Raw genomic sequence first — 57671 nt, 5'->3', positions numbered from 1 at the left:
TTTTTCTGCGTGAGCCCCAATCCGGAAGTGAAAAAGATTTATCCATGAAAAATAATATGGATACGGTGAATATATGAGTCGCAAAACCAATCCGTTCCGAGTGGGACTGTTCATAATTACAGGTACAATGCTGTTGGTTTCAATCCTTGCAGTGTTGGGTGCTGGAAAGATTTTTGAGAATTCCATCAAATTGGAAACATACCTGAATGAGTCCGTGAACGGGCTTGAGGTGGGGTCGCCAATCAAGTTCCGTGGTGTGAAAATCGGTTCAGTCACTGAGATCGGTTTTGTGATGGATCACTATGTACCTATCGGGGAAACTGAACTTCGTTATGTATATGTGCTTGGGGATCTCAATCACGAAATGTTTAAACCTAAAGAACATTCGGAGATCGCCCGCTATCTGGACCGTGAGGTGCAAAGGGGGCTCAGGGCCCGTCCGGTTTCACTGGGACTTACCGGACAGCTTTTTCTGGAAATTGATTACGTTGATCCCGCGAAGAATCCGCCGCCTGAGATCAACTGGAAACCCAAGCATCTGTATGTTCCGTCTGCGCCGTCCATCCTGAGCAGGGTTGAAGGTGCTGTTGCTTCCATCAGCGAAACTCTGGAAGACATCAATAAAGCCAACATTGCCGATGCTATTGGTGATGTCAGGGCTGTGGCACAAAGCATGGAAAAATTCCTTGCAAATTCGGATACGGGAGAAATCAGTAAAAGGCTGACCGGAACCCTGACCGAGGCTGAAAAGTTCATGGCCCGGCTGAATCAGCTGCTGGCTGCGCCGGAAGTAGATACTCTAATGCCGGATGTGGCTGCCTCCGCCCGTAACATGCGTAAAGTAATGGAGAACTCTTCAGGTGATATAATTGCCGCCATGCGGGATATCCGCATTGCTTCCGCCAGTGCGAAAAATGTGACCGGCGGGGTTGAGAAATATATCAGCAGCAATCAGACCAAAGTAACTATGGCCAACCTGTCTAAGACACTTGATAACATAAGTGAGGCTTCTGACAGGATCAAGGGGGCAGCGGTCCGTTTTGAAAGTGCACTGTCACGGGTGAACATGACCGTGGCTGGGCAGCAGGGCAACATTGAAGCGATTCTGGATAACGTCCGCAGGCTGGTGGAAAACCTTCGTGAACTCAGCAGTGAAGCCAGGCAATATCCTTCAGGTGTCCTGTTCGGTGATCCACCCAAGAAAGGGCAGGTGAAATAATGGAGATGAAAATGCGATATATTTTTAAGGCAGAGTCTTTGAAGAGTCCGATTTTTCTGATAGTTCTTCTGGTTGCCGGAATTCTATCAGCCGGATGCGTCAAGCTTGACCGTCCTTCTCTTGACCGTAAGTATTTCACTCTTGATATCGAGCGGAGCAGCATACCTGTTGCGAAAATCAAGTCCGGTAAGAATCTCGTTGTCCGCAGGGTGAAGGTTTCACCCCGTTACGAGGACCGCGATCTGGTATATAAAACCGGCAAGAACATGTTTGAGTCCGATTACTACAACTCATTCTTTATTCCGCCTGCTGCACTAATTACACAGGAACTGCGGGGCTGGATGACGGATTCAAGGCTTTTCAGGAATGTTCTAGGCCCGGAAAGTATGGGAACCGGAGAATATCTGCTTGAAGGAGTGGTTAATTCCATTTACGGGGATTATTCAGGTGACCAGCCAAAGGCCGTGTTGAATATGCAATTCTTCCTTCTGGACAACAGCAGTCCTGATATGCCGATAATCTATTCACGTGATTTCAGTCGTGAAATTTCAGTTGACGGGACTGGGGCCGGTGATCTGATTGCGGCTATGAATTCGGGAGTTGAAGCTGTCTTCATGGATCTTGAAAAGGATCTGGCGAGAATTGTCGAGGCTAACGGAAAATAGAATCAGGGCTCAAAGAATAAATTGAATTCTGAGAAGTGGGTGAAAGCATGGGGGAGAGGCTCGCTTGATGATGCTTTATTTGAAGCTGAACGTGTTTCTCTTTAAACGGCGGCCTGCTTGATGGTTCACTAGCATAGCGTCAGGAATAAGAGCTTCTTCTGTTTTATCAGAAGGGCGTATCCGGTCAGTTGAGAATTATCAGTTTGAATTCTTTCAGGAAATTTCATGTTTTGCGGTGAACACTCTAGGGAAATGTGTTGAGGCCCGGTTCAGATAAAGCAGCTGTCTCCGGTTTCACAGGAAAAGTAGACTTTGTTTTTGCCCCGTATCTTGGACTTGTACATATTGTCGTCAGCCCGCTTGAGAACGGATTCCAGCTCTTCGCCGGGAAGATATTGGGCAACACCGATGCTCATGGTTTTCTTTACCGGGTCGTTTCCTTTTGGGTAGTATTTCTCAGCGGAAACAGCCTGCCTGATCTTTTCTGCCATTTTTAAAGCCTTTGAAGCGTCAGCACCGGGCAGGATAATCAAAAATTCCTCACCGCCATACCTGAAAGCCATGTCCGTGTAATCGATTGTTTCCCTTATGATAGAGCCGACACGGCTGAGCACAACGTCACCTGCAGCGTGCCCGTAGTTGTCATTGTACATCTTGAAATCATCCAGATCCATGAGGATGAAGCTGAGGTCTCTTGTGCCGTCTTTGCTGTATCTGACTTCTCGTTCTGCAACTTCGACCATATGTCTACGATTGTACAGCCCGGTCAATTGGTCGGTAATGCTCAGATTTTTGAATCGCTCTTCACTCTCTCGCAGTTTCTCTTCAGCTTTTTTTCTCTCTGCGATTTCTTTTTCAAGTTCCAGATTCTTTATGTCCAGTTCATGAAGCAGCATTGCCAGTTGAGCAGCATTGTCTTCCTGCAGCTCCTTGGCTTCCATAAGCTCTTCTATGAGTTCCTCACGGCGCATTTCATGCTCGCGCTCGCTGGTCATATCATTAAAGATACAGATGCAGCTTCCCGGGACAGAGCTGTTATCAATACTTGTGGAGACGCTTAAATCTACGAAGCGGTATTCCTGATGTTTGTCTAAAATCGGTATGCTGAGATTTGAGCGGGTGTCTGGATTGCAGACCAGGCTTTTAAAGTATTCCTGTCCTTCGTGGTCATTTTCAGGGACAAGAATTTTGTAGATGGGCGAACCTTTAGTCTCGGCGCTTGAGTAGCCCGTGATTTCTTTAAAAGCCGAGTTGGTAAAAATCGCCTGGCCGTACTCATCCAGCACGGCTATTGCGGAAGCCGCGTTATCAAAGAGTTGCTTGAACCTGGTCTGGCCGCACTCCGGGCATTTTTCTTCGACTTTAAGTCGCAGGTCTTCATATGCTTTCTTGAGTCTGTTGTACTCTTCAAGCATACTTTCAGTATCAGGAAAACTGTTCACTACTCCCCTCCGGTGATTAATCCCCCCAATATATGCGAGGGTCATCCTACGCTGATTATGCAACTAATCAAGTGTTTTTTTACGCGAAGGTTACATTCAGGAGCGTCATGTTGCATTCTGGTTAACTGTTGATGCGCAGGTGTAATGATTAACTTGCACTTTTTGCGTTTTTAGACAAGTATTACTCCGCACTTTCATTGAGTGTGATTATATTGAATACAAGCAGGGATTAAAAAATAAAATGATTACAACAAAGCTCTTACTTTCTCCGGTTATTTGTGCACTTATCGGCTGGTTTACAAACTTTCTGGCAGTGAAGATGCTTTTCCATCCTCACAAACCAATAAAGATCGGCCCCTTTACAATTCAGGGGATCTTTCCAAAGCGTCAGAAAGAACTGGCTCTTCGGCTTGGAGAGATGATTGAAAGGGAACTGATTTCACACACTGATATCAAAAATGTAATTCATGATCCGGATTTTATCGACAAGCATAAGGATGTTGTTCTTGAATATCTGGATGTGTTTTTTCGCGAGAAACTGACTTCTCTGCATCCTATGGTCGGCATGTTTCTCAACGATGAAACCATGAAGACCGTCAAGGGAATGCTTTCCAAAGAGCTAGATGAAATGCTTCCCAGGCTCATTGAAACGACTTCCGCACAGTTGGAATGCAAGCTTGATTTCAAATGTATTGTTCAGGATAAAGTGGAATGTTTTTCTATGGAGCAGTTGGAGTCAATACTTTTTTCTATTATGAAGAAAGAGTTTAAATTTATTGAAGTAATTGGCGGAATACTCGGTTTCATTATCGGATTAATACAGGTAGTGGTCTTTATGTTATAAAATTAATCTATATAAAGAATTGTAAATTCCTTCTACGTAGTTGTATATACGTAGAAGGAATTTTTTTTAGGGGGTCAAAACACACAGCTTCAGTCAAGGAGTTAGTGGTGAATAGACTGTTTTTTATTGTTATACTTTGTTTCTCGGTGTTCTTTACCGGGTGTGCAAAAATGTCTGGTCCTTACTATTTGAATAATCAGAAATACAAAGAAGGGATCAAGGCTTTAAATGAAGAGTTGCAAAGTAACCCGGAAGATGCAGACGCTGCATATTATGTAGGACGTTACTATTTAGCTCTTAAGAAACCGAAAAAAGCACTTCCTTACACAACGAAATCAGCTGAATTTGCTCCTGATAATAGCGAATACCTGTTCTGGGTAGGAGTTAACTACTGGGCATTAAAACAGTTCGATAAAGAGCGTGCTTCCTACCGGAAGGTTCTTAAATTAGATCCTGACCACATCTCAGCCAATCTTTACCTTGCGCACAGTTATCTTGATTCTGGAAAACTTCCTGAAGCATTGGTCCTTTACGATAAAGTAATCAAACTGGATGAATACAACCCTGAAGCACTTTATAACCGTGCTGATATTCTAGATAGACAGGGTAAGACACAAGAGGCGGTTAAAGCCTTGAAAAAGTTTCTTGAGTATTACCCAGACGGTTCTTTGGCTATGAGGGCTACGCAAAAGCTTAATATGCTAGGTGATTTTACTTATCGTAATTTTATATTTGGCACGCGTAATGTTACTTTGAAGTCAATTAAATTCAAACCAGGAAAAGTTGACTCTGATTTGGAAAGCAAGAGTTCCTTACATGTTATCGCGGCGATGATGGAAGAGAACAAAAAACTCAAATTTCACATCGTAGCCTACGTGAACGGTGATGATAATCTTGCAAAGGAAAGGGCTAAGGCCGTGCGTGATTATATCCTTGGTGGGCATCCTGATTTTGACCCAGCGAGAATGCCGGTCAGTTGGTTCGGTGTTGCTGAGGAAATTATTCGAGATGGAAAGACTTACAGGCTGGACGAATCCATACAGTTTATTACTGTAGTAAACTAGGGGAGGGAGGAGTCTATGAAAAAGTTTATTGAAAAAGTTGTTTGTTTGTCTGTTGCCATTCTTATTTGTCTGGCAATGATTGTGCCTGTCTCCTTTGCACAGGATGTTGTGTCTCCAACTGATCCTGCGACCGATCCTGCGACCGATCCTGCGACCGATCCTGCGACTGATCCGACAGCGGAAGAACCTGAAGCGCCTTCATTTGCAAATCCGGCACAGGCAGCAAAAGCTGAAGCCCTTGCTGCTGCTGATGCTGAAGCCAAAGCAGATGCTTTTGGCGATGCTATTGCAGAAGCAGAAGCAGAGGTAGCTGGTGCACAAGCCGAACTTGATAATGCACAAGAGAATCTTGATGCTGCAGTCGTTGATGCCGGAGCAGCCAATGATGCGGTTGCTGAAGCCAATGAAGCTGTGGAAACAGCCAACGCTGATATTGCAGCCGCTAATGAAGCTATTGATGCTGCTAATGAAGCTGAAGACCCTGACGCTCTTGCCGCAGCTGAAGCTGACCTTGCCGCAGCAACATCCGCTTTGGATACTGCAACAAATGATTTAGAAGCAGCTGAAACCGATCTTGCCGCAGCCAATGATAGTCTTGCAACTGCCGAGGCTGGACTTGAGACTGCTCGCGGAGATTTTGAAGCCGCAAAATCTGCAGCAGATGAAACCTTATCCGCTGCTGCCGCAGTTGATACCGGATCAATTGCTTCAATGCGTGATCAGGGTATGGGCTGGGGTGAAATTGCACATGAATTGGGCGTACATCCAAGTACTCTAGGCCTTGGTCACCAGAAGCAGGCACAAGCACGAGAAGTTGCTGCCACTTCTACCGCTACTTCTAAAAGCACTGGCAGTGCCAACCAGTACGGTCGGGCCACATCTCGTAATACCAAGTCAGGTGTTTCTAAGACCCCCGGTGTTTCCGGGGGGAAAGGCGAGAAGTCTATCGGTTTGAGTCGTGCGTCTGAGAAGGCTCAAAGTGGTGGTAAAGGCTCTCAGTCATCCAAGGACAGTAGTGCCTCTGGTGGCAGAGGAAATTCAGGCCGTGAGGGAGCAGGAAGTTCTGGAAGCAGTGTCGGTGCCAGTGGCGGTGGCTCCGGTAAGTCCAACGCAGCCAGCACCAGCGGCGGCAGGGGTAATTCCAATGCCGGAGGAAACGGTAAGGGCAAGGGCGGTGGAAAAGGTAATAACAAGTAACTAATTCTTCATAAATATAATAATAAATAAGACCGCAATATCGAAAGATATTGCGGTCTTATATTTTATTAACTGACCTCGCAGCCCAATTTCAGTGAAACCTTATTCAAAGTTCCTTTGAACTCTCAGAGATTATTCGAATGTGTTACCCGGCACAGGTTTCCAGAAACATCTTATGTCTTTCTGCATAAGGGGGATACTTGAAGAAAGCGGAACCTGAAACAAGCACATCAGCGCCAGCTTCAACTAGCTCACGGCAGTTCTCCATGGTAACTCCGCCATCAAGCTGAATCAGGGTTTCTGCGCCCATTTCATCAATCATGGCACGAAGATCCCGCACTTTCTGAGTGCAGAAAGGAATATATTTCTGTCCGCCGAAGCCCGGGTTAACAGACATAATCAGAACCATGTGCAGTTGCGGGATCAGATATTTTATTGATTCCAGCGGAGTGGCCGGGTTCAGAGCTACAGCGGGCTTAACTCCCTTTTCGGCAATTGCAGCAACAGCGCGTTCCAGATGTACCGTGGATTCTGCGTGAATGCAGAGCAGGTCCGCTCCGGCATCACAGAATTCATCAATGTAACGTTCCGGCTGCTCAATCATGAGGTGACAGTCGAAGAACAGGTTGCACTCTTTGCGCATGGACTTGATAACCGGAGGCCCGAAAGTGATGTTGGGGACGAATTTACCATCCATTACATCCAGATGGACCCACTTGAGTCCTGCTTCCTCAAGTGCTTTCAGTTCATCGGCAAGGCGGCTGAAGTCACAGGAAAGGAGTGACGGGGAAATTATGGTTTCCTTGGCTGCCATTATTTTTTCTCCTTGTCGCCGGTCATGGCAAAATCAACTTTGATTTTGAACATTTTGGTGGCGGGCAGATAAAGTATCTTGATTCCGGTTTTCTCGGTCATTTCTTCAAGGGTGGCTTTAACGGTTTCCTTGTCAGGGCCGATGAAAGTGAACCAGATATTGAAATCGTTTTCGCGAAGATAGTTATGAGTCACTCCGCTGTAGCTGTTCACAACTTCAACAAAGCTGTCGATCTGTTCCTCGGGAACCTTAGCGGCGCAGAGGGTTGAATGCCAGCCCAGTTCACGGGAACCGAAGTTTGCTCCAAGACGGCGGATGACACCGCTTTCACGAAGCGCGTTGACCCGGGAGAGAGCATCCTCTTCAGTTACACCAACCTGCTTTCCGATTTCATCGTAAGGACGGGAAGCAATAGGGAAACCTGACTGGATTATGTCGAGTATCTGTTTATCTACTGCGTCCATTTAACTATCCTTCCTGGGCTTTTTCTTGGGTTCGTAGGAACAGAGTGGCTCCGGTCCGAGGTAGTTGTCTTCCATGGTCTGGGCTCGGGCACGGCAGCCGCCACAGACCTTTTCGTATTCACAGTGACCGCATTTGCCGTCATAGGTCTCGGCGTTGCGCAGGTTCAGGAACTGAGGGGATTTTGCCCAGATTTCAGGGAAAGGAATCTCCCGTACGTTTCCGCAGTCGAGCTCAAGGTATCCGCAGGGCTGGACCTGTCCTCTGTGAGAGATGAAGCAGAAACCGACACCGCCGAGGCATCCTCTGCTTACAGCGTCAAGACCGAAGTTCTCGAAGTTGACCGGGATACCGTCCTCCTTGGCCCGCTGGCGCAGGATGCGGTGATAGTGGGGTGCACAGGTCGCCTTAAGCTGCATGTCGGTGGTTTTCTGGAAGTCATAGAACCAGTTGAGGACTTCTTCATACTCATCAGCTGAGATTACTTCCGCGCCGAGTTCGGACGCGCGCCCGGTGGGCACGAGCAGGAAGATATGCCATGCTGATGCACCCAGTTCTTTGGCAAGGTGGAAAATGTCCTTGAACATATGCAGGTTGTTGCGGGTAACGGTGGTGTTGATCTGGAATTCGATTCCGGCATCTTTCAGGTACTGGATACCCTGCATTGCCTTGTCGAATGCTCCGATTTCTCCACGGAATTCATCGTGATATTTCGCTTCCCGTGCATCAATAGAGATGGAGCAGCGCTGGATGCCTACTTCCTTGAGCTTCACGGAATTCTCTGCAGTGAGCAGGGTTCCGTTCGGAGCCATCACGCAGCGCAGCCCTTTGTCATTGGCATATGAAACCAGTTCGAAAACATCATGGCGCAGCAGCGGTTCACCGCCGGTGAAGATGATGATCGGATCACCGGTTTGGGGAAAGGTATCGATAAGGGCTTTTGCTTCCTCGGTGGAAAGTTCTCCCGGATAAGGTTCGGGATGGGCTTCCGCCCTGCAGTGCTTGCAGGCGAGGTTGCAGGAACGGGTAATCTCCCATGCTATCAGACGCAGCGGCGGGGAGCCGTCAGCATTTTTCTGGGGAATGGGATGAACACCCGGGTGTCCACCGGGATGACCGCCACCGGGATGACCGGGCTTGCCGCCGGGGTGTCCGCCGGGATGTGATATTTTTTGTTCACTCATATTATTTCTCTTTCAAGCGTTTGAGTACGTCTTCAGTGAAGTAGGTCAGGATCAGGTCCGCTCCGGCCCTTTTGAATCCGATGAGGGATTCCCAGACCACGGATTCTTCATCCACCCAGCCGTTAAGCGCAGCGGCCTTGATCATGGAGTACTCACCGCTGACCTGATACGCGGCAACAGGAAGATCGAAATTGTCGCGGGTCTGGCGGATAATGTCCATATAAGGTCCGGCAGGTTTTACCATAAGGATGTCCGCGCCCTCGATTACGTCAGCTGCTGCTTCGCGCAGTCCTTCCCGGGCGTTGGCGGGGTCCATCTGGTAGGTCTTGCGGTCACCGAACTGGGGTGCGCCTTCCGCGGCTTCGCGGAAAGGTCCGTAGTAAGCGGATGCGTATTTAACAGAGTAGGACATGAGGGGCAGGTTTTCAAAGCCGTTTTCATCCAGTATTTCGCGGATGGCAGCGACTCGCCCGTCCATCATGTCAGAGGGGGCAACCATGTCCGCACCTGCTTTGGCGTGAGAGAGGGCAGTTTTTGCCAGCAGGTCCAGTGTTGCATCATTGAGGATTTCATCGCCCTTAACCAGTCCGCAGTGTCCGTGGGAAGTAAATTCGCACAGGCAGACGTCAGTTGCGACCAGCAGTTCGGGCCAGCGTTTTTTCAGCATGCGCACGGCCTGCTGAACAATGCCGTTATCATCATATGCCTGAGTTCCGGCGGGGTCCTTTTCAGCGGGAATGCCGAAGAGGATCAGGCTTTTCAGGCCGTTTGCAATTGCTTCCTCAACTTTGAGCTCCAGCTGTTTCAGGCTGAGCTGAAACTGGCCGGGCATGGAGGAAACTTCTTTCTTGAAATTTTCATCGTCTGTTTCGTAGACGAAGTAGGGCATCATCAGATCATTGGCGGAAAGAGTGGTCTCGCGCACCAGATCACGAATTACCGGGGTACGTCTCAGTCTGCGTCCCCTATGGAAGTCAAATACCATCTTTAGACCTTCCTTTTGCCTTCGGCTAGCCTACCGGCGGTCCCTCCGGGGGCCTCTCCGAGGGCCAAAGAAACTTTTAAAAAAGTTTCTCTGGACTCTTCAAAAACTTTTAGTAGGGCTTCGCCGGGTAGTTTTATAAAATTAGTCAGAACGATTTTGTCTGCGGTTAGAATTATATGCGGTTGTGTCCCGCAGTCTGTTCATTCAATCCCTAAAATTAAAATCCTTAGGGATTCCAAAGGGGATTATCCACTTTGGACGCCGGAGGCGAAATCTTTCATAACAAAAGCGCGCAGCGCATCAAAATTCCAGCCCCGCAGGGCCGCCGGAGGCCATATTGGCAAAACATCCGGCTATAGACAACAAATCCCGGCGTGCTTCGTGGAAGCCCGCCGGGATTTGGAATATTTATCGTCGACAGGACGACTGCTTTGAGTATCGTTTCAAAACAGTGACCCTAGTCTTTTTTGATTTCCTCATCGGTGAGGTAACATGCCGGGTCCTGAGCCCAGATGTCATCGTAGTACGCTTCCGCGCGGGCACGGAAGTTACCGCCACAGATGTTGAGGTAACGGCATTCTGCGCAGCGACCGCCGACATGCTGTTTTTTGTCCTTGAGCTTGTGCAGGAGTTCGATGTTTTCGTCAGTCCAGATTTCAGAGAAAGGACGTTCCAGAACATTACCGAAGGTATGGTTGCGCCAGAACTGGTCAGCGTGAACCTGACCGTCCCAGGAGATACAGCCGATTCCGCGGCCGGAGTTGTTGCCTTCGTTGAACTGCAGCAGTTCAAGCACTTCTTTGGCGCGCTCGGGGTCTTCCTTGAGCAGGCGCTGGTATACATAAACACCGTCAGCGTGGTTATCCACGGTGAGGATTTCCTTGGGCATGCCAGCATCGTAGAGAGCTTTGGTCTCGTCCATGATCAGGTCGAGAAGCTGACGGGTTTCCGCATGGGTCAGGTCTTCCTTGATGAGCTCTGAGCCGCGTCCGGAATATACGAGATGGTAGAAACATGCTCTGGGAACTTCAAGGTCGCGCAGTACCTGAAAGATTGAGGGTACTTCAGTCCAGTTGCGCTTGTTGATAGTGAAACGCAGACCTACTTTGAGACCCTCGGCCTTACAGTTTTCAACGCCTTGCAGGGCTTTCTTGTATGAACCGGAAATACCGCGGAATTTATCGTGGGTCTCTTCGGTTCCATCGAGAGAAATTCCAACATAGGAGAGGCCGACGTCTTTGAGTTCGCGGGCTTTTTCCTTGGTGATGAGAGTTCCGTTGGTGGAGATAACTGCGCGCATGCCTTTGCTGGTTGCGTATTTGGCAAGCTCTACAAGATCCTTGCGAACAAGTGGTTCACCACCGGAAAAGAGCATCACAGGTGCGCCGAATGCTGCGAGATCGTCAATGATCTCTTTAGCCTGTGAAGTGGAAATTTCGTCTTTACCGTCCGGATCAACAGCCTGGGCGTAACAGTGAACACACTTCAGGTTGCAGCGTCTGGTCATGTTCCAGACAACAACAGGTTTTTTATCTTTGGAAAACTGAAGAAGGTGGGAAGGCAGTTTTCCGGATTCACGTCCGTAGCGCAGGGCATCGGAAGATTCTACCGCGCCACAGTAAAGTTTAGAAATACCAATCATTTAATAAAGTCCTCCCTAGCTGCGAAATCGCGCCAGGCTATCGGTTTGAAACGATGTGTTCCCTGAGGGACGAAAAGGGATAATAATTACTATTTATCAAACGTCAAGTCAGGTGAACAATCGGTTATGCGTAACAGAATGCGAAGTTTGGAGTAACACAAATGGGCCTAGGGGAAAAGACCAAAATAAGTATAAGTTTGAGGTGAATTAAGTACCCGAAAAGTAAGAAATAAATTAAAAAGGATAAACAGAGGGTAATGCTCTTGCCAGCTAAAATACCTCCTTGATGAGTAGGGAGTGCCGAGCAGCGTCAGAGCTATTATCCGGATATAAAGTTGGTAAATGCTGATTAGGGGGTAAAAATAGTAATGAACAGACTCAATTAAATTGAAAATATTGCTCTAAGATTCAAGGTATTGACCGCTGTTTCTGGGTAAAACAGAGTATGACGGGAAATCATCCTGAATATTGGCGGCTGATGAAGATTTGGTTGTGGCAGGGGGGAAGTGCTAGAATCACCTAGTCAGATATATTTCATGCAATGGCAGGCAATCTTAAAAATATAGCCTGTTGAGAACAGTATCAGATGCAAGGAGCCAATGAGACTGGATAGAAGATTGTTTAGTCATAGGTAAGTTTTTGCGTTTTGCGGTAATAACGCGGATGGTGCTTTCTCCGCAATCTGAGGGCCTTCCGCGGAAGGCCCTGTAACTGTAAATATGTTCCGGTGAGATAGCTTAAGGTGCAATTGAAACCTGAACCCGTCTGTTGAGCAGCTTATTGTACTTAGTCGTGTTCGGGACCAGCGGAACGGATTCTCCAAATCCGGTTGTGCTGATACGGGCAGCCGGGATCGGAAAGTTGTCGGTCAGGTACTTCTTGACTGACCGGGCCCGGTCCTTGCTGAGTTTCAGGTTGTATTCCTCGGAAGCATCTGAGTCTGTATGGCCCGCAATGAGGATGCGTTTGCCTTTAAGCCTGTCACTGATCAGTGCTTTACCCAGTTCGTTCAGCAGGCCATATGATTCAGGCTTGATGACAGAGGAGTCCGTGTCGAACTGAACTGCAAGGTTGATGGAGCGGGGTTTGGGTTTATCCGCTTCCGGAGCTTTCTGTTCCGGTGCTTTCTGTGACATGCGTGTAGTGGGCGTGTCCTGAGTCTGCTGGCTGAAGTTTTGCTGCTCCACTGCTGGCGGAGCTTCCATCTCGATCATTTTGGGCTTCAGGGCAGCAATCATTCCCTGTTTATTTTTTTCATATCTGGCCCATGAAGTAAGAGGAACGGCCATGTCAGTGGCAATTGCCTGAACTATTTTGTAAAAGGCTGAATCCGGCATACGGTGCTGGCGCTTGACCACTATGAAATCGTCATCCATCTTTTTCTCGACACGGCCGGACTGCTCGAATGAGCACACCATCTGCCCGCGCTTGGTCTCGTAAATTTTGACTTGAACTGTGAGTGCTGAATCATCCATGGTGTGGCCCAGGTAGAGATAGGGAACCGTACCTACCACCAGAAGGTCGTAGCCGCGTGAGCGGGCAGTGAAAAGAGCATCCTCAAGACCCCGATAGGCCAGAGTGTCATCATATACCATTGACGGGAAAATCTGCAGACTGGTCCAGTTCTGCCAGATTCCTTTGGCGATCTGTCTTCCCCAGTCACTGGATTTATGCATGGTCTGGGTTACATGAAAGGGGTAAAAAAGCGCGGAAAGGGGACCGTAGTGGGGCTTTTCCGGTCTGGAATAAACCATCAGCTGAGACAGCTGCACATCCGTATCTTCGTAATAAACTGATTGAGTGGCAATCTGCGGTTCAAAATGGGTGCAGGCCGACAACATCAGGAAAAATATCAGCAAAATTTTTTTCATATTATTTAACGGGTGATAGGTTTTTACGCTCGGTGTCTGTAAATTGACAAACAGTTCTGTGTGTTCAAAATACAGCAATTTCCATGCCGTGGAAAGGTGAAATGCAATTCGGCTAGGACAGACTCCAAGATGGAATAATACGTTAGGTTTTCCTGTATCCGGACATCCGGCAGTGGGCAGTTCTGTTTTTAATCTGTTCCGGTTCTAAACCGGTTGCCGGGGAAACAAAAAAGGCGGCCCCATTTTGGAGCCGCCTTTGCTTATTGAATAAGTTTTGTGGGTGATGGAGAATCCTGCATGGATTCCAGTATCTGTTCTTTTGATTGGAGCAGGCTTTGCCGCAACTCCAGCTTACGCTGTACAGACAGTTTTCTGAATTCCGGTTGATGGGTAAGTTCTGTCAACTGAACCATTTCACGTTTTATTTTTTCCACCTTGGTCAGCATATCACTTTCAGGTGAACAGACCTGCGAGCATGCATCTGCTAGTTCAGATATCTCCCGTGCCATGGAGCGAAAGCTTCTGGGAGTAATCTCTTTTGCGATTCTGATGCGCTCTTTGGCATTGTGAATCAGTCCGTTAATCCATCCAAACATACATTATCCCCGGAAAGAATCGTTAGATTGTCGGCTGGCTGAAGTTCATATAGAAGCCGAGAATGACCAATAATAGCACAACAGGCATTACAATTGAAAGCACAACTCTCATGTATGAAGTGTTGTGTATGCTTTTGTAAGCTATTATCGATATCGCAATGCTTATCAAGGCTCCCACAGCGTCTCCAATAATAGGCACGACACAAAGTACCAATGGGGCTGCAGAATATGCTGCTACCCTGAAGGTGGCTTGATAGCCTTTTTCCCCGGCTCCGAAGATCATCAGCATCACGTGGGTGAAGGCCGCGGTCGGAAAGAGCAGCCCGCCCATGGCTATCGGGTAGATGATCAGCGACATCACCGCCAGCATTGTTGGGGACTGGGTGGGATTGGAGAGCAGGGAAGAACCGATCTGCCTTGTGACATCGGCGTCAATAGGAGCCAGAATTCCTGCTGTAGTCCAGATGAAACTGCATATTTGACTGAACTCTACGATCAGGATGAAAAAGATCAGTGGCTTGATGAAGCCAGTCAGTTCCATGTCCTTGAAGAATGCAGCTGGCGAGAGAAGTATTTTTTTGATTGTCAGAAACAGTCCGGGGAAAAAGCCGTACTTTTCAAGATTCTCAAAGGGGACTTCATTCTCGGCATCTGAATTTTTTGCAGGGGCAGGAATTTCATTGTCATTATCCGGACGCATGGAATCAAGCCGCTGCCAGATGTCACCTTTTTCTGTGGTGTCTTCCGGGGTTCTTTCTGCATAATTCTGATGTAATTCAGCATCTTGAACATGGGGTCGCTCATCTGCTTCCGCATTTTCGTGAGTGTATGAATGCTGTTCCTGAGAATAGTCGCGGTTGTGTTCTCCGGAGTATTGCTGTTCTCCGGCAAGAGAATCGGCCTGATTCTGCTCAGGGGTATGCTGAGCTTCCTCAGTCCCGTAGGACTGCATGCCGTGATCCTGATATGCTGGATGTGAATCAGTGCTTTCCGGTGTCTGGTATGATCCATCCTCATAAGGGACGTTTTCCGGGCCGCTTTCGGCCTGCTCTTCCACCGGAGGCAGTTCGCGAAACTGGAACTTGATCCCGCATTTGGGACAGGTGGCAAGCTGGGCGTTGGCGGGGATTTTATCCTCCGGAATCTCACTGCTGAAATTGCACTCGGGACAAATAACTTTCATATTGAATCCTTGGAAATTGTTGTCGGAATATTTTGGACAGACCTAATAAATTTTATACTGTTAGGCAATGCCAATTGTTCATGTTTGTTATTGCAGTTTGAATTTGGGCAGAATCAGGGCCGGAAGGGAACTGCAGTGTTCCGGATACAGAATATTTCGTTCAAGATACGGAAATTCTTCTCCTAATCGGTGAGTATATCTGCCTTCAGATGCTTCATTGAAGGCATGGAGTTTGCCTTCAATTTTCTCTCTGCTTTTGAGCAGATGGGTCAGATGGTGAATCGGAATTGACGGTAATATCCCCGCATTTCCAATGATTCCGTCTAGTTGTTCGTGAATCTTGTTTTTGAATTGTAATTTTCCGGTATTTTTAAAAAAACGGAGTTGCAGGTCCGGCCATAATCCGTAACCGGTCCGGACATGCTTTGGGTCCGGATAGAAAGTAAGCCGTGGAAAATACCAGCCTTCACAGTCTTTTATAAGAGTTGCTTTACGCAGTTTTTCCCAGTTTTCCTGTTCAAGGCGTTCGTCCGCATCCAGATAGACCACCCATTCACCTGTGCATGCTTCAAGCATCCGGTTCCTCTGGCTTCCAAAGTCAGCGGCGAGTGGGTGGGCTTTATTTATGATTGTCACTCCCCGGGGATGAGTCAACCGTGGATAGCTGTAATTTTCGGGACAATCCCATATTATGACTATTTCATGCAGCCATTCCGGCAGACTGTTTATGTAATCTTCAACATCCGGTTCTTCAGGGCTCAATATGGCTCCTGCCGAGATAAGCGGTAAATTTCCTGTGTCGGGGAGGGGATGTTCTTTTATGCCGGAAAAAAGTCTTTGCAGGTTCCTGTGAACTGTTTTGGCCTTGCCTTTCAGGTCAGGATTTAAAACGAGGTGGCAGTCTTTGCCTTTGTAACCGTTTTGGACCAGCAGCAAAGTTATAGACCAGATTGACGAGTCGGTAAGCAGGTAGCAACCTGTATTTGAACAGTATAATTCTTCAAGGTTATCGGAAAGTTCACGGACGTGACCCGGGTAGAGATCACAGATAATGAGTTCCGTGTCGCCCGGTTTATTAAGAGCAAAAGCTTTAGCCAGTTGTGCATCGGTAATACCGAAAAGAACAACTGACTTCGCCTTTCTTTTTCCAGCAAATTGCAGGTGCTTCAAGGCCGTGGATTCGGCATTATCGCCGGGAGTGAAATCTTCCTTATGATTCAGTCCATCCAGTCTGAATGACAGAATCTGTCTGGAGTAAATTTCAAATGGGTGTCTCATTAGTGAGTTTTCGATTGTTATCACGTAATTTCCAGCCCCTGCTTGTATACCATGCGAGAGAGGGTGAAAATTAAATTATATGTTGTTAAAATAGATTTGCAGGACGTTCATTTTCTTTGAAAGAAATATTCCTGATGATTCTGCTGTCCTGAAAGGCATGTGTTTCAATTGTTAATCCTAAAAAAGAATACCGGTGTCTAAGGGCGTGGTAGGCCTTTAGTTCTCAGATTATGCCTTTCACCTGCAGTAATTCGAAATATATATCGCCCAGTTTTTCGGCAATGTCACGGTCTCTGTATAAACTTGAAGCCTTTTTTCTGCCATTTTCACCCATGACTCTTGCTTCCAGAGGGTGGGTCAGCAGGAAACGGACAGCTTGGGCATATTCTTTTGTGTTTCGGGCTACAATGCCCGTCACTCCGTCCTCGACAAGTTCCAGTTGGGCATTGTCACGCATACCTTCACTGGGGTGGGTGACAACCGGCAGTCCGGCGGCCATGGCTTCTGCGATGACCAGTCCGAAGGATTCACCTGTGTCATTTGCGTGGGCCAGAAAAGATATTGAATTCATAAATTCAGCCAGTTCCATGTCAGTCAGTATCGGGGGCAGGAATTGCACGAATTCTGACAGTCCTTTTTCCCTGACAAAATTTTCAGCCTCGGGAATCCCGCCGATTATGCGGTATGAAAAAGGCTGAAGCTTTTTTTGAACAACATTCTTCATAAGCTCAGGTAGAAAATTATACGCGAGACTGGACCATTTTCCCTTATCCGCGCGAGATATTCGTCCGAATGAGTTTGGTGGAAAATTGCGGTCCTTGGGACATTCTTTGAGGAAGAAGTCCGTGTCAACGGGATTGTAAAGGACTGAATATTTCGGTGGAACGGGCTTGATGGAATTGACTTTTTCAAAACGTGAGGCGCAGAAACGGGATACGAACAGATGGCGGTCAATAAGTCTGCATTCGGGGCTAGGATCATGATGTCCGAATACGTTGGTTTCAACCAGAACCGGGATCTGGGCGAGTCTGTATGGACGCAGACTTCCCGGTTCGGCCCAGCCCGCCCGGTGCAGGTGCACAATTTGCGGACGGAATTTTTCAAGGAGACTGAACAGGTCCATTCCGATGAAAGTCGTAATTCCGGAATCGCGAAGAAGTTTTCCCCGCGGACCGTTGACAGGTGAGTAAACAGCGGGGTCAAATTTAGTCTTGTCCAGATTGCAGACAAGGGATTGCATCACTTTTTCAGTGCCCCCCAATCCAAGTGAAGGGGCAACATGAAGCACTTTGATTCTGGAATCCATCATGATTGAAATAAATGACAGATTAGGTGTCGGAAGTAAAGAAATGTAAGGAAGGCAAAACAAAAGCCCCCGCATGGCGAAGGCTTTGTTGTTTTTAAATTCAGCAGGAGGATTTGCTCATTACACTGAGCCGTAGGCGTTTGCCGCCTTTTTCAGTCTTAAACTGTTTGGCGCGGTCAATGGCTGGCCCGGAGGGGGCATGGCTCCCACTGGTCTGGTGTCTGCAAAACTGCGGTTTACATTCACGCTGCCGCTGTTTGGAGAGGACTGGGTCTCAAGAGGAGCCGCTTCCTGTGCTTCCACTGTCGGGATGATTTCCCTGTATGCGGAGGCGATACCATCAATGATCTTGATTACATCATCAAGTTTCTGGGTATCCATCTTGAGGTTGGCCTGCAGCAACTGGGTGTTGCAGAAAAGGTATAACTGACTGAGATTCTGCGCCAGTTCACCACCCTTTTCCTTGTTCAGGCTGGAAGTAAGCTCAGAGATAACCTCAATCGCCTTGGAGATGAGAATCCCCTTTGCGGCGTAGTCTTTTTCCTCGATCTTTACTTTGGCCTGCTTCATGAACTTGATGGCCGCATCGTAAAGCATGATCAGAAGTTCACCTTTTGAGGTGGTATGTACCTGAGTTGAGAGATAAGCTTGTGCTGCTCTTTGCATATAATTGATCCTCCTGACTTACTCATCGGTATGGTTTTTTAAAAACCTTAGAGGAAATTTTAATTATTTTTTAATTAATTACTGTTTGCTCAATTCATTGATGCTTGAAACCAGTGATGTGGACTGGCGCTGATACTGCCCGAGAAGGGTGTCGAGCCTTGAATAGCGGTCTTTGAGCATTCTTTCTTTGTTTTCGACCCTGCGTTCTTCCCGCTCAATTTTCTTGTCAATATTCCTCATGATTGTGTCGTAGTTGTCCTGAAGAATATTGAGGGGGCCTTCTTCGCCGGTTATGTCGTCAAGGGCACTGACCAGTTCGCCTGATTTGCCGAGTTGCAGGAAAACCTTGATAGCGTCTGCGGCGTCATCGTTTGAATTGCCGAAAGTTCCGTCTGAGCGATTTTCGACACGTATGGACATACCGGCCGCGTCTGTTCCGCCGTTACCGGTAATTTCCCATGTGCTGGCATTTACTAGTGCTGCTTCACCATTGATGGTGGCTGATACCAGTTTTCCACCGGAAACTTCGTATTGAACGTTGTATTCTCCCGGCTTGGTTACTCCGGAAATGTGAGACATGTACTGCACGTTGGGCGATGCACTTTTTCCGAGGTAGTTGGCGGAGAAAAGTTTGGCAACGGCCATGGGATCGTCTTCAAGGGCCTTGTTCAGCTCGTCTGTATCAAGTTCAAGAAGACCCATGTTGGCACCGCCGGAGTCGGCATTGGTCAGGATTCCCACCTGAGCAAGGGCGGAGTATTTATCGCCTGAGGTTGTTCCTCCGCTTTCCGAGTACCAGTCAAAGCCGAGCCCCTTGCTGGATATGATGTCCTTGAGTCGCTGTCCCACCAGCAGTTCAACGCCATAGTTACCAGTAAGGATGGACCCTTCGGCCTTATCGGAACTCGTCTCTACATCGGTGAGATCCTTGATCATCTGGCGTATGGTGTTGTTCTGATCAACGAATTTTTGGACATTCTCCTTCATGCCCTCGTTGTCAACGGTGACACCTATATTAATGGTTGAGCCCGGAGAAGTAGTCTTCTTCAGGTTCATGGTTATACCGTCAACAACGTCACTAATGGAGTTGGTGTCCCTTTCGATCCAGTCTGATGCTCCGGGAGGAAAGCCGTCTACCTTGATCTGGGAGTTCTGGGCATTCTGAGTTTCCAGAAAGCTGGTGTTGGAGAAGATCATTCCGTTGGTATTGGAAATTAAAAGCTGGCTGTCAGCACCAAGGTCGAGACCGTAAATCTGGAGGTGATGGCTCGTTCCATCATAAATGGTCGTTGCTCTGATTTTGTCCCTGCTGTCAGCGTGGGCGTTAACCATATTCACGAATCCCTGCAGAGTGGTTCCGGCAGGAATGTTGCTGAGCGTGACAGATTCGCCCTGATAGGAAAAAGTAAATGTTCCGGTGGAACTGAAAATTGAGTCGGTTATTTCCGAAGTTCCCGAAGCGGTGACAGTGATATCGTTTTGGGCCAGCTGGTTGATTTCTATAGCGTGGCTTGTGACGAGGGCGGAACTTGTTGCAGAGGCTGTGAGGGTGTCGGAGTCTGAGGTAGTCACCGCCTTGGTCATAAATTCGTCAAGGGTGTCCATGGACTTGAGTGTTGTCTGCATGGAAAGGAGCGCAGTATCGAGCTCCTTGAACTTTTCTACCTTTGCTTCCCAGGTGGATTTCCAGCTTTCAAGTCTATTGATGTGGACGCGTTCGAGCTTGATCAGACCGTCAATCATCTGATTGAAGTCTGTTCCAGAGCCGAGTCCGGCGAAATTTATATTACCTGAGGTGTAATCAGACATAATTATCTCCGGGAATTTTTTTCCCTGAAAGTTTCTCTCACCTCAATTTATGCAAACCAAATGCCAAGAAACATAAAGTTGTGCCCGGCATATTGAGTCGGCGGTTTTGAAAGTTATTAAATCAGCTGAAGGATCCGCAGGTTAATGCTTGAGTGGAAAAAAGCCGGGCCGATATATCGGACCCGGCTTTTATCACTTCCTGACTTTAGTCAGAGATCAGGCTGCAGTCCGGTTATTAACCGATGAGCTGCATAGCCATTCTGGGCATGCTGTTTGCCTGTGACAGCATAGCTACTGCGGACTGGGTCAGAATCTGGTTACGGGTGAACTCGGTCATTTCGGTTGCTACGTCAACGTCAGAGATACGGGATTCCGCAGCCTGAACGTTTTCGGCCTGAATAGACAGGTTTGTGATGGTGTTCTCAAGCCTGTTCTGCAGTGCACCGAGGTTCGCACGGATCTTATCCTTGGAGATGATCGCGTTGTTCAGCTTGTCCAGAGACGCCTGTGCCAGTGCCTGGGTGGAGATGGAGTTGTTGGCGGCAAGTCCAACACCCAGAGCGGATGCAGTAGAGGTTGAAATGGAAACATAGTAGTAGTCTTCTGCAGAGTCGTTACCGGTACCGAAGTGAACCTTGAGCGGACCAGTAGATGTTAATCCGGCACCACTGTGTGCAGAGTTTGCTCCTGACATGTTACCATTAAGCAGGTGAATTCCGTTAAAGTCAGTTGCATTAGCAATACGGGTAATTTCCGATGCCATGGCCTGATACTCGGAGTCGATGATCAGACGCTGGTCGGAGTTGTAGGTACCGGTGGATGCCTGAGTTGCAAGTTCCTTCATACGGATGAGCTTTTCATCGATAACCCCCAGAGCGCCGTCAGCGGTCTGGATCATGGAAATTGCATCGTTGGCGTTACGGATACCCTGGTTGAGTGACTTGATGTCCGCCCGCATAAGTTCGCGAATTGCGAGCCCTGCAGCATCATCGGCTGCGGTTCCAACACGCAGACCTGAAGACAGGCGGCGGGTTGATACACCGAGGTTACCATACGATTCCTGCAGGTTACGGCTTGCATTCATCGCCATCAAGTTGTGGTTAATTACTAAAGACATGCTTTCCTCCTTGAAAGTAATGCTTGGCTTCCTTGCCAAAAAAACTTGCCTTGTTACCTTTGGTTCACAAAGCTATCTGGTCCTTCTGTGCTTTCTTCATCGTCTGGAATATAGATATCTTTAGGGTCCGGAGTGATATTTGTTTTATTAAATTAAAAAAGGGACCTCCGTTTATGGAGATCCCTTTAAGTTGAATTAATTTTTATAAATAATGATTATTTAGGCGTTATGTGGGCGAGTTGTTTTTTGGCTTCCTCGAAAGATATTCCCCTTTTGCGGGTTATTGATTCAAGGTTTTCTTCTGCATCCGATCCACGCAGATACATGGGGGTTGGAATCTCCCTTCCGTAGTCAAGATGGCTGGCTGCAGCAATAATATCCTTTGCCCCAGGTGTATTGAAGTTCTCAGGCATGACATGAAAGTGCCCGTTATTTGCCAGAAATTCCTGAAAGAAAGCCTTGTTTTTGACCAGCCCGGTCCCTACCAGTGCGGCACTGTCCTGACCATATGATGTGATCACTTCAATCGCTTCCTGCACGGTTACCGGCAGGGGGGGGGTGATGGGGGCCGGTGTCACTTCACCTTCATTAATAGTATGGAAGCCCTGAAGATAAACCTGCATTCTACGTGAATGAGTAATAGCCCAGACTGGCGCTCCGCTTACAAGGGCGGCAGCTCTGGCAAGTACCGGCAGGTATTCCATAGCACCGATCAGTCCCTTGCCTTCGGCAGTGATTCCGGCGACCAGTCCCGCTGCTGCGGCAAAGGTCAGGCGGAGTCCGGTGAAACTGCCTGGCCCGGAACAGATGGCCACACGGGATATGTCAGCGGCTGTGCAACCAAAAAGCTTGAGCGAATCACGTATGGAAGGAACCAGGAAATTAACCGAGCGTCCCGGTACAACCAGCTTTTTGGCTTCCAGCAGGGAGTAGGGTTCTTCTTCATCCTCACGCTGGGCGATTATAATCTGCAGAGTCTCTTCTGTTCCATTGACGGCCAGCAGAAGGTCCGGTTTTTCATCAAAAAAAGAACTCATTTGCTGCCGAATGTCCTGACTATATCGTTAAAAATCGCAAAGGCCATGAGGCTGAAAAGCAGCAGCAGTCCGACTTTGGTTGCCGCGGCTTGAAGCTTTTCGTTTAGGGGTTTACGCAGAATTGTTTCAAGGCTGTAAAACAACAGATGTCCGCCGTCCAGAACCGGAATAGGCAGAAGGTTCAGCAGTCCGAGGTTGATGCTTATGAACGCGGTGAACTGCAGCAGTTGCAGCAGGCCTCTTTCGGATTGCTGCTTGATGGCCTGGGCGATCATGATCGGACCGCCTATGGAGTCCATGGGAACTACCCGTTCAACCATTTTAACAATGCTGGTGCAGATCAGTTTGGTGACGTTCCAGGTCTGCTCCGCGGCTGCGGCAGCACCGGAAATCCCGTCCAGTTCTACGGACTTGGAATCTCCCGAAGCTACTATTCCCACTACGGGGCGGCGGATGGTTTCGCCGAATATATTTTTCAGTTCCTGAACTTCAGGTTTGATTCTGATCTGCTTTTTTTCACCGTTGCGTGAGATAACAAAATCAAGCGTATCCGCATTGCTGCTTTGTATTGTCTCGGCCAGATCAGACCAGAAAACAATTTTCTTTCCTTGAATGGAGAGGACGTTATCCCCGGATTGAATCCCGGCCATGAGTGCAGGGCTGTCCGGCTGGAGTTTTCCGACGGTCGGAGCGAGGCCCATCTGTCCGTTGGTGACAATAATTCCCCAGAAAATAATCCATGCCAGAACAAAGTTGAAAACAGGTCCGGCGGCAACGACAAGCATGCGGTGCCACGGCGGACGGTTCATGAAAAGTTCTTTTTCGGTGAATCCGTTATCTTCATCCATGTCCCGTTCTTCCCCGGCAAGGCTTACGTAGCCGCCGAGAGGGATCAGGGAGAGTCTGTAGTTTGTGGAGCCCCAGGTGAAACCGGCCAGACGGGGGCCGAAGCCCAGAGAAAAGGTCTTTACACCGATTCCGAGTACGCGGGCTATAAGAAAGTGGCCGAGTTCATGGAAAAAAATGAGGCCACCGAGAACCAGAATAAAATCGAATATCCAAGTCATGGTTGTTCCTTAAGTGATGGAATCCATAATATCGCGTCTGGTCTTCACGTCGAGTTCCAGAACCGCGTCCGTTTCACTGACATCGCACCCGGCATGTGCTTCAAGAGCGTTGCCGATGATAGCCGGAATGTCGAGAAAACGGATTTTTTCTTTCAAAAAGAGATCTACCGCAACTTCGTTGGCCGCATTGAGAACAATGGGATGGCTCTGCCCGGCCGCAAAAGAATCCGCAGCATGTTTAAGGCACGGGAACACTTCAAGGTCCGGCTTTTCAAAAGTCAGGGTGCCTACTTCAGCCAGATTCAGCGGCTTCAGTTTAAGGGGTACACGCTTTGGAAAACACATGCAGAAAGCAATGGGGATCTGCATATCCGGAATGCCGAGGTGTCCAAGCTGAGAGCCGTCCACATACTCAACCAGAGAGTGAATTATGGATTGTGGATGGACCACAACATCCACTTGTTCCGGCGGCAGACCGTAAAGGTGGCAGGCTTCGATAAATTCCAGACCCTTGTTCATGAGGGTGGCGGAATCGATGCTGATTTTAGCTCCCATGTCCCAGTTAGGATGGGCCAGAGCCTGTTCACGGGTTACGGTTTCGAGAAAATCTCTGCTTCTGCCCCGGAAAGGCCCGCCCGAAGCGGTCAGGATCAGTCGGCTGACTTCATCTGTGTCATGTCCGGCAAGTCCCTGAAAAAGAGCATTGTGTTCGGAGTCTACAGGCAGGATTGTTGCCCCGGTGCGGTGGCATGCTTCGCGAATGATATGTCCGCCCAGAACAAGGGATTCCTTGTTTGCAAGGGCGATCATTTTGCCCTTTTGGGCGGCAGCCAGTGTGGGAGCGAATCCGGCCGCACCAACGATTGAAGAGAGTACCACTGAAACTTCGTCCAGTGATGCCAGGGTAATGTAGGCTTCCGGTCCGGTGAGAATTTCCGGTTTGTAGTCAGCGGGGAGCAGGCTGGAAAGTTCCCGGGCGGCTTCATCGTTCAATACCGCAAGGTATGGCGGGCGATGGGCAATGGCCTGCTCAGCCAGCAGCGCGGCATTTCTGGCTCCGGCAAGGGCTGTGATCTTGAAAAGATCCGGGTGCTGTTCAATAACTTTGAGTGTGCTGGTTCCAATGGAACCGGTGCTTCCCAGGATGGAAACGTTTCTGGGGAATTCAGGCAGTTCCGCTTTTGCGGGCCAGGGAGAAATATATGTCTGCAAGTTTATTAATCCGTCGTGTTTTGGAGCGGCAGTGCTCGGTTAGAAGAAAGTGTAGATCTCTCTTGCCAGAATGTATACGGGCAGCGCAAGTACAAGGCTGTCGATTCTGTCCAGCACTCCGCCGTGACCGGGCAGGATTTTACCGGAGTCTTTGATCTGTAGTTTACGTTTGAGGGCAGATTCGAAAAAATCACCCATCTGTGCGGCAATGTTAAGGGCCGCTCCAAGTATAATCCACATACCAATAGGGGCCTTCCCGAAGGTCAGACCGAAAATGGTGCAGCAGATTATGCATCCGAGAAATCCACCGATGGAACCGGCCCACGATTTCTTGGGGCTTACCTGTGGCCAGATTTTCTTTTTACCGAAGTGTGTTCCGGCGTAGAAAGCAGCAGTGTCGGAAGCGGAAGCGGAAAGCAGAACCAGCAGTATTTCCCAGCTGTTCATGGAGGTTACAAACTGCAGGGTGACCGGAATGTATACTATCCCAGCGAAAAGAATAAGGCTGTCCTTGTATGACGCGGCAGAACCCTTGGAGCTGTATGAGAGCAGAAACCTGAAATTGAAAAGCCAGAATGCGCTTAGCATGATAAGCAGCATCCAGACCGGAGAAACCAGCGCCGAGGTCATGACAATTCCTGCTCCGGCAGCCATACCCATATATCGGGAAAGTCTGTTGGCCTTATCCTGCCAGAACATGCCATAAAATTCGTGCATGGCGATTATGCAGAATATCGTAAGTGCGCCGATCAGAACTTTTCCGCCCATAGTAAGGGCGGTAGCAAGAGTGGCGACAAGGAGCAGGGCAGTTATAATACGTTGGTGAAGGCTGCTAAGGGGCATGAAATCCTCGGTTAAGGGTCCGGAAATGGAATTTAAAAACAGGCATCAGTTTATTCGTGCATATGTTTTTTATAAAAGCCTGTACAAGAATAATTCACGCGAAAAAGGGAAAATTTGTCATATTCAGCTGAATTAATCCTTGAGAACGAAAAAACTCCATTTTTATAATTCATTAATGCTTATCGGGCAAGCAGTTGACCGTTACTTTTCTGTATTAATCGTCTCATAATTTATATTACCGGGTCGAAATCTTTAGGACTGTTTTTTTCTGATTGTTAATTTCTTGTTCACGATCTTACGGAATAATTATTATTATGGTATATTTTTGTGAAAGTCCCCTTTTCGTATTTGCTAATAAACGGTATTTTTTGATTAATATTGATAGGTTCGGTGATTAGTAGTATTAATATAAAATAATCAATTTAAATTTACATTTTCCTGTGTCTGTTTCCGGGAGGAATGACTTGCAGAATAAAATTGCGGATATGGCATCAGTGGGCACTGTTGACCTTGAGGAATTTCTTGATCTGGCTATCAGGGATTCAGGTAAGGCAGGATGTCTGCGTGCAGTTGAAAGCTGTTCATGTCCGCTTAAGGCAATTATCCCGGATCTGTTCGGTGTGCAGATGAGTCTGGTTGAGAGATTGACTGAGATAGGTCTTGCCCTGTCCGGGGAAAGCAGGGTTGAAAGGCTGTTGGAGATGATTGTTGATGAAGCCCGTGTCCTGACCAAGGCGGACGCAGGGACTTTGTACATAGTCAACAAGGAAAATCGTAAATTGGAATTTTCCATACTCCAGAACGACACTATGAATGTCCGCATGGGCGGCACAAGTAACAATGAAATCACCCTTCCTCCTGTTCCTCTCTACGGTCCGGGCAATAAACCAAACAAATCCAATGTATCTTCATATTGCGCACTGACCGGAGAAACGGTCAACATCGCAGATGTTTATGAAGCTGAAGGTTTTGATTTTACCGGTCCTCGAAAATATGATGCCGCAACCGGGTATCGTTCCAAATCAATGCTGGTTATCGCTCTTAAAAATCACGAGCAGGATATAATCGGCGTTCTGCAGCTCCTTAACGCGCTCAACAATGAGGGCGAGGTGATCGAGTTTTCGGAAAATGTAGTCGATATTGTAGGTTCGCTTGCTTCACAGGCCGCTATTGCCTTGACCAACACCCAGCTTATTCAGGGGCTGAAAGATCTTCTTTATTCCGTGATCCAGAGTATTGCCGCAGCAATTGATGCCAAATCCCCATATACAAACGGTCATATTGAGCGAGTTGTGACCGTGACCATGATGATAGCTAATAAAATCAATTCCATGACCGAAGGCAGATTCGCTGAAGTGCATTTTACTGAAGACGAGATGGAAGAGTTGAAGCTTGCGGCCTGGATGCATGATGTCGGTAAAATTTCCATTCCAGAGCATGTGGTTGATAAATCGACCAAACTTCAGACCATATTTGACCGCAGTGAACTGATTGATGCCCGCTTCAGGTTGATATCCGAAACTGTTAAGAATCGTCAGCTGCAGGATTCCGTTGAAGCTTTAAGGAACGGAGCTGGTGATTCTGAAGTGAATGCAATTGAGAAAAAATATGCTGAAATTCTGAAAGGAATTGATGGAGATCGCGAATTTATTCTTTCATGCAACATTCCGAAGCAGTACATGTCCGATGAGGATATAGAGAGGGTTAAGGAGATTGCAGCCCGAACCTATTGCAGCAATGGTGAAACTCTCAACTGGCTGGATGAAGATGAAGTGAAAAATCTTTGCATCCGCAAGGGGACTCTCACCGAAGAGGAACGCAAGGTCATCGAAAGTCATGCCGCGATAACACATGAAATGCTTTCCAGACTTCCTTTTCCCAAAAGATTGGCCCGGGTTCCGGAATATGCCGCGGGGCATCACGAAAAACTGGACGGGTCTGGATATCCCAACGGGCTTGACGAGAGCAGGCTGCCTTTGCAGGCCCGCATCATGGCGGTGGCTGATGTTTTTGAGGCTCTGACCGCCAAGGATCGTCCTTACAAGAAGCCTATGAAACTTGATCAGGCCATTAAAATTCTTGGTTTCATGGTCAATGACAGGCATATAGATCCTGATGTCTGTGATCTTTTCATCAATTCTGGACTTCACCTTGAATATGCCAAAGCCGAGCTTGATCCTTCCCAGTTTGAAGAAGACTGACCTGAAAAATTCTTTCCATCCCTGAAAAAATAAGTGTTTGGCACAAATCATCACTGGAAGAGTGGCGTGTATGACTTTTCCCGTTTGAAAGAAAGGTCTGCCGGAAAATGAAAAGGAGTGCCTGATTTTCAGACACTCCTTCATATTGCTGATAAAACATTCTCTGCAGTCGTTTGAGGATGTTTGCCTTACGGCATGCAAATGATTGTGAAGTTACTTGCCGTACCTTGCTTTGACTGCTGTGAAAGCATCTTTACCGTCTACGGTTTTGGCGCCTTTCAGCCAGCCTTCAACCTTGTCAAGATTGTCTGCAATCCAGTCGGAAGCTACTTTTTCAGCGGGTATTTCCTTATAGCCGAATCCGTCAATCCACTCACTCTGAGTCTGCGCCGGAACTGTGAATTTTTCGAGCAGCTTCTGGATCTCGGGATAGTCCTTTGCAAAGCCTGCTCTGGTAACAGTGTAAACATCACTTGAGGTGATCAGTTTTTCTGTGCCGGGGATTCCTTCAAGAAAACGGATATCCATCTGTACAGTCATCCAGTGGGGCTTCCAGCAACCGAAAACTACCCATTCATCACTTTTAATTCTGTTGTTTACTTCGGCAAGCATAACAGGAGTAGTGGTTCCGACGTGGTCCCATCCTTTCAGCTGACCGACATTACCCTGGATGATTTCTTCCATGGAAGTGTGCATGCCTGAACCGGGTTCAATGTCGTAAATCTTTTTATCAAATTTGTTGGCGTACTTGTTCAGATCTGCAACGGATTTGACTCCACCATCGTATGCATCCTTGGAAACGCACATTCCGATGAGTGCATCACCTAGGTTGGTGCGTACTTTGACCGCCTCGCCTTTTTCAACAAGTGGATCAAGCATGGGGTTCTGCTGGGGGGTCCATCCAGCGAGAAATACGTCCATATCATTCTGGGTCATACTTTTGTAAATAATCGGGGGGCCTACTTCCAGCATTTCACTTTCGTAACCCATGGCAGAGAGGATCTGGGTAACCACATTTGTTTTTACGGTTACGCCAGGCCATGGCGGAACTCCGAATTTAATTTTAGCACCAGCTCCTGCATTTACAGGAACAGCGATTAAAAGAACAAGCAGTACCAAGAGTCTGATTGAACAGAACTTCATCAAAACCTCCATAAGGTTTGTATAGGATTGGGTGTTCGGATCGAAAAACTGAGTATCATGACGTGATATGGTTTTTCATAATTGAAGATATAGCCATATTTTTAAAAAAATTCAAGCCCGTCTTTATGTTCTTTTGCATTGGCTTAATTTTCTTACATCATTAGTTATTTTTGTTTAAAATTTAATTTTGCATAGTGTTTGTAATTTATTACTTATATATTTTATTTAGTATTTCAAAAGTACAGTGAAAAAAATAATACTAAATAAATTAATAAAGGACTGAAAATTTCTTTTCAGCCCTTATAATATATTTTTGAAAGGTGTTATCCGGTCTTATTTTTTCTTGTTATGACGATCCCAGTGCTTCAGCACGGTGTCAATTGTTCTGAGTCTTGCTATTTTGCGGGCGATATCAATCACGGCCAGCTTGATAAGCCGATCCTTGTTGGGATGCATGTACTCGCCGGTCAGGTTCAGGGCATAGGAGGTGGGCGGGTCGAATTCAACTCCCAGGAAATCTCCGTTGATGTCTACCAGTGCTGAATACTGTTCGTAGTCCTCATCAAATTCAATATCCACTTCAGATGCTCCGATGACGACATAATCCACATAATTGTCGCGGGCGATTGATATTATTTCATCTTCGGTGACTGTCTGCTGTGATGTCGCATAGGACCGTTTGCATGAATCAAGCAGAAATCCGGTTATCATGCGGTCCCGGTGGGTTTCGAAACCGGCTTCGTTGAACTCCTGCTGCAGGGATTTGTTGAGGTTTCGAATCAGGTTCTCGCACTCCTGCGGAGTCAGGTTTTCTCCTTTGATACGGGGAACAAGGGAGAAAACAATTGTCGGGCGTCCTTTTTTTTCATAGGTCTTAAAACCGTCTTTGCTGCCGCAGAGACCTGAGGAGGCAAAGGCTAAGACAATTACAGCGCTTAGAATAACGGAAAAGGTGATTCGGTTTGATTTCATTTAAGCTCTCCTTGCTTTGCCGCCCTGTTTTCCTGAAGGCCGCATTATCTTTTACATTGGTCCAGATCACTGAGGGCATTGATAAGGCTGTTGTAAAAATAGACATCTGATACCTTGGTGTGCCGTTTGGCTATTGTCGCCACTACCCCCTTGATGCATTTGATTACTTCACCATCCCCTTCTAGAATTGCAGCGGTGGTGTAATTACGTTCAATAAAGGCTCCGAGATCATTGTCCTTTGTCCCGGTTTTTATGATCAGTCTGTATTTCCGCTGGGCCTTGGGCATCCGCATGCTGGTCTGGTACACGTTATCCCGTTCAGAGAAACCGGAATTTTCAGCTCCCTGCTGAAAGGAAATTCCGAACATGGACACGGCTGCGTGCAGCCCCCGTCTGAAAGCTGGAAATCTTGACATTGGAGGGAGGACCAGATGTTCTTCAGCCAGTGCCTGCGAGGCCAGCATCTGTGCCAGTGATTTATACTTCCTGTGATCTTCTATACGCTGGAGCGTTCCCTTGGAGAGATTGATCTCTTTTATTTCACAGGTCTCTGTAGAAAAAAGGTAGTCCAGATCAGCAAGGCAGTTTCCCAGTTCGTCCTGCGCATCAGGCTTAAGTCTTGTCTTATCGGTGAAGAATTCCACAATGGCCGCTCTGATTTGTCCGGCCAGCGGTTCAAGACTGAAGTTAGGAGTTTTGTTCAGATAGGGAACGGAAATAAGCATGGGAGCGGAGTAGACCAGTGATTCGGATCTGGCCTGAAAAAGCAGAAAGTTCAGCCCGATATAAACTCTGCCTTTGTAAAGTGTCTGCTCTGCCGAGCCGAATTCATCCACAAAGGAGACAACATTGTCCACGAAGAGAAGAGGTACAAGGATTGAATCCGGATCGAATTTATCCTTGAATCCGGCACGCTTGACATTCACCTCTTCATTTTTCGCGGCTGCGCGGATAAGAAATTTCAGCACTCCTTTACGGAGTGCTTTTTTAAACTCCTTATCCTTGAGTATAACTGCCAGTTCTTCTTTATGTCTGTCCTTTTCCTTGTTGCGGACTTTTCCGATTGCTGATGGGATAATAAAAAGCTCCCGAGCTTCGGCCCAGCCTGCAGATAAAAGAGCGACAAGCAGAATCAGAACAATGCTTAATCTTCGACTCATTTTTCTACCATTGGTGTCCCTGCACGGAATCCTGAGCTTCCTGTTCCTTGATTTCTTCTGTTTTGTGTTTCGAGGTTTCGGTTTCTTCCTTGAGGTCTTCCGCTGATTCATGGACCCCGTGCATGGAAGCTTTGGCGGATTCCGCTTTTTTGAATCCGCAGCCTGCCATGCCAAGAATCAGGCAAACACAGAGAATAATAATATGGATCTTTTTCACAGCCAACTCCCTTGGTTACAGTTAGTCCAGCATATCTTCGGCCAGAGCGACCGATGAGGCTTTTTCTTCGACCTGTTTGAATCCTGAGGCTGCCTGACTGGCAAGCTTATCCTTAAGCCTTTTGCTGAGGGCCACTTTCTGTTGGTAATAGGATTCAAGCAGGGTAGTTACCTGAGTATTTTTGCGCCGGGCGGTCATGATTATTCTGCTTATGTCCCGTCCCTGCTGGGTGATAAGGCCTGAATTATTTTCAATGTATTCATAGTCTTCCTGGAAGTCGCTGAACAGGCTGGTAAGATTGGTCAGCTCCTCCTGGATCTCAATCATTCTGGGCAGGGCAGTCAATGCCCCCACAGGATTATTCTGGGCGTTGCTGATCTGGGCTACCAGTTCAGCTGTTGCAAGGGCGACTATTCCGGCCTGCTTGGTCACTTCCGCGGCAAGGGGCCCTGCTTTTTCATCATAAGCCTGTATTGCCCTGTCGATGCCGAGGATGACGTTGTTCGATTTTTCAATACTTAGATCATAAAGGGCGTTGGACGCGTGCAGGTTCGTTGAAAAGGAATCAATGATTGAATCAAGATTCTGGATCTGCTGCGTGTTAAGCTGGGAGAAATCGGCAGCCTCTGATTTGATCTGGGTTTCGAGAGCCTGCAGCATCCTCCCGTTTTCCGCTATTTTGACAGCCGCTCCTTCGATCGAATCAGTGGGTTCGTATGAAAGGTCCTGAATGAAAGCCTTGATGGATATCTTCTGCATTCCGGCAGAACTGACTCCCTTGGCAGTATCGGCTGCAGCTTTGTAATTATTGTTCATTGCCGAGACTGTTGCGCCTACAAGTGACTGGAGGGCCCTTGTTTCGTTAAGGGCTGCCAGCATCTGTTCACGTATTTCTACAGTTTTCTGCGCCAGTTCTTTACCCGTGTCGACACTCTTGAGAATATCCTTGATTGCGTCATTTTGTGAACGCGGTTGGCCGTGAGCCTGCTGCTGAGGTCCACCGAGAAGGGCGGATGCAAAAGCACCGAAAAGAGCCATGCCTGCAGAGTTATCGACATTACTTTTTTTTCTGGTGGTTTTTTTCTTACTTCTTGTGCTTGAACGGAAAGTTGTTTTTTTCTGTGGTGTCGGTTCAGTCACTCTTGATGCGGAAGTGATCTGTTTACCGGTGGTTTTCTGTTTGATCTTTGTTGTCCCGGCTTTGTAGCTGATAGTCTTGGTTTCTTTTTTGGCGATTGGGGAGAGCGGATCGGCCACACATAGTTCTGATACAAGATAGCCATCGAATTTATCACTTTTAATCTGATAAAAACCGTTCTCATAGCCAAGGATATCGAATTGTGATTGAGGTGGAAGGGTCAGGGGGACCTTTCTTGTCACGTCCGGAGCGTCATGCACTGTTGCAGTCTGTTTGTTGTGACCCTTTGTCCCGATGTAATTGGCGAAATCAAGGGCTACCAGCCGATGGTATATAAATCCCGGTGTCCCGGTTCCGTCCATCCGCCTGATCTTGTACCAGTTTCCGTTTTTACCGGTAAGTTCAACCTGTGTCCCTTTGGCAATTATGTCCACGATATCGGCTTTAGATGAGGACACCTCTCTTACATTGCTTTTCATGAGAGTTTTGCCGGTGACAACGGGGGTGGTAATTACTGTTTCAGTGCGAACAGCCGTTTTGACAGGAGCTTCGCTGGTTACAGCTTTGTTTTGTTTGGGAACACATCCGGTTATGACAATACACGCGAAAAGCAGCAGTATCTGGATGTTCCAGAACTTTGACACCATAATTCACCTCCCTCATTCACTCATATTTTCAAATGAACTGGGGGTTGGTAATTCAGACATGGAAAATCTTGTTATAAACTCCCCAGAGTTTAAAACATCTCATATTTTATGATTATTATAAAGAGCTTTGCTGAATTTTTTCTGCAAGAATTTAATTTAAGTGCGAATTGTCGGGGCGTTAGAGATAAGAACGTTTTATACTGTAAGGATAATTATTTATTTGAAGGTGTAGCAATAGGTTAAGAATGACAGTTACATTAAATTATATAAAAAAGACCGCACTGAATTTTCAGTGCGGCCTCAGAGTGCTGATAAAGAATCATCTGTATCGTAGAGTTGATGGTTAGCGGGTCTTTGAACTTACAGGACTCCAGCCTGTGGTGTGCTTCAAAAATTTTGACGCCCACGTATGTCCAGCCACGCTTCGCTACGGTTTATATGCGCCTGGCATCCGGAACTCATTCAACTGTCTGTTGACTCTGGTTTAGCCAGCAAACTTGCTGAATTGTTAAACCTGATCACCGGTTTTTCCGAACCTGCGCTGGCGTTGTTTAAAGTCCGCCAGTGCCTTGTCCAGTTCATCGGGGGTAAAGTCTGGCCAGTATACATCCGTGAAGTAGAGTTCTGAATAAGCGGCCTGATAGAGCAGGTAGTTTGATAACCTGAGTTCCCCGCTCGTTCTGATAATCAGGTCCGGATCAGGCTGGCCTGCGGTATACAGATACCCAGCGATTGATTCTTCAGTGATCTCTTCTTCTTTTATGCCGTCAGCTACCATTTTTCTGCAGGCCCTGACCATTTCGTCCCTTCCTGAGTAATTCAGGGCGAGATTAAGGGTCATGGATTTGCAGTTTTCCGTTTTCTTTATGGTGTGGGCCACTACCTGCCTAACCCCGAAAGGGAAATCGGATAATTCTCCGAGTATCTTTAGGCGTATGTCCTGCTCACGCAGGCTGGTCAGTTCTTTTTTCAGAAATACCGTAAGCAGATCAAAAAGTGTGGATATTTCATCTTTCGGTCTGGCCCAGTTCTCTTTGGAGAAGGTGTAAAGGGTCAGGTGTTCAATACCCAGTTCTCTGCATCTGGTGACGATATTCTTCGCGGCTTCGGTTCCGGCTTTGTGTCCTTCACTTCTGTTAAGGCCGCGTGACTTGGCCCACCTGCCATTGCCGTCCATGATAACGGCTAAATGTCGGGGCAGCATTGTATTATATTTCCAGGATTTCCTTTTCTTTTTCGGCGCAGGCTTCGTCACATTTTTTGACGTAGTCATCCGTGAGTTTCTGGACGTCATCCTGGGCTTTACGGTTTTCGTCTTCGGAGATATCCTTGTCTTTTTCCATCTTTTTCAGAGTGTCGTTCATGTCACGACGCACGTTACGGATGGCGACTTTGGAATCTTCGGTGTATTTCTTGGCGATTTTAACCAGCTCTTTACGGCGTTCCTCGGTGAGGGGAGGAATGTTGATGCGCAGCATCTTTCCGTCATTTACCGGATTCAGGCCCAGATCTGAGTGCTGAAGTGCTTTTTCGATAAGAGGAAAAGCACCTTTGTCCCAGGGCTGAATGGCAATAGAACGGGAATCGGGTACGGAAACGGAAGCCAACTGGTTGATGGGGGTAGGGGTTCCGTAATAATCAACACTGATCTGGTCTACCAGAGAGGTGGACGCGCGCCCGGTGCGCAGTTTTCCGAAGTCATTTTCAAGGGCGTTAAGCGCGCCTTCCATTCTTTTTTTGCCGTCGGCAAGAACTTCATTAATCATAAAGATTTATCCTCCGTGAACAATTGTTCCGATCTGATCACCATTTACAACCCTTTCGATATTTCCTTTTTCGAAAAGGTTGAAGACAATGATGGGCATATTGTTGTCCATTGCCAGTGAAGTGGCTGTGGAGTCCATGACACCCAGTCTTTTTTCAAGAGTCTCAAGGTAGGTGATAGATTCAAATTTTACTGCATCGTCGTGCTTCATGGGGTCTTTGTCGTAGACTCCGTCGACCTTGGTCGCCTTGATGATCGCCTCGGTCTTGAGTTCCATTGCCCTGAGTGCTGCTGCGGTGTCGGTAGTAAAATAGGGGTTACCGGTTCCTGCTGCACAAATAACCACCCGGCCTTTTTCAAGGTGACGGACGGCTCTGCGGCGGATGTAAGGCTCTGCCACGGCCTGCATGGGAATTGCGGACATAACGCGGGTATCGCAGCCCAGTTTTTCAAGTGCGTCCTGAACAGCAAGGGCGTTCATGATAGTTGCAAGCATTCCCATATAGTCAGCGGAAGCACGATCCATGCCCTTTGCAGAGTCAGACATGCCTCGAAAAATGTTGCCGCCGCCAATGACCAGAGCCACCTGCAGTCCTTTTTTCACGACTTCCGCAATTTCGCCTGCAAACTGGCTGATTGCGGCAGGTTGAATACCGAACTGCTGCTCTCCGGCCAAAGCCTCACCGCTGAGTTTGATCATTACCCGTGAATAGTGCAATTTGTCCATAGTTTCCCCCGTTTTTCTAAGCGGATCTTGTCCGGTTGTGAGTGCTTATACTTTGTTTTTCCGGATGTACTTGTCTGGCGCAAGCGGATCAGCCCGCCACCCGGTCTTGTTCTGTTCTTTCCGGCCATTTCCATTAAGCTGGTCTATGTTAGCAGAAAGTACTGTCTGCTGCTAATTCAGGCCGGGATAAAGTGGCTGTAACTATTGTTACAGCCGGAAATTTTCCCTTTAAAAAGCCCAAATCCAAAAACGGATATTCCGCATTGAATTTGAGCTTCAAAAAAAATCTACCATCGAAATTTACCAGCTTCCTTGAAACGTTTACGCTGTTTAAGGTGCGGTATTTTTCGTTCAGATTCGATTCGTATGTGGGCGTTTGTTCGTCGCAGCAACTATCGTCCCTGGTAGAGTGTTGGTCCGCTTGTTAAAAACCGGACAAAAAAAACGGGCCTTGCGGCCCGTTTTGATGAGTCTTATTCTTCGTCTTTGGGTTCGTCTGCAGCAGCCTCAGCGAGGTTGATGCGGGCGAAGCGACCCACCTGCATGTTCTCACCGAGAACAGCGATGGTTTCGTTGACGAGGTCTTTGATGGTCTTCTTGTCGTCCTTGATGAAGGGCTGTTCAAGAAGGCAGACTTCTTTGTAATATTTGTTGATGCGTCCTTCGACGATCTTTTCAGCGATATTTTCAGGTTTGCCTTCGGCAATAGCCTGCTGCTTGTAGATTTCTTTTTCTTTCTCAAGCAGTTCCTGAGGCAGCTCTTCAGGTCTTGCGCAAACGGGGTTGGTTGCTGCAACCTGCATTGCGAGGTCTTTGGCGAGCTGAATGAACTGCTCTGCCTTGGCTACGAAGTCAGTTTCACACTTGAGCTCAACCATGGAGGAGAGCTTGCCATTGCTGTGCATGTAAGTGCCGATGAGACCTTCACTGGTTGCACGGCCTGCTTTTTTGGCAGCCTTTGCGAGACCTTTTTCACGCAGGTATTTGATTGCTTTTTCTTCATCGCCACCGCATTCTGCGAGGGCTTTTTTGCAATCCATCATTCCTACGCCGGTTTTTTCGCGCAGAGCCTTAACCATCTGTGCGGTAATAGCCATGATTATTCTGCCTCCTGAGGAGTTTCTTCAGCTTTTTCTGCTGCTTTCTCGGTAGCTTTGGTTGCTTCAGCTTCCATTTCCTTGTCTTCTTTGCGGCGAGCTGCGCCTTCGATGCAGGCGTCAGCCATGTGTGCTGCGAAGAGTTTGATGGCGCGGATAGCATCATCGTTACCGGGAATGATGTAGTCAACCATATCGGGATCGCAGTTGGAGTCTACAACTGCAACTACGGGGATACCGAGCTTGCGGCATTCCTGAATAGCGATCTGCTCACGCTTGGGGTCGATGACGAAAGCGACTGCGGGAGCACCGTTAAGGTCTTTGATGCCGCCCAGAGCGAGGTTAAGTTTCTTAACTTCGCGACCCATCATTACGATTTCCTTTTTGGGGAAGCGTTTGATGGAACCGTCTTCGAACATTTCCTCAAGCTTTTTGAGGCGATCGATGCTTTTTTTAATGGTCTGGAAGTTGGTCAGAGTACCACCCATCCAGCGGTGGGTCACGTGGAACATTTCCGCGCGGGATGCTTCGGCAGCGATAGCTTCCTGAGCCTGACGCTTGGTGCCGATGAAAAGGACCTTTCCGCCTTTGGCAACAGTGTCTGCGATGAAGTCGTGAGCTTTACGGAAAAGCTTTACAGTCTGCTGCAGGTCCATGATGTGGATACCGTTACGTGCGCCGAAGATGTAAGGACGCATTTTGGGGTTCCAGCGACGGGTCTGGTGACCGAAATGAACACCGGTCTCCAGCATTTGTTTCATAGTTACATATGCCATAATTTCCTCCTGGGTTTTTCCTCCATCCCGTCCATGTCGACCCGCAACCGCTGCGGGCACCCATAAAAAAAACGGGATGTGCGAATTTGGCTACGCACCATTACAGGGAAAATGATCCAAAATCAAGCCCTGGCGCGTGCTTTTGATAAATATTTTTCATTTCATCGCAAAGATTTTCTAATCTCCGCTTTGATCTGCGGCGGAATTTGCAGCAGCGGCTTTACTGAACCGGAGTTTTCAAAGTCTCTTCAGCGATAACTTTGTTAGTCAGTGTGCCGATACCTTCTATCTCCACTTCCACGGTATCTCCCTCTTTAATAGTGCCTATTCCTTTGGGGGTTCCGGTCATGACCACATCACCTGGGTTCAGGGTCATGATTGTGGAAATATAGCTCACCAGTTGCTCCGGGTTGTATATCATATCCCGGGTATTACCTTCCTGGTGGACCGTTCCATTAATAATGGTACGGATGCCCAGTTCGCTGGTATCAAGCTCAGTTTCAATGCAGGGCCCGATGGGGGCAAATGTGTCAAAGCCCTTGGCTCTGGTGAACAGCTTGTCCTTGCGCTGGAAGTCCCTTGCGGTCACGTCGTTAGCGCAGGCATAGCCGAAGATGTTCGGCTTTACATTTTCCGGGGCCATATTTTTAGTGGGCTGCCCGATTATTACAGCCAGTTCGCCCTCGTAATCAACCTGACTGGACGCTGACGGCAGAACGATTGCATCGTTGTTTCCGATTATGGCGGACGGGGGTTTGAGAAAAATCATCGGCTCTTCAGCCATATCCATATTGAGTTCTTCCGCATGCTCTTTAAAGTTCAGCCCCACGCAGACAACCTTTGAAGGAACCACGATGGGCAGAATCAGGCATTCGTTGAGTGGAACTGGTTTATCCCCCATTCGTCCGGCAATGAGGCTTTTGAAGTGATCACCTTCCAGAGTGGCATAGAAAACGTTGTCGCCGTGCTTTATCCTGAATACTTTCATTTGGAACTCCCGCGTTTAACTGAGATCAAAAGACCAATACCACAAACCTAGAAAAATTATAATCGGGAAAATCGAACTTATTAAAACAGTCTGCAAAGGTAATCCGGCGTAAATGTGACCGGTTCATTCCGGATGATGATTTTTTCACCCTGCAGTGAACTATTGCAGGGTGCATCTGACTGAAAATGATATGGAAATAAGGATCTTAAAAGATAACGCTCCACAGCTGATTCGTTGTTGCGGGAAGGACTGCGGTTCTAGAGCACACACTTTTCACACTTGGCATCAATATCTTTATCCTCGTCTCCGGTGATTGAGATTACCAATGGAATTACAACCGGGTCGCGTCCGAGAATCTTGCGGAAAAAGCGGCGAAGTGCAGATCGTATTCTTTCCTTGAGTTTATTGGTGTGTCCCGGGGGAATGTTTTCATAAACATCAAGCACGATACACTTGGCATCTTCAAGGAGGTGCGAATACTGCTGTTCAAAGACGAATCCTTTTGATGTCACTTCAGGGCCCCGCAGAATTTCCCCGGTCAGAACATCAACAACCAGCGCGACAATCACCAGTCCTTCCCCGGCGAGAAGCTGTCGTTCTTTCAACACGGTCTGTCCTACATCGCCGACTCCCTTGCCATCAACAAGAGTACACTGAACAGGAACGTTTTCCTCGAAGCGGATGCCGTGCAGCAGAAAAGTCACCGGTTCGCCGTCTTCAATAACCAAGGCCCGTTCAGGGGCCACCCCGGTTTCAACCGCGAGTCGGGAATGCTTGATCAGGTGGCGGTATTCTCCATGCACCGGAATGAAATATTTAGGTTTGACTGTTTCCAGCATGGTGCGCAGTTCTTCTCGGTGCGCGTGCCCGGATGCGTGTATGCCCTGAACTTTTTCATAAAGAACTTCAGCACCAAGTTTGTAGAGCCTGTTGATGACTCTTGTGATCGCCTTGGTGTTTCCGGGTATGAAGCGGGAGGACATCAGAACCAGATCACCTTCCTTAATGGAAAGATGGCGGTGGTCCCCGGTGGAAAGGCGTGAGAGGGAAGCAAGCGCTTCTCCCTGTGATCCGGTCACCAGAAGTACTATTTCCTCATCGCGGTAGTCGGGCAGATCTTCGAGGTCAATCAGGTTACGCCCGGGGATGCGGAGTTTGCCCTGATCCCTTGCCAGTTCGATATTGCGGGCCAGTGATTTACCGCTGACTCCTACAACTCGCCCGGTTTCATCGGCAAGGTCGAAGATCTCCTGCATGCGCTGAATATGACTTGAAAAGAGGGTGACCAGAATGCGCCCTTCAGCCTCCTCGAAAATATCACTCATTGAGCTTTTGATTTCGCGTTCGGTAAGAGCGTAACCTTCCTGCTCCACGTTGGTGGAGTCGGAAAAGAGCAGGGTGACACCCTGACTGGAAAATTCACGAATGGATTCAAGGTCGGTAGCGTGTCCGTCCAGCGGGTTGCGGTCGATCTTGAAATCACCGGTATGCACAACCCTGCCCACCGGGGTTTCTATGCCGAGGGCGTATCCATCTATAATGGAGTGGCAGACCGGAAAGAAATTGAAGGCCAGATCACCAAGCTGGATACGGTCATGAGGTTTGACAACCCGCAGGTCCACGTAGTTTTCCAGATTATGTTCACGCAGTTTGTTTTCAACCAGACCAAGAGTAAACTCGGAGCCGTAGACCGGTACATCTATATATGGAAGCAGCCAGGGCAGAGCCCCGATGTGGTCTTCATGTCCATGGGTTAGCACTATGCCCTTGAGTCTGTCCTTCAGGGTGAGGATGTGGTCGAAGCGGGGAATAGCTATGTCCACTCCGAAAAGCGCGTCATCAGGAAATATCAGTCCACAGTCAATTACCGCCACTGAATCGGCAGTGCTCAGGACCATGCAGTTAAGCCCGATTTCACCGAGTCCGCCGAGGGGACAGACAGTAAGCTGTGCATCAGCCATGTTTAAGCTCCGCATAAGCTTTGCCCATTATTTCTTCCAGTTCTTCCTTGAGTTTCACCCGGTCGCGTACCTTGTATTCCGAAATATCAATGGGGGGCAGAGCCTTGATTCTGATGTCCTGAAAAGGATTCATCCACAGGCTGTGTTTTTTACAGACCTTGTTCACACCATACATCACAACCGGTGCAATGGGTTTCTGGCATTTGAGAGCCAGCACCATACCGCCGGTTTTGAAAGGCATCAGTCCGTCCTTTTCCGGTGCGGGGTTTCTGGTTCCTTCGGGAAATATGAGGGGGGAGTTGCCGCCGTTTGCGACATTGATGGCATTCTGGATGTCCCGCATACCCTGCCTGCGGTTTTCCCGGTCAATGGAGATGTGGTTCCCCGCGGTCATTGCATGGCCGAACACCGGGAAATCGAACAGGGATTTCTTGGCCACGAACTTGAATTCCCATGGGGCGAGGTGTTTGAAAAGCAGCGGGATATCGTAAAAGCTCTGGTGGTTGACCATGAAAACATAGGTCTGGTTTTTATCCAGCGCACTTAGGTCGACGTTGTCATTGCTGGCGCATAACCATACTACGAGCCGCCCCCAGTTCCTTTCACACCAGTGGCTGGAGGGTTGGTTGCGTCCGATAATGGCTACAATAGAAAAGAAGATAGTTGCCGGAAAAAACACCAGATAGAAAAATATTGTTCTTAAAAAGCTCACAGTTATTCTAAATTGGTTAGAAGTTTGATGTATGGTATTTCACGGAGATGCTTTTCCTGAAGTCAGTATGACCTATTTTGCGTTACGCGCAAGAAAATACCATCCGCTAATTCGTTTTCATCCAAAAGCAACCAATTTAGTAGTTTAATTTCTTCCGGTAAACAAGGGGGCAGGGAAAAATAACAAAAAATGAGGCCGGGGCATCTGCCACGGCCTCAGTATGCTGAGCATTTGAATTGATGCTATGGTTATTACTGCTTGGGAGTAACATCCTTTATGGTCTGTCTTTTTACTTCATCCAGAGGAAAGTGTCTTATTCCTGACTTGCCGTCTGAAAAATCAACTTTCTTTAGATCGACCATTCTTACCAGACGGTTGTTCTGTGTGTGGTAGTAGAGTTTTAGATTTCGGGTATCTGAAGCTGTTGTCCACTGGGTGTCGCTGCGCAGGCCTTTGATCTGTTCCGATTTTGCATCCGAACCCTCGGCGGAACCTATCGGCAGGTTGAAGTTGTCAAGGATACGGAATATTTCATAGATGGTTTCGTCCCCGTCCGGAGTATTTCTTGCGGTCTGGGTATATGCTACTGCCCGCACGAATCTTGAGGGTGGAGTGTAGTCGCCCGGAATTCCGAGAAAGCCACTGCCTGCGCCGATGGGGGCGAAGTCCAGGTTTTCTATCTTTTTGGTGGGGATGGCCACCGCTGAAAGATTGATATAGTTGCGAAGGTTGGTCATGTGCCAGTCAAAAGTCGGGGAGTTTGTCATAACTTTAAGCGGGTTTTTGAATATGTGCAGCTTCTTGTCTGTGTATTCAACAACTATCGCCTTGCCGCTGCTGTCGACAACCGTCAGATGAATGGGCGCGGGGATGTTGCCCAATGCCGGTTCAGGAACCGGAACGACTCTAACTTTTTTTAATCCCGCGCGGACTTCTTCAACTGTGGCGAAGTTGGAAAGGACATAATTCGCAAGATCGAGCGGTCCCATCGAGATTGAGGATTTTTCCGGTTCATAGGGCTGATATTCAGCGAATCCGGGTAGGTAGAGCAGCCCCACGACCAGCCCTTTTTCATTCATACCGTCGGAAATGTAGTTTTTTTCCAATACATCGATTCCCACGATTCCGTACTTGGCCTTCCACTTGATTCCGTTCTGTCCTTGCGGGGTTTCGCCCTGAAACTGGTATCCCCGGGGAACTATGGCCACCCTTGATTTAAGGTCGAAAGTCCCCCATTCCATGGTCCTTCCGTAGACAGCGGTTCCATCCTCAGCTTCTAAAACTATACTGGTGCAAGCTGATGCAGGGGATCGGAAAAAAAATATTCCCAAAACCAAAACAAGTGTAACGGTCAGAATGGATTCAAAATTACTCATAAAGGTCTCCGCTTGATGGTTTGTCTGTTGAAAATTTATTTACCAGTCTATCAGTTCTTTTCAGGAAGTCTCGTTTTTTTTCGAATCTTCCATATTATAAAATGCAAACAGTTTTTATTCCCGCTGTCTGGGGCACTTATAAATCCTGAGTAATGAAGGGCTGTCTGTGCGGATCTGTCAGATCAGGTACAGTTTGAATGGATCGCTTTGATGATCACATCTTCAAGCTCACAGAAATCAATGGGCTTGGGAACAAAACCGTCCATTCCAGAGTCGAGGAATCTTTTCCGGTCTTCATCCATTGCGTGGGCAGTCAGGGCCACTATGGGAATATTGGGGTCAAAGCTATTCGATTTATCATTTCTGATCAGACTGGTTGTTTCAACTCCATCTAGTCCCGGCATCTGGATATCAAGAAGAACCAGATCAAAGTCCTTCTCTCTGAGATTCTCGATAACCATGCTTCCGTCATTAACGGAATGAACTTGGTAGCCCATCTTATCAAGGGTTGTCACAGTCATGATCCTGTTTAATTCGTTATCTTCCGCAAGAAGGATTCGTATATCATTTTTTCTTGCAGGGAGTTCCTCATTCTTTTCGGTGTGATGCTCCCGGGCTATCTCGGCGGTAACCAGATCAAGAACAACCCTGAATTCCGTGCCTTTACCTATCACGCTCATAAGCTCAATGCGGCCGTCCATCAGGTCTACAAGTCTTTTGACTATGCTCAGTCCCAGGCCTGTTCCGTTGAACTCACGGGTATAGGATTCATCAACCTGAGTGAATGAATTGAAAACGTTTGTGTGCTGCCCAGCCGGGATTCCTATCCCGGTATCAGCTACTGTGAACACAATTTTGGACAGGCCGGACCGGGAGGTTTCTTCTGTTGTAACCGAAACCTTGACTGAACCTTTGTTGGTGAATTTTACCGCGTTTCCGATGAGATTGAAAAGTATCTGCCTGAGTCTGCTGCTGTCGGCGATAATTTTTTCAGGAACATCCGCAGAAATCTGATGGCTCAGGCGGAGCCCCTTTTCCTTGGCCTTGAAAGCAAAACTTTTGCAGACAGACTGCACCACCTCGGGAACGGAGCAAACATCACGTTTGAGGCAGACCTTGTTGGATTCAATATTTGATATATCCAGAATGTCATTAAGTACGCTAAGAAGGTTTTTTCCTGAAGTAAGCCCTATGGAAACGAATTCCGACTGTTCCTCATCCAGGTCTGTCATTTCAAGAAGGTTGAGCATGCCGAGCACGCCGTTCAGGGGAGTTCGAATTTCATGGCTCATGTTGGCTATGAATGAGTTCTTGGCTCTGTTGGCTATCTGTGCGGCATCCAGCAGTTCTTCCAACTGCTCCTGAGCGGCCTTGCGCTGTATTACTTCTTCGTTAAGCAGCTCACTGGCCAGCTTAAGTTTACGGTTTGCGCGAATTATGTAGCCGACAACCAGAAGAATTAATATTCCGGGAATCCCGCCCCAGAGTAAAATCGTTTTTAATGAGATGCCATGCTCATACCTTACTGATAACCATCGGTTACGGATTTCGGAATGCGTGCTGCCGGGCATCGTGTTCAGGGCTTTATCTATAATAGATGCAAGCTCGGGCCAGTCGTCACGTATGCCCATAGCCTGATTGTGATTTTCAAACGGTGTCGGCGCGGCAACCTTGACATTATGTATCCCATTGTTCTGGATTATATACGTGCCTACGGCGAGATTTCCGATGTATGCATCGGCCTTTCCACCTGCTAATTCCTGAATGGCCTCAAGGGTGCTGTCCACCGTCATCAGCCTGATATTCGGGTAGTTCTCCTGCAGGATCTTCTGCATTACATAGCCGCGCTGGATGACTACTGTACGGCCGGACAGGTCGTCCATTCCGCTTATGAATCTGCTGTCATCCCGGGTGAATATAACCCAGGGCATGGAAAGGTAGTTTTGCGTGAAAGCTATGTAGTTGGCCCGTTCCGGGGTCGGTTTTATGGTCAGGATAAGGTCGGTATGGAAGTGATCGCGGATATTGGCCAATGCTTCTGCCCATGAGTAGTCGGCCTTATAGAATTCAACGTCCAGTCCGCATTTTTCGGCAATGGCTTTGACGTAATCTACGGATACACCTTTGGGTCCGTTGTCCCAGAACTGGTAGGGAGGCCAGTAGGAGACCCTGACCCGTATACGGTGTTTTTGGGAAAGCCATTCAAGTTCCTCTGCACTGAATGATATCTCGCCCCATGTTTCTTTATTTTTGTTATCAGCAAGAGCAGGCATGGCTAAGCATAAAGCAGCCATAAAAATCAATGCGATAGCTGAACGGAGCATGTGCATATTCCTGCCTGTCTTAAAGATTTTTTATCATTCCCAGCATAGAAATATAATATATCACCTTAAAGAAACGAGAACAATCAATGTTGAAATTTTAATTTGGTTTAACAGTGCCCTCGGCTTGTATTTTATTATCGGATTTGAAAAAAAGCTGACGGATCAAAAAAGAACAGGCCGGAAAATCCTTATTCCGGCCTGTAGCTTTCAATAATTCATAATAAGGATTTGTTATTCTTCCCTGCCCGCGTTGTATTCTTCAATCACTTTTTCAGCGATTGGTGGAGGGCATTCCTCGTAATGGGACATTTCCATGGTGAATGTTCCCTGTCCGCCTGTCATGGAGCGCAGGTCCGGAGCGTATTTCAGGATTTCGGACATGGGCACATGCGCCTTTACTTCGGTAACTCCTGCGGTGGAGTCCGAGCCGAGCACCTTACCCCGGCGGCTGGAAAGGTCGCCGATGATGTCGCCCATGAACTCATCAGGCACTTCGACCACAACATTCATGAGCGGTTCGAGGAGGGCTACCCCGGCCTGATCGCATGCTTTTTTGAAAGCCATGGATCCAGCGACCTTGAATGCCATTTCCGAGGAGTCAACGGAATGGTAGGAGCCGTCGTAAAGAGTGACTTTGAAGTCTATTATCGGTGAACCGGCCAGAAAGCCTTTCTTGGCTGCTTCCTGAATTCCCTTGTCGACCGCGGGGATATACTGCTTGGGAATTACCCCTCCTACGATGCTGTTTACGAATTCATAGCCTTCGCCCTTGGTCTGGGGTTCAAGCTTGATCCAGCAGTCGCCGAATTGTCCGCGTCCCCCGGACTGCTTCTTGAAACGTCCCTGGACTTCCGCAAAACCCTTGATGGTTTCACGATAGGGAACCTTGGGGGCGTTAAGTACGATATTTGCCTTGTAACGGCGTTTGGCCTTTTCCACGGAAACTTCAATATGGTTCTGTCCCATGCCGGAAAGGAGGATGTCGCCTGACTCTTCATCTCTGGAGAGGGCGAGGTTGACGTCTTCGGCAAGCAGTTTCTGGATGGCCTGAAAGACTTTGTCTTCATCGCCTTTCTCTGCCGGAGAGAGCGCAAAGGTGATAAGTTGCGGAGCAAGTTTAGGCTTTTCAAGGGTGAATTGGGCCTTGTCATCGCACAGGGTGTCGCCGGTGAAGGTTTCCTTGAGCTTGGCGAGGGTTATTATGGAGCCGGGCCCGGCTTCGCCCTTGATGGGTTTCTGTTCTTTGCCGACTCGCATCTGCAGGTTGCCGAGACGTTCTTTGGCTTCGGTGTTGGTATTGGTCAGGGTCATGTCTCCGGTCACGGTTCCGGAAAGAACCCGGCAGATGGTCAACTGGCCCGCAAAGGGGTCCGCGAGGGTTTTGAACACAAAGCATGCTACCGGACCGTCAGCGGAAGATTCACGGGTTGCGCCGTCTTCACCCTTCCATGGCGCGTGTTCCAGCGGGGATGGGAGGTATGTCTGAATTGCGTCCAGCAGGAAGTTTCCACCTTTGTTTTCAAGAGCGGAGCCTACGCATACGGGAACAAGAGAGCGGTTCTTGACACCGCTGGTGAGACCTCTGGTTATTTCTTCGGTGGTGAGCTCTCCTTCCTCGAGATATTTTTCCATGAGCTCTTCATCGCTTTCCGCGATGTTTTCGATCATGGTTTCACGCAGAACGCTTACTTCGTCTGCGATTTCGGCGGGGATATCACTTTTGGAGGCCTTACCGTCCGCATCGAACACGTAGGCTTCACCGGATAGCATATCCACAACGCCGTTGAAATTTTCCTTGCTTCCTATGGGATACTGGAGCAGTACAGGGCTGATGCCGAGAGAATGTCCGATGCTGTTGAAAGCGGCGTCAAAGTCCGCGCGGTCTCGGTCCATTTTATTGATAAAGATAAGGGTGGGTAGTTCTGCCTTTTCTACTGCTGCCCATGCTTTACGGGAAAGGGGCTTGACTCCGTCCACGGCGTCAATGGTAAAGACAACGCCGTCGGACGCGGCTAGAGAGTAGGGGAGATCTCCGCAGAAGTTGGAATCACCCGGAGTGTCGATGAGGAAATGGTCGTTCTTTTTCCACTTGTATCCGGCGAACCCGGACTGAATTGAACCGCGGCGTTTAATTTCTTCAGGCTCGGTATCAAGGGCGGTGGTTCCTTCCTCGATCTTACCGAGCCTGTCTATAATGCCGGCATTGAAAAGAATCATTTCGGCAGTGCTGGTTTTACCGCAACCGCCGTGGCCTACAAGTGCAAAAGTCCTTTGATTTTGTAAGATTTCAGACATTCAACAACTCCGTTTCTTCTGAATGTTCCAGCCGGACCCTTCAGCCCGGCTTACGGGTCTAAAGGTGCAACTTATAATTCTTCCTAATAATCCCTATAGGTATACCCCCGCTAACATGTCAAGCGTAGATAATTAATTAAATTTCGTGCACAAGTAATTGTTGAGCATGAGCTTTTTTATTTTGTGAGGTTTGAGAAATTGAAAGAATCAACCATATACAGCCTTAATCCGGCTGAAATAGTGTGTTCCGGCCCCTGGCTCCTCCATCGGGCAACCCCTGTGGAGAAGATTATTCAGTCTATAGACAAAAGCGGACAGCTTGTTCCGGTTTTACTGGTCAGGGACGGCGATAAATCGTTGCTGGTAGCAGGTCGAGCCAGGGTGGAGGCAGCCCGTAAACTGGGCAAAGACGTTCTGGCTGTCTATATTGAAGCGGAAGATGAGATTTCGCGCGCTGTTGCTCATCTTGAAGAGAATGGCGCTCGCACGACGGACGAATTTGTGAAATGTGCTACCATGCGTTTTCTGGCTTCCCGCATGAAAAAAAAGGATATTTCCAATCTGGCGGGGCCGCTTCTGGATATAAAACCGAAATCCCGTGATATGAATTTCTGGTTGCAATGGCTTGAGCTTGAAACGGACTTTGACGCACTTCTTGCTGCCGGAAATATGCCTCTGGCATCAGTTTCAGTATTGGGCAGAATTTCTGCAGGGGATCGGGCTTCGCTTGTATCTTTTTTTGAAAAAGTAAGCTGGTCCCGGTCCAACGCGGTTAATTTCCTTACCTGGATTTACGAGACATCCCGCCGTGATAATATTTCCATTTCCGATCTGGTTATTAAGCATGGGCTGACCCCGGCAACGGAAAGTGAATCTCCGAAAGATACGGTGGCGAGGTTGTGCCGTGCTGCGAAAAAACTCCGCTACCCCAACTTAAGCGAACTTGAGAAAACACATGCGAAGATTGTTTCTGAAATATGTGCCGGGACCCGTTGGAAGATTGAGCCGGTAGGGAGTTTCGAGACGGGGGAAGTGCTTATTCAGACCCGCTTCAAGTCAAGGGAGATGCTAACCAAGGCAATCGGGGATCTGGAATCCATCAGCAGATTTGAAGGATGGGAGAAAGTTTTCAATCTCGGCAGGGATGAGCAGGACAACTGAGATGAGTGATAATTTCAAGCTTCCGCCCCATCTTGAGGGATTGGAAAAGATTTATATTGACCGCAGCATGGAGTGTACTCCATTAACAGAGCGGGTGCTTTCAAGGCTGCCGCAGCTGCCGGTTGAAATTGTTGACCCGGATTATTTTCCCCATACTGAAGCGGGTGGTAAACAGGCCCTTTATCTCAAGGAATATAAGGGCAGGTTCCTGCGGTTCTGTCCCGGAACGCGATACTACCATTGTTGCGGGTACAGGATTATCCACATTGGCGAGAATTGCCCGATGTCCTGTTCTTACTGCATCTTACAGGCATATTTTCAGGATAAATTACTTAAGGTATGGGCCAACCAGAACGATCTCTTTGATGAACTCGGAAAAGCTTTTTCCACTGATCCGTCAAGCAGGTTCCGGGTGGGAACCGGAGAGTTTACGGATTCTCTGGCTCTGGAAGCTGTTACCGGTTACAGCCGGGATCTTGTGGAGTTTCTCGGGGATTATCCCAACGTCTGTCTGGAGCTGAAGTCCAAGGTTATCGATCTTTCATGGATGGATGCCGTGAAGCGAACAGACCGTATACTTCCGGCATGGTCGCTCAACGCTCCTTTTGTTAACGAGCACGAGGAATTCGGGGTCTCAACACTTCGTGAACGTCTGGAGGCGGCCCGGACCTGTGCTGAAGCCGGATTCAGGGTCTGCCTGCATTTTGATCCCATTATCCGTTTTGAAGGCTGGCGGGAAGGGTATGCGGAGATCATCGATATGATTTTTGATTATGTAAAACCGGAGCAGATCGCCTATTTCAGTCTGGGATCGTTTCGTCACATGCCGCATCTTAAACCGATAATTGAAAATAATTTTCCGGATACCACCTACATCTATGATGAGTTTATCACCGGGAATGACAACAAGATGCGTTTGCTGCGGCCCCTGAGGTTGCGCCAGTTCAAGTTTATCGTGGACCGCTTGCGTAGACACGGCATGGACAGGCAGCTTTATTTCTGCATGGAGTCCACTGAAAACTGGCAGGATGTTTTCGGGTATACCCCCAAAGAATTGGGCGGGCTCGGCAAGCATCTGATGAAACAGGCTTTCGGGGATTTTTAGAATCCTCCGGCGCCTCTCCGAGGGCTCTCCGAGGGCCAAAGGGAAAACTTTTGCAAAAGTTTTTCCTTTGGAATCCTTTTCAAAACCTTTTATCAAGCTTCGCTCAAAGCGCTTCAAGGCGTGACATTAATCCCGCAATATTTCGAATATTGTGGGATTTTCATTATTAGTAATTCAGCGAGTTCTGGAGGTTGCGGTTTCGTTGTGCAATGTGCAATTGTTCGGGTGTATCTTTTTGCACAAAGATAGTCAGGTTCTGATTGAATGGTTTTTATGTGTCTGTATTTTATGGTTTTGTGCTCTGGCATGCAAAATGTAAGAGTATGATAAACAGTGAGAGGTGATCATATGGAAATTTTAAGTTCAATAGGAAATTGGTGCAGCGGTTTTTCTTCTGGTCACGGTGCAGGCTTTGGCCATGGAGCTGGGTATGGCATGGGTAGCTGGATGCCTTTCCATTTCGGTGGCATATTACAGCTTATTGTGATCGGGCTGATAATTTATTTTACCCTGCGTATGTTCCGCAAACCCGCTCCCGTGTATCAGGAAGATTCGATTATGGAGATGGTCAAAAAAAGATATGCTTCCGGTGAAATTGACGAAGAAACTTACCGCAGGATGAAGGATCAGTTGAAATAAGCTGTTGTCTGACTTTTAACTGTGGGGATTAATAGTGTTTGAAAGGCGGTGCAGGATATGTGCTGCCTTTGTTGAGCACTCTCTTATGTCATGTGAAGGCGTATTTTTAGTGAAAATGATACTTCACTACTGGCAGACAGATTCATCTTGGTGTAATAACTTGATTAAAGGGGGATTACACCGATGTCCTTGCAAGATTACAAAATCAGAATTGACCGCCTGCAACAGGGGCTAGGGAAAGCCTTTGTCGAAAATCCGTTTATCCTGAACATTCCGGGAAAATCCATCGCCCTCAAGGTGGACCCTTATTATTATGTCGCCTTTGAGCCCGCTTTTACCGAAAACCTCAGCAGGTTCGGGGTAATGCTCAAAAAGAACGTGCGTGAAACTCTGGTTCGCACCGGAAATCTCGTCACACACCCTGAGACACGCAGCCCGATAATTAAAATCCGCATGAAGTGGAACGACCGGAACTATAACATGAATGTCTGTTTTGTTGAGTCCGGGTTTATAGATCAGGCTCTGAAAATTTACGGCGGGGTCAAAGAGGAGATCGGGCTTTCCGAAATAAGCATCCTTGAATCAGAAAAGGAACGCCTCGAAAAATTCTTTGGCGAACGCACTCCTTTGAAGAGTGTGGCTTTTGTGGAATGATCCTGTTTACAGTCAAAAAGGTAATTATCGCAGGATAATCCCTCTTTCTTGATTTGACGAGTTGTATAAAGTTTGGAAAGTGACCTTGATTGAAATCCGCTCCTTCAGGCTTGATTTTAGTTCGTTTTGATAGCGCGCTGCCTGATTCTTCTTTAATGCCAAATTGTCATTAGGCCGCAGTTTGTACTCCTGTTCCTCTGGATTGGCTCTACTGAGATAAAGAGCTACTTGTATCCGTTTTCCTTCATGTATTCTGCATATTTCCCGTCTACGACCAGAATATGTTTCACCACCCAGTCTTTTAGGAATCTTATCAGGTCTCCGGCTGTTTTGCCTTTTCCTTCGTCCACTTCCTTTTTGAAATTCAGCACCTGCTCCAGAAAGTTCTTATGAAGTTTTTTGTGATGGCTGGAGTCTTTATATCCGTGTTTATCAAACAATTCTTCTTCAAACTTGAAATGTTTGTGGGTATATTCCAACAGTTCTCCTGCCACCTCTTCAACAATTTCGGTCTCTTCATTGTTCTCGACAGCTTTGCTGAAACGGTTGATGAGCTTGATCAGGTCCTTATGGTGTTTATCAATTTCCTTGACTCCTACAGAAAAATCTTCTGACCATTCAATTTCCCTGCTTGGTCCCGCGTCAATATTTTCTCCGACTGAGATCATCTGGATAGTGGAGTCCATTTCCTCGATACAAATATTAAGATTACTCAGAATGTCGTGAGCAGCGCCCATTCTCCGGGATGTTGTCTGGGCAAACTCCGCAACACTGCTGACAGTCATGTTGATTTCCTCAGAGGTGACTGACTGCTGGTCACTGGCAGCGGCGATGGATTGCACCTGCTCATTGGTATTTTCAACAACGGAGACTATTTTCTGCATCTGCTCTCCGGATCTGACAATCGCGTCCGTGGAGCTGGAAATATTATTTGCCATTGCTTCTACTGCTTTTACATTGGTGCGTGAAAAATGCTGTATCTTTTCAACCGCTTCTCCTACGTTACTTGTCGCATCCATTGTTTTTTCCGCCAGCTTGCGTACTTCGTCTGCTACTACGGCAAATCCGCGTCCGGCATCTCCGGCTCTCGCCGCTTCAATAGCCGCGTTAAGAGCCAGAAGATTTGTCTGATCAGCAATATCAGTGATGATGGTCATGATCTGACCGATATTTTCGGCATGTTCATCGAGTTTCCCCATACTCATTTCAAGCGATATGGCGTTTTCCTTGATTTCATTGAAGGATGTCATAGCCATGCCGACATCTTCCGCACCGCTTAAGGCCATCAGGCGAGAATCATGTGAACTGGTCGCCGCCAGAGTTGCATTGTTTGCAACCTCCATTACGCTTGCATTCATTTGTTCCATTGCTGCGGCAGTGGATTCTATCCGGTCCTGCTGGGTTATGATTTCCAGGCTGACTGAATCCACATGCTTATTTACATTTCCCACGGCAGTAAAAATTGCATTGGAGCAGCTTTGTGCTCTATGTGCTTTTTTTTGAATGGCATTGAGTTGGTTTTCCCTGTCATGGATAATATTTCTTTGCTGTTCAACCTTGGATTTGAGCTGGTTGATTTCATCCTGGCATTGTTCCAGTTTCTTTTCTTCTGCCGTCTTTCGGGATTTGATTTCTGATAGTGTGGAAGAAATCTGCTCATTGATCCTTTCTATCGTAATTTCAGTTTTTTCTATTTTAGAATCATCAGTAGAGCTGGATGCGTCAAGAACGGTATCAAGTATGTCGAGAAGTTGTGCTGATTTATCTTGTTTTATTGCTCGGAAAAGTCCTCCCAATGATAAAATCATGGTAACGAGAAGACCAATCTTCCATATTAAATTGGTTGGAAAATCAGGCAGAAAAAGAATGAGGATAGTAATTAGTAACGGGTACGCGGCCCAGAGTATGACTTTGATGGTTTGTGCCATTATTTCTCCTTAGAATCATATAGTTAGACTTATTTAACTGATAACATGAGGAGGGGGTTATCGCAAATGAAAATTCAGGAAGTGGTAGCTCACAAAAAAACGCAGCACCAGATGGTACTGCGTTTTTTTAAGCTATGAGCCAAACTGATTTCTAAAAAAGAAAGCCAGTATTGGGGAAGGATAGTCTGCTGTGATTATTACTGCTTGCGGGTCTGGCTCTTGGGACAGGTTTCTTCCAGATAACAGACATCACAGCCGCCGGAGTAAGGGAAGGGGGTGAAAACCGCATACTGGCGGTTAACTGTGCCTTCCTGATTCCAGGTAAGTCCGAGCGCTTCAAAGGCTTCAAGGGCTGCTTCACCGGGTTTGGGAAGCGGAGCACATTTGCCTTCTTCCAGTTCGGGCAGAAGGGAGCGGGCTGCGGCCATAACAAGAGTGATGGCGAGGTTGTGGTGTGCAAGACCCTCGGTGGGGGTGTCCTGCCAGATATCCTCAACCGCGTTTTCAACAGCCTCATCAAGGTAAAGCAGCAGGAAATCGGTTCCCTTGCCTTCTTCGGGCTGTTTGAGGGTGTACACGTTGAGGTGCGGCAGCCACTCGTTCCAGTATTTTTCGAGACTTTCCATGAGGGAGTGCTCGATGCGGGTAGTGCCGTTCAGTTCGGCAAAGTAAAAAATATCAAATTCCGGCTTGGCTTCGGTTTTTTCGATCTTGAGTGCGCTCATTTATATGTCTCCTGAATTTATCAAAGTATGCCCCGGTAGGCCCTGTCGGGTATTCCTCCGTTGGCTTAAACCCTTTTGCAAAAGGGTTTAAGAATCCCAAAACCTTTTAATAAGCTTCGCTGTCTGGAATGACTAATTGTCCTACATATAAAAGGTCTGAAATGCTTAATACAACCTGCATGGTTTTTAAGTGCAAAACGCGGGCTGTGTTCATTAGGTGAACAGTCTCTTTACCTTCTTAAGCGTTTTGCCTCAAGTGTAAAAAAGTCCCCGGAAACCGTCAGGCTTCCGGGGACTTTCAATATCTGAGTTACTCAGTTCCGCTTAGATTTTGCAGGCGGTTCTGAGATCGTCAACAGCGTCGGTCTTTTCCCAGGTGAAGTTGGGGTTATTGCGACCGAAGTGTCCGTAACAAGCGGAAGGCTTGTAGATGGGACGGCGCAGGTCAAGACGCTCGGAGATGTAGTAGGGGCGCAGGTCGAATACTTCCTTGACTGCTTCAGTCAGGGTTTCATCGCTAACTTCGCCGGTACCGTGGGAGGTAGCCAGAACGGATACGGGCTCAGCTACACCGATTGCGTATGCAACCTGAACTTCAGCGCGCTCGGCGAGGCCGGCGGCTACGATGTTCTTTGCAATGTAACGGGCCATGTATGCACCGGAGCGGTCCACTTTGGACGGGTCCTTACCGGAGAATGCGCCACCACCATGGTTGCCCATGCCGCCGTAAGTGTCGTTGATGATCTTACGTCCGGTAAGACCGCAGTCACCCATGGGGCCGCCGATTACGAAACGGCCGGTGGTGTTGATGTAGATTTTGGTTGATTCGTCGACCATATCCTGAGGCAGGGTGGCGAGAACAACTTCACGTTTGATATCATCGTAGATCTGCTGCTGCTCAATGCCGTCATCGTGCTGTGCTGCGATAACTACGTCAGCGATGCGGACGGGCTTGCCGTTGAAGTATTCGAAGGAAACTTCGGTTTTGCCGTCAGGACGCAGGTAGGAGAGGGTCTGGTCTTTACGCACTTCAGTCAGCTTTTTGGAAAGCTTGTGGGACCAGTAGATGGGAGCAGGCATCAGAGTGTCGGTTTCTTTGCAGGCGAAGCCGAACATCATGCCCTGGTCGCCAGCACCCTGGCTTTCGGGGGTGTTGCGGTCAACACCCTGTGCGATATCCACGGACTGTTTGTCGATGGAAGAAATAACGGCGCAGGTGTCTGCGTCAAAACCCATGTCGGAGTGTACGTAGCCGATTTCACGGATGGTATCGCGTACGATTGCGGGTAAGTCAGCGTATCCGGCAGTGGAGATTTCACCGGCGATAAAAGCCATACCGGTGGTAACCAATGTTTCACAAGCGACGCGTGAGTTGGGGTCCTGCTCAAGCAGGCAGTCGAGGATTGCGTCGGAAATCTGGTCAGCCACTTTATCGGGATGACCTTCGGTTACGGATTCAGAGGTAAAAAAGTACTTGCCTTTGCTGCTAATCATTAAAAGTTCCTCCTACAGGTGATTGAAAAGGGGAACGAAGCCGTTCTTCGTTAACACCCTGAAATATATAGCTTGATAAGACTATATAAATAAATTGACATATAAGAATGATGCCACATTACACCTTTATGAGAAGATTGTCTATCAGTCTTGCTTTACCAACTTGCACTGCAACGGCGCAAAGCGCGGGACCATCAATCTTTTCAATATCTTGTATGTTTTCCGGATGCACAATTTTTATGTAATCAATTTGTGATCCGGGAATTTCTCTTTCATAAAAAGAGGTCAGTTCCTGCCTCAGTCTGGAAGTATCGTCTTCTCCCTGCTCCACAGTATCACGCATAATCCGCAGCCCCTTCTGGATCATGGGAGCCGTCTTTTTCTCCTCATCGGTCAGGTAGACATTGCGGGAACTCATGGCCAGCCCTGATTCTTCACGGACTATGGGGTGTCCCTGAACATCCACAGGGATGTTGAGGTCGCGGACCATCCTTTTGATGATGGCCAGCTGCTGCCAGTCTTTTTCTCCGAAAACAGCTACATGTGGCTGGGCGGTCATGAAAAGTTTAGTGACTACTGTAGCAACACCGCGGAAGTGAACCGGGCGTGATTTGCCACAAAGATTTGCGGCAAGGTCCGGAACTTCCACCCATGTGCAGTGGTCGTCATGATACATCTCTTCACGGGTCGGGGTGAAAAGTATGTCTACTCCGTGTTCTTCTGCAAGCCGGGCATCACGCTCAAGATCATGAGGATATGCATCGAGGTCTTCGTTGGGGCCGAACTGGGTAGGGTTTACGAAAAGGCTGACTATAACCACATCAGCCTGTTTTCGGGCTGCTTCCATCAGGCTCAGATGGCCTTTGTGGAAATATCCCATTGTCGGTACCAGAGCGATTTTTTTGCCTTCAGCGCGCAGCATCAGGGCCAGATTCTGCAGTTCTTGAGGATTATTGATTATTTCCATTTATGACTTACCGTACTGGCGGATTTTGTTTCGGTTATCCATATAAGATGGAAGACAGGACAAACCCTCTACCCTCTATAAGCTCAACATGTCCATAGCATAGAGATAATTTTATTGCACGGAAACATAACTCACGGATACCTGAATAGTGCTGCAATTATCCTGATGCCGGGATGGGGAATGTTGTAAATGATGTGGTCTGGTTTCTGTCTCGGGTATTGATGCAGGTTTGATGGGGACCGGTAGAAAAGAGAGGAAAGCAATGCGGTGGAGGGGGGGTAAAAGAAAATCTGAAGAGAAGAGAGTTCTAGGCTGGACATCTCTTCTTTTCAGGTTTTGTAATAACACCGCGTTAAATCAGCACCTTAATCAAACCAAGAACATTGTTGGTGTATGTGCCGTTTCGTTTGTACTCCCTGTATCCGGCGGAATGAGAGCACCCGACGGCATAAAGTTTACCGTCTTCTTCTATCAGCTTCACTGTGGATTCACCTTCCTTGAGATGTTTGAACTCCGGAGCAAGGTTGATGGTTGTTCCCGGTTTGTGATCCGGGTTGGTTGATGAGATCAGTTTGCCTCCCGGTTCAATGAACATACCTTCAGCACCATCGAGAATCTCTCCCTGTCCGTCACGGGGCAGCACGTCATTGAGCATGGCTTCGAATTCCGGCTCGGAGTCAAATACAATTCCGATCCCCCCGAGCACGTTGGATGAATTTTCAAGCGAGGTGATGGAAGCATTATATATGTATGTGAACCTGTCTTTGCCATCCATGGAGTACAGGTCGGTTTTGAAAAAGTCCGACACGCAATAAAGCTGTGAGTCAGTGATTCTGAGTGCTTCGGAAACGTAGCCGGCGTTCAGGACGCGGCCTTCCTTGTCAAATTCCATAGAATTGGAGCAGGCGATGATTCTGCCTTTGCGGTCGTATACAAAAAGGTTGGTGTACACAGTATACAGGCTGTTGATGTAACCGAGAATGCTGCGCATGTGGTTGATGTCAGAATCACTGATTTCGGGTTGTTCAAGTATTCTGCGGAAGTCTGAGGTCAGTGCCCACCAGCGGCAGTCGTTAGCTCGTTCGTAGAGGTTGCGATCCATGATATCGATGGAAAGGCGGGCCAGAAACTGTGTTTCGTGGAGTCTTGAGGCGGAAACGATTTTGAGCAGGCTGTTGGTGGAGTCCCGAAAAACTCTCTGAACCTGATCACCGATCTTTTTGATCTCATTAAGTATGTGCGGGAGTGCCCGGCCTTCCATCTGTTCTACAAGATTGTTCGCAATACATTTTTTGGCGGCCATGATTTCTCCGTTCTGAACAACAAGTTCAAGGTCGGAGAGTACGTTTTCGGAGGAATTCTCAACGTGGGTCAGCCTGCCGGAAAAGTGGGCCTTGCTCCGGATAGCTTCAGCGTCAAGCGAGTTGTCGTCATCATTAGTGAAAGCAGTATCCAGCTGTTTGATCACATGTCCGTACCATGGCAACCCGAAAAAACCCTGATAACCTTTGGTCTCAACCGTCTTGGCAATGCAGGTCTTTCCGTCCAGATTGACGATTTGAAAATCTTCCTCCAATACCATGGGAAACTTCTTGCCCGTGGGGGCTGATGTTTCATCGCTTGATGCTATTGCTGTACCTTTTTCATCAAGCACCATCAGAATTGTGTCTTTGGAAAACTTGGTGAGGTCTTCAAACACTCCTTTCATTTCGCCTGCAAAGTCGAAGATGAGGCAGAGCACTCCGAGGATTTCTCTGGTCTTGGGAGATTTGATTGCCTGCGAATAAATTAGGACTTCTCCCGCGCCTGGCGCAAGGTCGCTTTTGCGATAGGTCTCAACATAGTCCGCGGCTTCAAAAGTCTCACCTATCAGCGGATCGTTGGAATGGCTGATTCTGTTTTCGTGATCAAGATGGGCGCAAACATGTCCCTCAGTGTCTAAAATTACAATTTCGTTGTATACTGTGTATTTGGAGCGATATTCATGTAGACGTTT

Annotated in this window: 50 protein-coding genes (2 of these 50 running past the window's edge); 11 read left to right on the top strand and 39 right to left on the bottom strand. The window is 47.8% G+C overall.

What is annotated here, in order from left to right; translation table 11 throughout:
* The 3 genes in view from ACZ5PW_RS17395 to ACZ5PW_RS17385 are tightly spaced (at most 11 nt apart) and all read left to right on the top strand, a layout consistent with a single transcriptional unit that may run on beyond the window.
* A protein-coding gene (locus tag ACZ5PW_RS17395) for an ABC transporter ATP-binding protein (RefSeq protein WP_464556042.1) crosses the window boundary here: on the top strand, window positions 1-77 show its 3' end. Its footprint begins 742 nt before the window's first position; only the last 77 of its 819 coding nucleotides appear in the window; its start codon lies off the left edge, out of view; the stop codon is at window positions 75-77.
* Window positions 74-1219: an MlaD family protein gene (locus ACZ5PW_RS17390; protein ID WP_464556040.1), complete on the top strand. Its 1146-nt coding sequence runs from the start codon at window positions 74-76 to the stop codon at window positions 1217-1219. Before ACZ5PW_RS17395 ends, ACZ5PW_RS17390 begins: the two co-directional genes overlap by 4 nt.
* A gap of 11 nt (window positions 1220-1230) precedes the next feature.
* A complete protein-coding gene (locus ACZ5PW_RS17385; RefSeq protein WP_464556038.1) occupies window positions 1231-1884 on the top strand; it encodes an ABC-type transport auxiliary lipoprotein family protein in 654 nt (217 codons plus the stop codon).
* Window positions 1885-2153: 269 nt separating this feature from the next.
* Here the strand turns inward: ACZ5PW_RS17385 and ACZ5PW_RS17380 are convergent, their stop codons facing one another.
* A complete protein-coding gene (locus tag ACZ5PW_RS17380; RefSeq protein WP_464556036.1) occupies window positions 2154-3326 on the bottom strand; it encodes a sensor domain-containing diguanylate cyclase in 1173 nt (390 codons plus the stop codon).
* A 241-nt stretch (window positions 3327-3567) separates the two neighbouring features.
* Between ACZ5PW_RS17380 and ACZ5PW_RS17375 the strand changes: the two genes are divergently transcribed.
* From ACZ5PW_RS17375 to ACZ5PW_RS17365, 3 genes are all read left to right on the top strand, one after another.
* Window positions 3568-4170 carry a DUF445 domain-containing protein gene (locus tag ACZ5PW_RS17375; protein ID WP_464556034.1) on the top strand — a complete coding sequence of 201 codons (603 nt, stop codon included), beginning with the start codon at window positions 3568-3570 and terminating at the stop codon, window positions 4168-4170.
* A 107-nt stretch (window positions 4171-4277) separates the two neighbouring features.
* On the top strand, window positions 4278-5234 hold the full coding sequence (locus ACZ5PW_RS17370; protein ID WP_464556032.1) for a tetratricopeptide repeat protein: 957 nt from the start codon (window positions 4278-4280) through the stop codon (window positions 5232-5234).
* Window positions 5235-5249: 15 nt separating this feature from the next.
* Window positions 5250-6431: a hypothetical protein gene (locus tag ACZ5PW_RS17365; RefSeq protein ID WP_464556029.1), complete on the top strand. Its 1182-nt coding sequence runs from the start codon at window positions 5250-5252 to the stop codon at window positions 6429-6431.
* Window positions 6432-6576: 145 nt separating this feature from the next.
* Here ACZ5PW_RS17365 and rpe read toward each other — a convergent pair whose 3' ends face one another.
* The 17 genes from rpe to ACZ5PW_RS17280 form a co-directional block, all read right to left on the bottom strand.
* On the bottom strand, window positions 6577-7245 hold the full coding sequence (gene rpe / locus ACZ5PW_RS17360; RefSeq protein WP_464556026.1) for a ribulose-phosphate 3-epimerase: 669 nt from the start codon (window positions 7243-7245) through the stop codon (window positions 6577-6579).
* Window positions 7245-7709, bottom strand: a complete 465-nt coding sequence (gene ahbA / locus ACZ5PW_RS17355; RefSeq protein ID WP_464556025.1) for a siroheme decarboxylase subunit alpha — start codon at window positions 7707-7709, stop codon at window positions 7245-7247. Before ahbA ends, rpe begins: the two co-directional genes overlap by 1 nt.
* Window positions 7710-8891 carry a heme b synthase gene (gene ahbD / locus ACZ5PW_RS17350; RefSeq protein ID WP_464556023.1) on the bottom strand — a complete coding sequence of 394 codons (1182 nt, stop codon included), beginning with the start codon at window positions 8889-8891 and terminating at the stop codon, window positions 7710-7712.
* 1 nt (window position 8892) lies between these two features.
* A complete protein-coding gene (gene hemB / locus ACZ5PW_RS17345; RefSeq protein WP_464556022.1) occupies window positions 8893-9876 on the bottom strand; it encodes a porphobilinogen synthase in 984 nt (327 codons plus the stop codon).
* 457 nt (window positions 9877-10333) lie between these two features.
* Window positions 10334-11518, bottom strand: a complete 1185-nt coding sequence (gene ahbC, locus ACZ5PW_RS17340; RefSeq protein WP_464556020.1) for a 12,18-didecarboxysiroheme deacetylase — start codon at window positions 11516-11518, stop codon at window positions 10334-10336.
* A gap of 737 nt (window positions 11519-12255) precedes the next feature.
* Complete coding sequence (locus ACZ5PW_RS17335; RefSeq protein ID WP_464556019.1) at window positions 12256-13389, bottom strand: OmpA family protein; 1134 nt, start codon at window positions 13387-13389, stop codon at window positions 12256-12258.
* A 260-nt stretch (window positions 13390-13649) separates the two neighbouring features.
* A complete protein-coding gene (locus ACZ5PW_RS17330) occupies window positions 13650-13985 on the bottom strand; it encodes a hypothetical protein (protein WP_464556017.1) in 336 nt (111 codons plus the stop codon).
* A gap of 22 nt (window positions 13986-14007) precedes the next feature.
* Complete coding sequence (locus ACZ5PW_RS17325; protein ID WP_464556014.1) at window positions 14008-15168, bottom strand: YIP1 family protein; 1161 nt, start codon at window positions 15166-15168, stop codon at window positions 14008-14010.
* An 87-nt stretch (window positions 15169-15255) separates the two neighbouring features.
* Window positions 15256-16470 carry a glycosyltransferase gene (locus ACZ5PW_RS17320; protein ID WP_464556010.1) on the bottom strand — a complete coding sequence of 405 codons (1215 nt, stop codon included), beginning with the start codon at window positions 16468-16470 and terminating at the stop codon, window positions 15256-15258.
* Between the two features lie 199 nt (window positions 16471-16669).
* On the bottom strand, window positions 16670-17755 hold the full coding sequence (locus ACZ5PW_RS17315) for a glycosyltransferase family 4 protein (RefSeq protein WP_464556008.1): 1086 nt from the start codon (window positions 17753-17755) through the stop codon (window positions 16670-16672).
* 117 nt (window positions 17756-17872) lie between these two features.
* A complete protein-coding gene (gene fliS, locus ACZ5PW_RS17310) occupies window positions 17873-18418 on the bottom strand; it encodes a flagellar export chaperone FliS (RefSeq protein ID WP_464556005.1) in 546 nt (181 codons plus the stop codon).
* A 78-nt stretch (window positions 18419-18496) separates the two neighbouring features.
* The gene (fliD, locus tag ACZ5PW_RS17305) at window positions 18497-20227 is read right to left on the bottom strand and encodes a flagellar filament capping protein FliD (protein WP_464556004.1); all 1731 of its coding nucleotides are present in this window, start codon (window positions 20225-20227) and stop codon (window positions 18497-18499) included.
* A 235-nt stretch (window positions 20228-20462) separates the two neighbouring features.
* Window positions 20463-21344 carry a flagellin N-terminal helical domain-containing protein gene (locus tag ACZ5PW_RS17300; protein ID WP_464556000.1) on the bottom strand — a complete coding sequence of 294 codons (882 nt, stop codon included), beginning with the start codon at window positions 21342-21344 and terminating at the stop codon, window positions 20463-20465.
* A 215-nt stretch (window positions 21345-21559) separates the two neighbouring features.
* Window positions 21560-22381: a tRNA (adenosine(37)-N6)-threonylcarbamoyltransferase complex dimerization subunit type 1 TsaB gene (gene tsaB / locus ACZ5PW_RS17295; protein WP_464555997.1), complete on the bottom strand. Its 822-nt coding sequence runs from the start codon at window positions 22379-22381 to the stop codon at window positions 21560-21562.
* The gene (gene rseP, locus ACZ5PW_RS17290) at window positions 22378-23448 is read right to left on the bottom strand and encodes an RIP metalloprotease RseP (RefSeq protein WP_464555994.1); all 1071 of its coding nucleotides are present in this window, start codon (window positions 23446-23448) and stop codon (window positions 22378-22380) included. Before rseP ends, tsaB begins: the two co-directional genes overlap by 4 nt.
* Window positions 23449-23457: 9 nt before the next feature.
* Window positions 23458-24660: a 1-deoxy-D-xylulose-5-phosphate reductoisomerase gene (locus ACZ5PW_RS17285; RefSeq protein ID WP_464555992.1), complete on the bottom strand. Its 1203-nt coding sequence runs from the start codon at window positions 24658-24660 to the stop codon at window positions 23458-23460.
* A 39-nt stretch (window positions 24661-24699) separates the two neighbouring features.
* The gene (locus ACZ5PW_RS17280; protein ID WP_464555990.1) at window positions 24700-25503 is read right to left on the bottom strand and encodes a phosphatidate cytidylyltransferase; all 804 of its coding nucleotides are present in this window, start codon (window positions 25501-25503) and stop codon (window positions 24700-24702) included.
* Window positions 25504-25967: 464 nt separating this feature from the next.
* Here ACZ5PW_RS17280 and ACZ5PW_RS17275 point away from each other — a divergent pair, with 464 nt between their 5' ends.
* Window positions 25968-27704, top strand: coding sequence for an HD domain-containing phosphohydrolase (locus ACZ5PW_RS17275; protein WP_464555986.1), 1737 nt, complete (start codon window positions 25968-25970; stop codon window positions 27702-27704).
* Between the two features lie 213 nt (window positions 27705-27917).
* Here the strand turns inward: ACZ5PW_RS17275 and ACZ5PW_RS17270 are convergent, their stop codons facing one another.
* The 16 genes from ACZ5PW_RS17270 to fusA all read right to left on the bottom strand — a co-directional run bounded on the left by ACZ5PW_RS17270 (window position 27918) and on the right by fusA (window position 47002).
* Window positions 27918-28847: a glycine betaine ABC transporter substrate-binding protein gene (locus ACZ5PW_RS17270; protein ID WP_464555983.1), complete on the bottom strand. Its 930-nt coding sequence runs from the start codon at window positions 28845-28847 to the stop codon at window positions 27918-27920.
* A gap of 333 nt (window positions 28848-29180) precedes the next feature.
* The gene (locus ACZ5PW_RS17265) at window positions 29181-29819 is read right to left on the bottom strand and encodes a hypothetical protein (RefSeq protein WP_464555979.1); all 639 of its coding nucleotides are present in this window, start codon (window positions 29817-29819) and stop codon (window positions 29181-29183) included.
* A gap of 44 nt (window positions 29820-29863) precedes the next feature.
* Complete coding sequence (locus ACZ5PW_RS17260) at window positions 29864-30979, bottom strand: hypothetical protein (RefSeq protein ID WP_464555976.1); 1116 nt, start codon at window positions 30977-30979, stop codon at window positions 29864-29866.
* A 4-nt stretch (window positions 30980-30983) separates the two neighbouring features.
* Window positions 30984-31196, bottom strand: a complete 213-nt coding sequence (locus ACZ5PW_RS17255; protein WP_464555974.1) for a hypothetical protein — start codon at window positions 31194-31196, stop codon at window positions 30984-30986.
* Between the two features lie 21 nt (window positions 31197-31217).
* A complete protein-coding gene (locus ACZ5PW_RS17250; RefSeq protein WP_464555972.1) occupies window positions 31218-32981 on the bottom strand; it encodes an SH3 domain-containing protein in 1764 nt (587 codons plus the stop codon).
* Window positions 32982-33489: 508 nt separating this feature from the next.
* On the bottom strand, window positions 33490-34185 hold the full coding sequence (locus tag ACZ5PW_RS17245) for an isoprenyl transferase (RefSeq protein ID WP_464555970.1): 696 nt from the start codon (window positions 34183-34185) through the stop codon (window positions 33490-33492).
* A 4-nt stretch (window positions 34186-34189) separates the two neighbouring features.
* Window positions 34190-34747: a ribosome recycling factor gene (gene frr, locus ACZ5PW_RS17240; RefSeq protein ID WP_464555968.1), complete on the bottom strand. Its 558-nt coding sequence runs from the start codon at window positions 34745-34747 to the stop codon at window positions 34190-34192.
* Window positions 34748-34753: 6 nt separating this feature from the next.
* Window positions 34754-35473, bottom strand: a complete 720-nt coding sequence (gene pyrH, locus ACZ5PW_RS17235) for a UMP kinase (RefSeq protein ID WP_464555967.1) — start codon at window positions 35471-35473, stop codon at window positions 34754-34756.
* Between the two features lie 473 nt (window positions 35474-35946).
* Entirely contained in the window at window positions 35947-36570 is a 624-nt protein-coding gene (tsf, locus tag ACZ5PW_RS17230; protein WP_464555965.1) for a translation elongation factor Ts, read from the bottom strand.
* A gap of 2 nt (window positions 36571-36572) precedes the next feature.
* Window positions 36573-37346: a 30S ribosomal protein S2 gene (gene rpsB / locus ACZ5PW_RS17225; RefSeq protein WP_464555964.1), complete on the bottom strand. Its 774-nt coding sequence runs from the start codon at window positions 37344-37346 to the stop codon at window positions 36573-36575.
* Between the two features lie 220 nt (window positions 37347-37566).
* A complete protein-coding gene (locus ACZ5PW_RS17220; RefSeq protein ID WP_464555962.1) occupies window positions 37567-38334 on the bottom strand; it encodes a fumarylacetoacetate hydrolase family protein in 768 nt (255 codons plus the stop codon).
* 257 nt (window positions 38335-38591) lie between these two features.
* Window positions 38592-40295 (bottom strand): ribonuclease J, encoded by a 1704-nt coding sequence (locus tag ACZ5PW_RS17215; protein ID WP_464555961.1) that lies wholly within the window; start codon window positions 40293-40295, stop codon window positions 38592-38594.
* Entirely contained in the window at window positions 40288-41007 is a 720-nt protein-coding gene (locus ACZ5PW_RS17210; RefSeq protein WP_464555959.1) for a lysophospholipid acyltransferase family protein, read from the bottom strand. The genes ACZ5PW_RS17215 and ACZ5PW_RS17210 overlap by 8 nt, the downstream gene beginning before the upstream one ends.
* Window positions 41008-41258: 251 nt before the next feature.
* Window positions 41259-42383 carry a linear amide C-N hydrolase gene (locus ACZ5PW_RS17205; protein ID WP_464555958.1) on the bottom strand — a complete coding sequence of 375 codons (1125 nt, stop codon included), beginning with the start codon at window positions 42381-42383 and terminating at the stop codon, window positions 41259-41261.
* 182 nt (window positions 42384-42565) lie between these two features.
* Window positions 42566-44707 carry an ATP-binding protein gene (locus ACZ5PW_RS17200; RefSeq protein ID WP_464555955.1) on the bottom strand — a complete coding sequence of 714 codons (2142 nt, stop codon included), beginning with the start codon at window positions 44705-44707 and terminating at the stop codon, window positions 42566-42568.
* Window positions 44708-44938: 231 nt separating this feature from the next.
* A complete protein-coding gene (gene fusA, locus ACZ5PW_RS17195; protein WP_464555953.1) occupies window positions 44939-47002 on the bottom strand; it encodes an elongation factor G in 2064 nt (687 codons plus the stop codon).
* 198 nt (window positions 47003-47200) lie between these two features.
* On the opposite strand from fusA, the gene ACZ5PW_RS17190 reads away from it, so the two are divergent.
* From ACZ5PW_RS17190 to ACZ5PW_RS17175, 4 genes are all read left to right on the top strand, one after another.
* Window positions 47201-48163, top strand: coding sequence for a ParB/RepB/Spo0J family partition protein (locus tag ACZ5PW_RS17190; protein ID WP_464555949.1), 963 nt, complete (start codon window positions 47201-47203; stop codon window positions 48161-48163).
* A 1-nt stretch (window position 48164) separates the two neighbouring features.
* Window positions 48165-49268: an SPL family radical SAM protein gene (locus ACZ5PW_RS17185; RefSeq protein WP_464555947.1), complete on the top strand. Its 1104-nt coding sequence runs from the start codon at window positions 48165-48167 to the stop codon at window positions 49266-49268.
* Between the two features lie 348 nt (window positions 49269-49616).
* Window positions 49617-49907 (top strand): SHOCT domain-containing protein, encoded by a 291-nt coding sequence (locus tag ACZ5PW_RS17180; RefSeq protein ID WP_464555944.1) that lies wholly within the window; start codon window positions 49617-49619, stop codon window positions 49905-49907.
* 183 nt (window positions 49908-50090) lie between these two features.
* Entirely contained in the window at window positions 50091-50561 is a 471-nt protein-coding gene (locus tag ACZ5PW_RS17175) for a hypothetical protein (RefSeq protein WP_464555942.1), read from the top strand.
* Window positions 50562-50785: 224 nt separating this feature from the next.
* On the opposite strand, the gene ACZ5PW_RS17170 is transcribed toward ACZ5PW_RS17175, so the two are convergent.
* The 5 genes from ACZ5PW_RS17170 to ACZ5PW_RS17150 form a co-directional block, all read right to left on the bottom strand.
* On the bottom strand, window positions 50786-52489 hold the full coding sequence (locus tag ACZ5PW_RS17170; RefSeq protein ID WP_464555940.1) for a bacteriohemerythrin: 1704 nt from the start codon (window positions 52487-52489) through the stop codon (window positions 50786-50788).
* A 197-nt stretch (window positions 52490-52686) separates the two neighbouring features.
* Window positions 52687-53214, bottom strand: coding sequence for a hypothetical protein (locus ACZ5PW_RS17165; RefSeq protein ID WP_464555938.1), 528 nt, complete (start codon window positions 53212-53214; stop codon window positions 52687-52689).
* 324 nt (window positions 53215-53538) lie between these two features.
* Window positions 53539-54708, bottom strand: a complete 1170-nt coding sequence (gene metK / locus ACZ5PW_RS17160; RefSeq protein ID WP_464555935.1) for a methionine adenosyltransferase — start codon at window positions 54706-54708, stop codon at window positions 53539-53541.
* A 118-nt stretch (window positions 54709-54826) separates the two neighbouring features.
* The gene (gene panC, locus ACZ5PW_RS17155) at window positions 54827-55675 is read right to left on the bottom strand and encodes a pantoate--beta-alanine ligase (RefSeq protein ID WP_464555933.1); all 849 of its coding nucleotides are present in this window, start codon (window positions 55673-55675) and stop codon (window positions 54827-54829) included.
* A gap of 352 nt (window positions 55676-56027) precedes the next feature.
* A protein-coding gene (locus ACZ5PW_RS17150; protein ID WP_464555930.1) for a chemotaxis protein CheW crosses the window boundary here: on the bottom strand, window positions 56028-57671 show its 3' portion. Its footprint extends 405 nt past the window's final position; 1644 of the gene's 2049 nt are visible here — the last part of the coding sequence; its start codon lies beyond the right edge, outside the window; its stop codon occupies window positions 56028-56030.

This window comes from Maridesulfovibrio salinus, from assembly GCF_055394525.1.
The sequence above is the reverse complement of the archived record's forward strand: the minus strand, read 5'-3'. Positions and strand labels throughout refer to the sequence as shown.

Coding starts and splice junctions, on each gene's coding strand:
- ACZ5PW_RS17390 (WP_464556040.1), top strand. CDS start 74: ATGAGTCGCAAAACCAATCCGTTCCGAGTGGGACTGTTCATAATTACA.
- ACZ5PW_RS17385 (WP_464556038.1), top strand. CDS start 1,231: ATGCGATATATTTTTAAGGCAGAGTCTTTGAAGAGTCCGATTTTTCTG.
- ACZ5PW_RS17375 (WP_464556034.1), top strand. CDS start 3,568: ATGATTACAACAAAGCTCTTACTTTCTCCGGTTATTTGTGCACTTATC.
- ACZ5PW_RS17365 (WP_464556029.1), top strand. CDS start 5,250: ATGAAAAAGTTTATTGAAAAAGTTGTTTGTTTGTCTGTTGCCATTCTT.
- rpe (WP_464556026.1), bottom strand. CDS start 7,245: ATGGCAGCCAAGGAAACCATAATTTCCCCGTCACTCCTTTCCTGTGAC.
- ahbA (WP_464556025.1), bottom strand. CDS start 7,709: ATGGACGCAGTAGATAAACAGATACTCGACATAATCCAGTCAGGTTTC.
- ahbD (WP_464556023.1), bottom strand. CDS start 8,891: ATGAGTGAACAAAAAATATCACATCCCGGCGGACACCCCGGCGGCAAG.
- hemB (WP_464556022.1), bottom strand. CDS start 9,876: ATGGTATTTGACTTCCATAGGGGACGCAGACTGAGACGTACCCCGGTA.
- ahbC (WP_464556020.1), bottom strand. CDS start 11,518: ATGATTGGTATTTCTAAACTTTACTGTGGCGCGGTAGAATCTTCCGAT.
- ACZ5PW_RS17335 (WP_464556019.1), bottom strand. CDS start 13,389: ATGAAAAAAATTTTGCTGATATTTTTCCTGATGTTGTCGGCCTGCACC.
- ACZ5PW_RS17330 (WP_464556017.1), bottom strand. CDS start 13,985: ATGTTTGGATGGATTAACGGACTGATTCACAATGCCAAAGAGCGCATC.
- ACZ5PW_RS17325 (WP_464556014.1), bottom strand. CDS start 15,168: ATGAAAGTTATTTGTCCCGAGTGCAATTTCAGCAGTGAGATTCCGGAG.
- ACZ5PW_RS17315 (WP_464556008.1), bottom strand. CDS start 17,755: ATGATGGATTCCAGAATCAAAGTGCTTCATGTTGCCCCTTCACTTGGA.
- fliS (WP_464556005.1), bottom strand. CDS start 18,418: ATGCAAAGAGCAGCACAAGCTTATCTCTCAACTCAGGTACATACCACC.
- fliD (WP_464556004.1), bottom strand. CDS start 20,227: ATGTCTGATTACACCTCAGGTAATATAAATTTCGCCGGACTCGGCTCT.
- ACZ5PW_RS17300 (WP_464556000.1), bottom strand. CDS start 21,344: ATGTCTTTAGTAATTAACCACAACTTGATGGCGATGAATGCAAGCCGT.
- tsaB (WP_464555997.1), bottom strand. CDS start 22,381: ATGAGTTCTTTTTTTGATGAAAAACCGGACCTTCTGCTGGCCGTCAAT.
- rseP (WP_464555994.1), bottom strand. CDS start 23,448: ATGACTTGGATATTCGATTTTATTCTGGTTCTCGGTGGCCTCATTTTT.
- ACZ5PW_RS17280 (WP_464555990.1), bottom strand. CDS start 25,503: ATGCCCCTTAGCAGCCTTCACCAACGTATTATAACTGCCCTGCTCCTT.
- ACZ5PW_RS17270 (WP_464555983.1), bottom strand. CDS start 28,847: ATGAAGTTCTGTTCAATCAGACTCTTGGTACTGCTTGTTCTTTTAATC.
- ACZ5PW_RS17265 (WP_464555979.1), bottom strand. CDS start 29,819: ATGAAATCAAACCGAATCACCTTTTCCGTTATTCTAAGCGCTGTAATT.
- ACZ5PW_RS17260 (WP_464555976.1), bottom strand. CDS start 30,979: ATGAGTCGAAGATTAAGCATTGTTCTGATTCTGCTTGTCGCTCTTTTA.
- ACZ5PW_RS17250 (WP_464555972.1), bottom strand. CDS start 32,981: ATGGTGTCAAAGTTCTGGAACATCCAGATACTGCTGCTTTTCGCGTGT.
- ACZ5PW_RS17245 (WP_464555970.1), bottom strand. CDS start 34,185: ATGCTGCCCCGACATTTAGCCGTTATCATGGACGGCAATGGCAGGTGG.
- frr (WP_464555968.1), bottom strand. CDS start 34,747: ATGATTAATGAAGTTCTTGCCGACGGCAAAAAAAGAATGGAAGGCGCG.
- pyrH (WP_464555967.1), bottom strand. CDS start 35,473: ATGGACAAATTGCACTATTCACGGGTAATGATCAAACTCAGCGGTGAG.
- tsf (WP_464555965.1), bottom strand. CDS start 36,570: ATGGCTATTACCGCACAGATGGTTAAGGCTCTGCGCGAAAAAACCGGC.
- rpsB (WP_464555964.1), bottom strand. CDS start 37,346: ATGGCATATGTAACTATGAAACAAATGCTGGAGACCGGTGTTCATTTC.
- ACZ5PW_RS17220 (WP_464555962.1), bottom strand. CDS start 38,334: ATGAAAGTATTCAGGATAAAGCACGGCGACAACGTTTTCTATGCCACT.
- ACZ5PW_RS17215 (WP_464555961.1), bottom strand. CDS start 40,295: ATGGCTGATGCACAGCTTACTGTCTGTCCCCTCGGCGGACTCGGTGAA.
- ACZ5PW_RS17205 (WP_464555958.1), bottom strand. CDS start 42,383: ATGAGTAATTTTGAATCCATTCTGACCGTTACACTTGTTTTGGTTTTG.
- ACZ5PW_RS17200 (WP_464555955.1), bottom strand. CDS start 44,707: ATGCTCCGTTCAGCTATCGCATTGATTTTTATGGCTGCTTTATGCTTA.
- fusA (WP_464555953.1), bottom strand. CDS start 47,002: ATGTCTGAAATCTTACAAAATCAAAGGACTTTTGCACTTGTAGGCCAC.
- ACZ5PW_RS17185 (WP_464555947.1), top strand. CDS start 48,165: ATGAGTGATAATTTCAAGCTTCCGCCCCATCTTGAGGGATTGGAAAAG.
- ACZ5PW_RS17180 (WP_464555944.1), top strand. CDS start 49,617: ATGGAAATTTTAAGTTCAATAGGAAATTGGTGCAGCGGTTTTTCTTCT.
- ACZ5PW_RS17175 (WP_464555942.1), top strand. CDS start 50,091: ATGTCCTTGCAAGATTACAAAATCAGAATTGACCGCCTGCAACAGGGG.
- ACZ5PW_RS17170 (WP_464555940.1), bottom strand. CDS start 52,489: ATGGCACAAACCATCAAAGTCATACTCTGGGCCGCGTACCCGTTACTA.
- ACZ5PW_RS17165 (WP_464555938.1), bottom strand. CDS start 53,214: ATGAGCGCACTCAAGATCGAAAAAACCGAAGCCAAGCCGGAATTTGAT.
- metK (WP_464555935.1), bottom strand. CDS start 54,708: ATGATTAGCAGCAAAGGCAAGTACTTTTTTACCTCTGAATCCGTAACC.
- panC (WP_464555933.1), bottom strand. CDS start 55,675: ATGGAAATAATCAATAATCCTCAAGAACTGCAGAATCTGGCCCTGATG.